We start from the raw sequence: 56,946 nt of genomic DNA, 5'->3' as shown, positions 1-56,946 counted from the left end.
GCCAGTTCCTGCACGTCCTGAAGCTCCATGAACGCGAACGGGTTGGCCGTGCCGTACCGGACGGGCATGCCGAGCCTGACCAGCCGCTGGTCGGCCACGTACCGCAGGTAGAGCCGCATCTGCTCCACGCCCATCCCGAGCAGCCCGTCACCGCACAGGTCGGCCGCGAAGGCGAGCTCCGCCTCCACCGCCTCCTCGATCATCCGGGTGACCTGCTCGGTGAGCGCGTCGTCGAACAGCTCGGGCTCCTCGGCCCGTACGGTCTCCACCACGCCGAAGGCGAACTCCATGTGCATGGACTCGTCGCGGAACACCCAGTTCGTCCCGGTGGCCAGGCCGCCGAGCAGGCCGCGGGAGCGGAACCAGTACACGTAGGCGAACGCCCCGTAGAAGAACAGGCCCTCGATGCACGCCGCGAAGCAGATCAGGTTGAGCAGGAACGCCCGCCGGTCCTGCCGGGTCTCCAGCCGGGTCAGCCCGCCGAGCGAGTCGATCCAGCGGAAGCAGAACTCGGCCTTGTCCCGGATCGAGGGGATGTGCTCGACCGCGGAGAAGGCCTTGACCCGCTCGTCGTGGTCGGGCAGGTAGGTGTCCAGCAGGGTCAGGTAGAACTGGACGTGCACGGCCTCCTCGAACAGCTGCCTGCTCAGGTAGAGGCGCGCCTCCGGCGCGTTCAGGTGCTGGTAGAGGTTGAGGACCAGGTTGTTGGCCACGATCGAGTCGCCGGTGGCGAAGAACGCGACGAGCCGGTTGATCAGGTGGCGTTCCTCGGGGGTCATCCTCGCCAGGTCGGCCAGGTCGGAGGCGAGGTCCACCTCCTCGACGGTCCAGGTGTTGCGGATCGCCGCCCGGTAGCGCTCGTAGAACTCCGGGTAGCGCATCGGCCGCAGGGTCAGGTCCATGCCGGGGTCGAGCAACATCGGAAACGGTGCCTTTCGTGAGGTGGGGAGCGGCCGGGCGGTCTACTGGCAGGCGTCGCAGTACTCGGGGTTCTCCAGCGAGCAGGCGACGGCGCCGGAGTCGGTGACGGGGTCGGTGACGGGGTCGGTGACGGGGTCGGACCCGTCCCGCGGAACCTCCCGCGCACCGGCCCGCACGGCGTCCCGAGCGGCGTCCTGCGCGACGTCCCGAGCGGCGTCCTGCGCACCGGCCCGGCCGGGGGCCGCCACGGTGGCCTGGGCGATCCGGGTGGCCGGGCGCGAGCGCAGGTAGTAGGTGGTCTTCAGGCCCGACTTCCACGCGTAGGCGTACATCGAGGAGAGCTTGCCGATCGTGGGCGTGGCCATGAAGAGGTTCAGCGACTGCGACTGGTCGACGTACGGGGTGCGCGCGGCGGCCAGGTCGATCAGCGCCTTCTGCGGCAGCTCCCAGGCGGTCCGGTAGAGCGGCTTGAGATCGTCCGGGATCTCGGGGATGTCCTGGATCGAGCCGTCGGCCCGCTTGATCGCGTCGCGGATCGCCGGGGTCCACAGCCCCCTGGCCTGCAGGTCCCGGACCAGGTAGCGGTTGACCTGGAGGAACTCCCCCGACAGGGTCTCGCGCTTGAAGACGTTGGACACCTGCGGCTCGATGCACTCGTAGCAGCCGGCGATGGAGGCGATCGTGGCGGTGGGCGCGATCGCGACCATCAGCGAGTTGCGCAGCCCGGTCACGGCGATCCGCTCCTGCAGCGCGGTCCACCGCGCCGACGTGGCCGCGCCGTAGTGGTCGGGGTGCAGCACCCCGCCCGCGGCCCTGGTCTCCTCGTACGAGGGGTGGCGGCCCCGCTCGGCGGCCAGGTCGCAGGAGGTCGCGTAGGCGGCGAGCGCGATCTCCTCGGAGATCGTGGTGGACAGCTTCAGCGCCTCGGGCGAGTCGAACGGGAGCCGGAGCGTGAACAGCACGTCGGCCAGGCCCATCACGCCGAGCCCGATCGGCCGCCACCTGAGGTTGGCGTCGCGGGCCTCGGGGGTCGGGTAGAAGCCCAGGTCGATGGTGCGGTCCAGGAAGCGCACGGCGGTGCGGACGGTCGCGCGCAGCCGGTCCCAGTCGATCCCGGCGATCCGCGACGCCCCGTCGTCCCCCGGGACGGCGCCGCCTCCCGCGACCTCGCCGTTCCCCGAGGCCGCGCCGTCTCCCCGGGTCCCGCCGTTCGCGGGGGTGCCGCCGTTCGCGGGGGTCGTGACCAGGTGCGCGGCCAGGTTGATCGAGCCGAGGTTGCAGACCGCGGTCTCGGCGTCCCCGGTGACCTCCAGGATCTCCGTGCAGAGGTTGGACAGGTGGATGACGTTGTGCGGCCTGCCCGTCTGGTTGGAGGTCCGGTTGGCCGCGTCCTTGAAGGTCATCCAGCCGTTGCCGGTCTGGGCGAGCGTGCGCATCATCCGCCCGTACAGGGAGCGGGCCGGGATCTGCCGGACGAACCGGCCCTCGGCCTCGGCGGCCCGGTAGGCCTCGTCGAACGCCGTCCCGTACAGGTCGGTCAGGTGCGGGACCTCCTTGGGGTCGAACAGCGACCAGGTGCCGTCGGCCTCGACCCTGCGCATGAACTCGTCGGGGATCCAGTTGGCCAGGTTCAGGTTGTGCGTGCGCCGGGCCTCCTCGCCGGTGTTGTCGCGCAGTTCGAGGAACTCCTCGACGTCGGCGTGCCAGGATTCCAGGTAGACGCAGGCCGCGCCCTTGCGCCGGCCGCCCTGGTTCACCGCGGCGACGCTGGAGTCCAGCGTGCGCAGCCAGGGCACGATGCCGTTGGAGTGGCCGTTGGTGCCGCGGATCAGCGAGCCGCGCGAGCGGATCCGCGTCCAGGCGATACCGATCCCCCCGGCGTACTTCGACAGCCGGGCGACCTGCCCGTAGCGCTCGTAGATGGACTCCAGCTCGTCGCGGGGCGAGTCGAGCAGGAAGCACGAGGACAGCTGGGGGCGGCGCGAGCCGGAGTTGAACAGCGTCGGCGAGCTGGGCAGGTACGACAGCGAGGCCATCAGCGCGTACAGCTCGGCGGCCTCCTCGACGGTCTCGGACAGGCCGCAGGCCACCCGCAGGAAGAAGTGCTGCGGGCGCTCCAGCACCGTACGGGTGCTCGGGTGGCGCAGCAGGTAGCGGTCGTAGACGGTGCGCAGCCCGAAGTACTCGAACCCGGCGTCGGCGTCCGGCACGACCAGCGCGTCCAGGGCCTCGGCGTGCGCGGCCACGAACTCCGCGAGCCGGTCCTGCACCAGCCCGGCCCGGTGGGTGGCGGCGACGGAGTCGGAGAAGCTCCGCACGCCGTGCTCGGCGGCCTCGTCGGCGATCAGCTCGGCCAGCATGGCGGCGGCGATCCTGGAGTTCTCCGGGTCGGTGATCACCCGGGCGGCGGCCTCGTCGATGGCCAGCCTGCGGCCGTCGTTCCCGCCGTCCCCCGTCCGGGCGTCGTTCCGCGTCACCGGCCCGCCGGTGCCACCGGGCCCGCGCTCCCCGCCGTCCCCCGTCGGAGTGTCGATCTCCGTCACGGTCTGCGCCACGGTCTCTGTCACGTACTGCCCCTCGCTCGCTCGGACTCTCCCCCTGCGGTCTCGCCGGGGGCACGCGTCCACGAGCGATTCCGGGCACGCCGGACCGCCTCGTTCCGCGGGCCCTCCCACGAGGCCCTGGACAACCACGTCACCGGCAGGTCTTCGGACTCACGGGCGCACCGCACACGCCTACCGGCCGTCGCTTCCCGGGCATGGCGCACCCAGTGCTCAATGACGGCTTTCGTTCCCGCTCACCGCTGCGGGGCAGTCCCGGAATCTCACCGGGTTCCCTCTTGCCTCACCCTTCACGGGTGAACCAGCGACGATCAGGATCCTACATCTAGGGCCGTCTGACGCAACCACCCCAACAGGTTGTGTCCGAGGACGTCGCGAGCCCGAGTTCGTGAAGCACGCCCCGGGTCCGGCCGGTCTCGGTGGACAGCCACCGGCGGAAGTCGTCGCCGCCGAGGAAGACCCGGCTCCACCCGTTCGCCGCGCACAGGGCACGCCAGTGCGGCGTGGCGTCGAGCCGCTCGCACAGGGCGATCGCCGCGTCCCTGTCCGCCGGGCTCATGTCGCCGGGCCCCACCAGCCCGCACCAGTCGCTGTACTCCAGCCGGACGTCGAGCTCCATCAGCGTCGGCGCGTCGATCCCCTCGATCCGGCCGCCCGAGGAGACCGCCAGGGGACGCAGCCGGCCCGCGGAGATCCCCGGCAGCAGGGCACGGGCCGATCCCAGCAGGGCCGCCACCCGGCCGACCTTGAGCGCCTCGACCGCGTCCTGGGCGGCCAGGTACCCGGCGTACTCCAGCAGCCGGGTGTCCACGCCGAGGCACTTGCCGATCATGCCGTAGAGCACGTGGTCGGAGCCTCCCTCCAGCCTGCCGCCGATCGTCAGCCCGGCCGGGTCGCGGCGCAGCGCCGCGGCGAGGTCCTCGAAGGCGCGCAGCCGGGAACCCGCCGGGACGACCAGGGCCGCCCAGTCGCCGGCCAGCCGGGCGAGGGGGGTGGTGGCCCGCACCACCGCGGTGGTGTTGGCGATCTCCGCGGCGGCGAGCATCGGCATCGCGGCGACGAGCACCCTGCCCTCGCGCGCGAAGGAGACGCCCCGGGTCCCCGCAACCCCGGCGAGCCCCGGGACGCCGGAGGTGCCGGGGACGACGAAGGCGTCGCGCGAGACGGAGCCCAGGGGTCCGGGCCGGTCGGCGGCCATGACGGTGCGCACCAGCCCCGACCTGACCATGACGGAGGCCAGCCTGCGCGCGATCCCGTCCCACCCGTGACCGTCGGCGGCGGGTTCGAGGAGGAACAGCCGGTCCACCAGCGGGCCCGCGGGCTCGTCCTCCGCCCCGCAGCCCGCGAGCAGCGCGGTCCCCGCCGCCAGCGCGAAGAACCCCCTACGGCGCATAAGCGCCCCTTCCCCCAAGAGCCCCTTATACCCTAGGTTACCTCCATGTCACTTTCTGTCATAGTGCGAGGGGTATGGCCTTGGAGTAGCGGTCCTCACTCCACCGTGACGCTCTTGGCGAGGTTGCGAGGCTTGTCGACGTCCCGCTCCAGCGCCACGGCCGCGTGGTAGGCGAAGAGCTGCAGCGGGATCGAGAGCAGGATCGGGTCCAGCTCGGTCTCGTTCTTGGGCACCACGACGCAGTCGTCGGCCAGCTTGGGGTCGGCGGTGCGGTGGCCGACCATGAGCACCCGCCCGCCCCGGGCGCGGATCTCGCCCAGCGTGGTGAGGTTCTTGTCCAGCAGCTCGTCGTCGGGGACGATCGCCACCGTGGGCATCTCCGGCCCGATCAGCGCCAGCGGGCCGTGCTTGAGCTCGCTGGCCGGGTACGCCTCGGCGTGCACGTAGGAGATCTCCTTGAGCTTCTGCGCGCCCTCCCGGGCCACCGGGTAGCCGCGGACCCGGCCCACGAACATCATGCTCGGCGCCCCGGCGTACTTGCGCGCCAGCTCCCTGATGACCGGCTCCAGCACCAGGATCTCCTTGATCTGCTCCGGCAGCCTGCGCAGGCCGTCGCAGATCCGCCGGCCGTCGGCCGGTGACAGGTCCCGGACCCGGCCCAGGTGCAGCGCGAGCAGCGCGAAGGCCACGGCCGTCGAGGTGAACGCCTTGGTGCTCGCCACCGAGACCTCGGGCCCGGCGTGCAGGTAGACGCCGCCGTCGCACTCGCGGGCGATCGCGCTGCCCACGGTGTTGACGATGCCGAGCACCCGGCCGCCCTTGCGCTTGAGCTCCTGCACGGCGGCGAGGGTGTCGTAGGTCTCCCCCGACTGGCTGATCGCCACGTACAGCGTGTCGGCCTCCACCACCGGGCTGCGGTAGCGGAACTCGCTGGCCGGTTCGGCGTCGGCGGGGATGCGCGCCAGCTCCTCGATGAGCTGCGCGCCGATCTGGCCCGAGTAGTACGCGGAACCGCAGCCGATGATCTTCACCCGGCGGAACGAGCGGGTCTCGCGCGCATCCATGTTCAGGCCGCCCAGGTGCGCGACGTGGAAGCGGTCGTCCAGGCGCCCCCGCAGGGTCCTGGCCACGGTGTCGGGCTGCTCGGAGATCTCCTTGAGCAGGTAGTGCTCGTAGCCGCCGGTGTCGTAGTGCCCGGCCTCCCAGTCGACGGTCAGCGGCTCCTTGGCCGTCTCCCGCGCGTCGCTGGCGAAGGTGGTGAACCCGTCGGCCTTGAGCACCGCGATCTCGCCGTCCTCCAGGTGGACCACCTGGCGGGTGTAGCGGACCAGCGCGGCGACGTCGGAGGCGGCGAACATCTCCTTCTCGCCGATGCCCAGCACGATCGGGCTGCCGTTGCGCGCCACGACCACCTCACCGGGCCGCTCGGCGTCGAGCACCGCGATGCCGTACGTGCCGACGACCCGCTTGAGCGCGGCGCGGACGGCCTCCTCCAGCGAGTCGGCCTCCTTGACGGTCCGGGCGATCAGGTGTGACAGCACCTCGGTGTCGGTCTCCGAGAGGAAGACCACGCCCTCGGACTCCAGCTTGGCGCGCAGCTCGTCGGCGTTCTCGATGATGCCGTTGTGCACGACGGCGATGCGCTCGTCCGCCGACAGGTGCGGGTGGGCGTTGACGTCGCTGGGCGCGCCGTGGGTGGCCCACCGGGTGTGGCCGATGCCCAGGCCGCCCTTGAAACGCGCGGGCATGGCCGCCGCGAGGTCGGCCACCCGGCCCTTGACCTTGCGCATCTTGAGGCCCTTGTTGGAGACCACCACCCCGGCGGAGTCGTAGCCCCGGTACTCAAGACGCTGCAGGCCCTCCAGCAGGATGGGTGCCGCGTCCTTGGGCCCCACATAGGCCACGATTCCGCACATACGAGCGCTCCTTCTATCCGTGGACGATCCGGCGCGACTGCTATCCGTAGACGATCCTGCGTAACTGGCGCAGGGAGAGCTCGGGCGCCGCGACGCGGCGGACCGCCAGTTCGGCGGCCACCCTGGGGAAGATCTCGTCGTTGACCATCCCCCTGGCCTTGAGCTCGGCGTGCCGGCGCCGGACGAACTCCTCGACGGGCTCGGAGAAGTAGGCCAGGACGTCCGCCACGACCCGCGCGGCCTCGCCCGGCCCGAGCCCGCTCGTCCGGGTCAGATGGGTGATCAGATCCTCGTGCTGATGCCGCGCCATGGACACAGAGCAGGACCCTACGCATCCGGAGAAGAGAACAACAAGTTTTCTGCCCGATTTCGGGCAGAGAATCTCTTCGAATCTCAACCCTGTCAGAATGCGCGACAATCGGTAATCTCTGGTAACTCTAGGTAGTGAACGGAGAGAGAGGAACACCACCATGCGCCGCCTGCCGGGAACCGCCCTCGTCGCCGCTCTCGCCGTCCTGGTCTCGGTCGTTCCCGCGCGAGCGGAACGTTCCGGCGGGCAGGCGGCAGTACCCCCGGCACCCCAGGCACCCCAGGCACCCCAGGCACCCTCCACGCCCTACGCCCCCGGGACGGCACCGGCGGGCCGGCAGGCCGCCTTCGCCGCGGCGGCACGGGCGTACGGGGTGCCGGAGAGCGTGCTGCTCGGGGTCTCCTACCTGGAGTCACGATGGGACGGCCACGCGGGGCGGCCCAGCGTCTCGGCCGGGTACGGGCCGATGCACCTGGTCGACGGCCGGGCGGAGCGGGGGCACCCGCACGGCGCGGGCGAGGACCCGCGCGGCGACGAGCGCAGGCCGCGCGTGATCCCGATCCCGCCCGTCACGCCGTTCACGCCGGAGGACACCCTGCGACGGGCCTCGGAGCTGTCCGGCATCTCCCCCGACCGGCTGCGTCGGGACCCTGCCGCCAACATCATGGGCGGTGCCGCGCTGCTCGCCGCCTACCAGCGGGCCACCGGCGGCGACCCGGACGCCGGGCCCGCGGGCTGGTACGTGGCCGTGGCCCGCTACTCCGGTCCCCTCGGCGGAACCCCGGACACGAGGACCCCGGACACGAGGACCCCGGACGGGGAGGCGGTCCTGACGGAGGCGGCGCGTTCCTTCGCCGACGAGGTCTACGCGACGATCCGCGCCGGTGTCGCACGGGTGACCGACGACGGCGAGCCGATGGTCCTGCCCGCGAAACCCGGCCTGGCGCCCCGGACCCCGCCCGCCCGGACGCCCTCCCCCCGGACGGCACAGCGCCGCGCCCCCGATCCCGCGCCCACCGGCGCCCCCGCCGTCCCCGACACCGCACGACCGGCCACCGCGCGACCGGCCGCGGTGCGACCCGCCGCGGTGCGGTCCACCGGACGACCCGCACGGCCCGCACGACCCGTCGCGGTCCGGCCCCCCGCGACGGCACGGCCGCCCGTCACGGCGGGCACCGCCGTCGTACGGCCGCCCGCAGCCGTACGGCCCCCCGTCGTCGTGCGGGCACCGGTGGCCGTACGCCCAACCGCCGCACGCCCGCCCGCGGCACGACCCCCCGCGGCCGTGCCGCCCGCCGGGCCCGACTGCCCCAGGAGCGTCTCCTGCGAGTGGCTTCCCGCCGTCTACCAGCGGCTCAAGGGCGGCGGGTACGGCAACCACGACCGCGTCGAGGGCGGGCGGCAGATCGACTACATCGTGATCCACGACGGCGAGACCACCTACGACGCCATGACCCGCCTGGCCAAGAACCCCGACTACCTGAGCTGGCACTTCACCATCCGCTCCCGCGACGGTCACATCGCCCAGCACCTGCGGGGCAAGGACATCGGCTGGCACGCCGGGAACTGGTACGTCAACTCCCGCTCCATCGGCCTGGAGCACGAGGGGTACCTGGCCAGGGGCGGCACCTGGTTCACCGAGGCGATGTACGTGGCGTCGGCCAGGCTGGTGCGCCACCTCGCGGACAAGTACGACATCCCTCTCGACCGGGCGCACATCCTCGGGCACGACAACGTGCCCGGCACCACCCCCCAGACCGTGAGCGGCATGCACGACGACCCCGGCCCCTACTGGGACTGGGGGCACTACTTCGAGCTGCTCGGCAGCCCGCTGCGCGCCTCGGGCGGCGAGAACGCCCGCTCGGTGCTGATCAAGCCCCACTACGCCTCCAACAGCCCGGGCTTCACCGGCTGCCCCGGCGGGTGCCGCAGGCTCGGCGCCGCGTCGGTCTGGCTGCGCACCCGTCCCTCCCCCACGGCGCCGCTGGTCAGGGACGTCGGCAAGCACCCCACCGGCGGGTCCAGCTACAGCGTCTACGACCACGCCGCCCGCGCCTCCACCGGCCAGCGGTACGCGCTCGCCGATCGCCGGGACGGCTGGACCGCGATCTGGTACCTCGGGCAGAAGGCCTGGTTCAGCGATCCGGCCGCCGCCCCGACCTCCCTGCCCGCCTCCGGCCCGCTGGTCACCCCGCGGCCGGACCGCGCCCCGATCAAGGTGTACGGCAGGGCCTACCCGGGGGCGTCGGCCTACCCCAGGGGCGTGCCCGTCCAGCCGCTGGCGCCGCTGCAGTACTCGATACCCGCCGGGCAGGTGTACAGCGCCGCGATGACCAGGCGGGCCCGCTACCTGAGGGCCTCCTCCTACGACACCTCCAGGCACCGGGTCGTCGTCGGGAAGGTCCGCTACCGGCAGATCCAGTTCGGCCACCGGGTCATGTTCGTCCGCGCCTCCGACGTCCAGCCGGTCACCGCGGAGGATGCTTCGCGGTCCGATGTGATGCGCGCATCCGCCCGGCGGAGGCGCTAGAGTTTCCACGTGCTCCGGAGACGCCTCCGGGGGCACGCGGAAGTGGCTCAGTGGTAGAGCATCACCTTGCCAAGGTGAGGGTCGCGGGTTCGAATCCCGTCTTCCGCTCCGGCGGATCCTCCGGGATCCGGCCGGTGGAGTGGCCGAGAGGCGAGGCAACGGCCTGCAAAGCCGTCTACACGGGTTCAAATCCCGTCTCCACCTCAACCGCACGGCCGACGGACCCTCCGGGATCCGGTAAAGTGGTGCGGGCGCCGAGGGGAAACCCGGAGCGGATACGCGGAAGTGGCTCAGTGGTAGAGCATCACCTTGCCAAGGTGAGGGTCGCGGGTTCGAATCCCGTCTTCCGCTCTGATTCACCCGAGGACGATTAGCTCAGCGGGAGAGCGCTTCCCTGACACGGAAGAGGTCACAGGTTCAATCCCTGTATCGTCCACCAGACAGATCCCAGGCCGTCGGCCTGGGATCTTCTGTTTCCCGGACGGGCCTCCGCCGCCCGGACGAGTCCCGGGCCGGGCCGCCGCCCGGACGAGACGATCACCGCCCCACTCCCGGACACGGACGACCCCGGCTCCACGCCGGGCCCCACCCCGACCCGGCCCCGGCCCAGCCCTGACCCGGCCACGACCCGACCTCGCCCCACCCCCGGCCCCGACGCGGCAGGGAAGCGACAGGGACGCGGCCGGACCATGCCGGACGCACATCCGGGCAGTTGTTACGATCGCCTTTCCGGTCCGCGCCATCCATCCGGGAAAGAGGCACCATGGAAGGACGCACGACCTGAAACCCGGTTAATCGCTATGCTCGTGAAACACGGCAAAGGGGGCGAGCCTGTGCAGCGCGTGGTGGTCGATCCGGAGGTGCCCAGGGAAGTCGCCGACCTGTTCCGCCGTAGCGGGCCGATGCTCTCCCGCTTCCGTGCCGGACGGGTGCCACGGCAGACCGGTGACTCCCGCCTCCCGGGGAAGCTCGTCGGAACCCTCGGCGTGTCCACGGCCGCGCTGTCGGCCGCCCTCGGCGTGCTCGGCGGCTCACCGCTGCTCGCCATCTTCCTGATGATCATGCTGGGCGGTCTCTCCCTGGTCATCCTGAGCGTGGTGTACATCGCCAGGAAGCCCTCCTCCGTCGACTCCGTCGAGCGCGTGCTGTACCGGCACTGCCTGGACTGGCAGGGGCGTTTCCTGATCCTGGAGGACTTCGACCACGACTCCAGGCACCTGCTCGGCCGGGTCCAGCGGGCCATCGACTTCATCGTGAAGTCCCGTACCAACTCCCTGGGCATGCTCGACAGCGTCCGCAACTCCGTGATGCTCCCGGCCGAGGAGTGGGAGATCGCCCGGCTGCTGACGAAGCTCTCCGCGCTGCGCGCCAGGCACCGCCACCTGGCCAGGGGCGGCAGGAGCCCGGAGGTGGTCGCGGCCATGGCCCCGCTGGAGCGCGCCCTGGCCGCCAGCGAGGCCGCGGTGACCGCGCGGGTGGAGGCGCTGGAACGGTACGCGCGCCACGTGGCCGACGCCGATCGCGCCCTTCTCTCCCAGGGACAGATCGAGGTCCTCAAGGCCCACCTGCCCGAATACGAGCAGCTCGTCGCCGAGGCGGGCGCCGCGACTTTCGCCCTGCCGGAGATCGGGTATCTCAGTGACGACGCCGCCATGCTCCGGCAGGCGCTGCGCGAGAGCGTACGCTCGGCACACGAGGCGTTCCGGCATCTCGACGGCTGATGTGAACACGTAGAGGTCCTGACTGATACGGAGGGCGAGCCTGTGCGGCGCGTGGTGGTCGATCCCGAAGTTCCCGCCCACGTCGCCGACCTGTTCCGCCGACACGGATCGATGCTGTCGCGCATCCGGGCCGGGTGGAGTCCCGAGCCGCCGTCGTCCGCCTCCCGCCTGCCGGGCCGTTTCCTGCAGGCGGGCGGTGCGCTGTCGGCGCTGCTGCTGGTGACGCTGCTGTTCCTGCTGGACGTGGGGCAGCTGTTCTTCTTCGTCGTGGCGCTGCTGCTGTTCGTGGTCTTCGTCGGTCTCCTGGCCGCTCCCGACCCCGTGGACCTGGAGTCGGAGGAGACCGAGCTGTACCGCGAGGCCCGCTGGTTCGAGGGCCGTTACCTGCTGGCCGAGGACTTCGACCACGACGCCGGACGGCTGCTCGACCGCGCCCAGCAGGCGATCGACTTCATCCTGCACTCCCAGGTCAACGCCACCGGGCTGCTGGACGACGCGCGCAACTCGGTGATGCTCCCCGCGCAGGAGTGGGAGATCGCCCGGTTGCTCACCAAGCTCTCCGCCCTGCGGAACGAGCACCGGGAGTTCGCCTACGGCGGCAGCACGCCGGAGGTGGCCGCGGCCATGGCCCCGCTGGAACGTGCCCTGGTCGCCAGCGAGGCCGCGGTGACCGCGCGGGTGGAGGCGCTGGAACGCTACGCGGGCCACGTCGCCGACGCCGATCGGGCGTTGCGGGCCCACGAGCAGATCGCGGTGCTCCGCTCGCGGCTCCCCCGCTACGAGGAGCTGCTGGCCGAGTCCGGCGCGGACGCCTTCGCCGTACCGGAGATAGGGCGGCTGGCCGAGGACGCCGGGCACCTGGAGCAGGCGCTGCGCGACAGCGTCCGTTCGGCGCAGGAGGCCTTCCGCTACCTCGACGGCCCTTCCGCACCGCCCCCCGCCGATCCCCTGGCTCCCGCCGACCGCCCGCCGCCCACCGACCCCCCGGCCTCTTCCCCGGCCTCCTGAGCGAACGCCGCGTCCGGGCAGATCGCCCTTGTCAGCGAGGACGAAGAAGGCGAGGATAACTCGCATTCTCTGGAGGTGACATGCGGATCCGCCTGGACGTGGCGCTCGGCGTGGTGGTCCTGACGGACGTGCTCAGGGTCTTCCTGCCGTCGCTGATCACACTCTTCGGCCGGGCGGGGAGCACTCCCGCCGAGCTGATGGGCCTGTTCGCCCTCGCCTGGTTCGTCCTGGCCTTCCTGACCGTCCCGCTGGCCAGGAGGGTCAGGCCGCCGCTGATCGCGCTGGCCGCAGGTGGGGCGCTGCTCCTGGCCCGGCTGGTCCTGCAGCTGACCGACGGAGGGGGCGTCCAGCTCTACGTGGCCTGCCTGGGCCTGCTGGCCGGGCTGGTCTGGCTGACGGCGACCGCGATGACCGCCCTGGACGCCCGGCCGGTGATGGCCGGGGTGATCGCCGGTCTCGCGGCCTCCACGGTGATCCACGCGGCGCTGGACGGCATCGACCTGATGTGGCGGCCTGGACCGGTCCCGTGGCTGCTGCTCCTGGTGGAGCTGTGCGTCTTCGGCGGGCTCCTGATCCGGGCGGTGCCCCCGGACGAGGAGTACTCCGGCGCCCCGCGCGCCTGGCTCGCGATCGGCCCGGCCCTGCTGCTGTGGGGGCTGTACACGGGCAACACCGCGCACGCCCAGGCGGCGACGGACTCGGCCCAGCAGGCCGCCGCCGTGGTCGTGGCGGCGTTCGCGGTGGTGTCGGCGCTGCCCGCCGCGCTGCCGGTGCTGCGCCGTCCGCTGATCCCCGCGATCGCGCTGGTCGCCTCGGCGGTGGCGTTCACCCTGGGCAGGGCCACCGTGGACGGGGTCCACGGGGTGGCGCCCGGCTGGACGATCGTCGCGCAGATCGTCGGCCAGGTCGCGCTGGGCGCCTGCCTGGCGCACGCCGCGACGTCCTTCGGCCCGGACCGCCCGGCCCGGCGCGGCCTGGCCGCGGCCGGAGGCATGCTGCTCTTCTTCGTGTTCGTCTTCGGGTACTACGCCGCCTACGACCTCTACCTGCCCAACGGGTGGGTGCCGGTCTCCGCGGCGCTCGTCGTCGCGGTCCTGGCCGTGGTGGGCGGCTCCGGCCTGCCCCGCCTGTCCTACGACCGGCGGTTCGCGGCGGTCGCCACGGCCGCGGTCGTCCTGGTCGCCGCGGTGCCCCTGTGGCAGGGCAGCGTGCCGCGCTGGCAACCCCCGGCCGACGGGCTGCGGGTCGCGGCGTACAACATCAGGATGGGGTACGGCGAGTCCGGCAGGCTCTCGCTGGAGCAGCAGGCCGACGAGCTGCGGCGCCTCCGGCCGCACGTGGTGGTGCTGAGCGAGGCCGACCGGGGCTGGCTGCTCAACGGCGGCCACGACGGGGTGCGGCTGATCGCCGAGCGGCTGGACATGCACTACATCTGGGCGCCCGCGACCGACGAGGTGTGGGGCGACGCCCTGCTGACCGCGTTGCCGATCACCTCGGTCCGCAACCACGTGCTGGTCCAGGGCGGCCCGACCGGCGCGCAGGCGCTGGAGGTCGGGCTGCGGTGGCAGGGCCGGCCGATCACCGTGATCGGCACCCACCTGCAGCCCTCGCCGGACCGGAACGACCTCGCCCAGGTCACCCAGCTCGGCGGGATCGTCCGGACCGCCGCCGCCGGGGGCGCCCCGGTGGTCGTGGCCGGAGACCTCAACCTCCAGCCCGGGGACGCCGCCTGGCGGGTGCTCACCGGCGCGGGCCTGACCGACCCCCTGGCCCCGGTACGGCCGTTCGACACCGTCCCGGGCCGGGGCGGCCCCGTCGAGCAGATCGACCACGTCCTGGTCACCCCGGGGATGACCGGGAAGGACCAGGCCAACCCGGACGTCCCGCACTCGGATCATCGTCCGATCGCGGTCACCCTGGTCGCCGGGCCTTGATCGAACCGGGCTGGGTAGTGTCGTTGGCATGACGGGAGAACCTGTACTGGTCTTCGACGGCGACTGCGGTTTCTGCACGACGAGCGTCGGCCTCGCCGAGCGTCTCGTCGGGATCCGCGCGCGGGTCGTCCCCTGGCAGCGGGCCGACCTGCCGGCGCTGGGCGTCACGCGCGAGCGCGCCGAGTACGAGCTGCTCTGGGTCGAGGACGGCCGGGTGCGCGGCGGGGCCCAGGCCGTGGCCGGGCTGCTGATCGCCGCCGGCCTCCCGTGGAGCCCGCTGGGGTTCCTGCTGCGCCTCCCGCCGGTGCGGTGGGTCGCCCACGGGCTCTACCGGCTCGTCGCCGCCAACCGGCACCGCCTGCCCGGCGGCACGCCCGCCTGTGCCCTGCCCCCTCGGGACTCCTCCCCGGGCCCGTCCGCCCCTTCGCCCGGAGCCGGGCCGGCGGAGACCCGATGAGGAGCGTGCTGCTCGTCGCCCTGGAGCCGCTCGACGGCACCGGCAATCCGCCCTGGGAGGCGATCGGGCTCGTCCCCGGGGTGCGGACCGCGCTGCTGCCCTGTGTGTTCGGCGAGTCGCTGGAGCGGCTGCGCGCCGCGGTCTGCGAGCACGACCCCGCGGTGGTGGTCTGCGTCGGGCAGGCCGGTGGCCGGCCGGACGTTACGCTGGAGCGGGTGGCCGTGAACCTGGACGACGCCCGGGTCCCGGACGCCGCGGGCAGGCGGCCGATCGACCGCCCGGTGGTGCCCGGCGGCCCCGCGGCCTACTTCGCCACGCTGCCGGTGAAGGCCTGCGCGGCGGCGGCCCGGGCGACCGGGGTGCCCGCGAGCGTCTCGCAGAGCGCCGGCACGTTCGTGTGCAACCACGTCTTCTACGGCCTCATGCACCTGATCGCCACCGAACGGCCGCAGGTCCGGGGCGGCCTCGTGCACGTGCCGTTCTCCCCCGGGCAGGTCCTCGACGGCGCCACCCCCTCGATGCCCGTCCCGGTGGTCGCCCAGGCGCTCACCGCGATCGTGACGACCGCCGTCTCCGTCTCCCTGGGCGGCGACCTCCGCCTGGTCGGCGGCTCCCTGCACTGACCCGGACGCGCCGCTCCGGCCGGAGCGGCGCGTCCCCCGCCGGAGCGGTACGTCCTCCGGCCGGGCCCGGTCAGAGCGGTACGCCGAACACCGCCCGCCTGCCGACGAACTCGCTCACGGTCCACAGCGTGCGCCGGTCGCGGACGCAGGTGAGGTCCTCCGGGCCCACCGCGTAGGACCGCCTGGCCGGTGTGTCGCCGACGACGATCAGGGTGCCGTTCGCGGCGGCGCCCGCGCTCTGGCTGAGGTACCAGGTGCCGTTGTGGGAGAGCGCGCCCTGGATCTTCCGCGCGGGCAGCGCGTAGGCGTCCACCGCCTGGACGACGCCCCCGGCCGGGGCGTTCAGGATGCCTCCGGCCGCCAGCGGCCAGCGGGCCACCCGTCCGGTCACCCCGGCCTCGTCGACGTACTCACCGGAGATGAGGGTGTCGGGGGCGGTGCTGCGGTCGACGGCGGCGAAGGAGAAGCGGACGGTGCCGCTCGTGGTGGTCCAGGCGTCGGTCTGCGGCATCACGTACCGGTAGCCGAACGCCTCGTACGCCCCGCCCTTCCTGCCGATGGCGGACGTGCCCTCACCGTCGACCTCGAAGATCTCCCGGACGTCGAAGACCCGCAGGCCCCGCGTGGTGTCGGCGACGTACAGCAGGTCGCCGTACCAGGCGACGCCGCCGGCGTGGACGTTGATCGGCGCGATGTCGCCGTCGGCGGTGACCCGCACGAGCAGGACGTGCCGGTAGCGGAGCGTCGCGGTGTTCAGGAAGGTCAGGCGGACGCCCCGCTCGGCCCCGGACGAGGGCGTGTGGTACCAGCTCACCACGAACACGCTCGCGCCGCCCCCGGCGATCCCGGCGTCGGAGGCGCAGGTCAGGCCCTGGGGGTACCACTCCCTGACCGCGTTGTCGTCGGTGTCGAAGCAGTACCAGTCCACGGGCTTGGGGCTCATCCCGGTGAACGCGCCGGCGCCGTTCCTGCCCTTCCTGACCAGGACGCGGTTCGCCTTGGCCAGGACGGTGGCGAGGGGGACCCGCCGGAGCTCCTTCTCCAGGAGCCCGATCCCGGTCGCGAGGCCGCCCCCGTCACGCCTGAGCCCGAACGGCTCCGTCGACACGGCCTTCAACTGGCTCATTCAGGTCACTCCTTGTCCGGTTCCGCCCGGAAGGGGCGGGCCAAGATGCGGAGTTCATGAGTATGCCTTTACTCAAATCCCCTTGCGGTCAAAGGGGCCAGGTGTGCACGGGCTCACCCGTCAGCGAGAGCTCCCGGTACCGGGCGACCATGCGCGCCCATGCCCCCTGGTCGCCGCCCAGGCGGGCCGTCGCCTCCCGCTGCCAGATCGCCCCGGTACGGCGGCGCGTGACGCGCTCGCGCACGATGTCCAGCGTCCACCGGATCTCGTCGGGTTCCACGCCCATCCTGGCGAGCCCGCTCTCGGCGACCGGCAGCAGGTCCAGGGCGAGCCGCTCGGCCGGGACCTCCTCGTCCAGGCCGGGCCAGCTCATGGACGCGTCCAGGCCGTGGGTCGCGGCGCGGTAGAAGTTGCGGTAGGCCCCGGCGAAGGGGAACTCCTCCACCGGCCGGACGGCCAGGGCGGCGGTCAGGCCGAGCAGGAACGCGGAGTTGGCCACCATGTCGGCCGAGCTCGGCCCGGCGGGCAGGGCGCGCATCTCCACCCGCAGGTGGCCCCCGTCGCCCGGGTCGTAGACCGGGCGGTTCCACAGCCAGACCGTGCCCTGGTGCAGGCGGAGCTCGGCCAGCTCGGGGACGCCGCCGGGGCCCGGCTCACCCGAGTCCGTGATCATCGGCAGCACCGGCTCGTAGTCGCGGACGCAGGTGGCGAACATCTCCTCGATGCCCTGGGTCCAGTTCGACCCGAAGGACACCCGCCCGTCCCTGCGGTCGAGCCGTTCCACGTCCCGGTCGTCGGCGGACTCCTCGAACAGCGCGATCCTCGTCTCCTCCCACAGGTGCCTGCCCAGGAAGGAGGGGGAGTTGCCGCTGACCGCGAGGACCGGCCCGATGGCCAGCTGCGCGGCGTTGTAGACGCGGGCGAAGTCGGCGGGGGTGGTGCGGAGGTGGACCTGCCAGGAGGTGTTGGCGCTCTCCAGGATCATCCCCTCGACCTCCAGCTCCAGCCGCTCGATCCCCTCCAGGCGCACCCGGAACGGTTCGGCCCGCAGCCGGCGCATGCCCCGGGACATCGCCTTGTAGCGGTCCTCCCCGCTCAGCGTCTCGTGGGTGAAGTCGAACTCGCTGAGCGAGGGCAGGATGCCGATCGCCACGGCCTGGCCCCCCTGCGTCGCGGCCGCCTCGTCCACCACGGTCATGACCTCACGGACCTCGCGCACCAGGGCGGTGAACGGCCGCCCGGCGATCGGCAGCGGGGTCAGGTTGGCCTCCAGGTTGAACCTGCCCATCTCCAGGGTGAGCCGGTCGTCACCGGCCGCGGCCTGCACCTCGTGGTTGCGGGGCAGCGGCCGCCCGTCGGGCGTGATGAGGAACATCTCCAGCTCGGCCCCGATGGTCGCCGGCCCCGCGCCGAAGCCGGGCCGCGCCAGCACCTCGCGCAGGGTGTCGAGCTGCTCCGCCAGCTTCGCCCTGAACTGGACGAACTCCTCCTCGGAGTAGCGGTCCTTGTCGACTTTCTGCCCCATCACACCGTCCGATCAGTCGGTCCTCGTCCCGTCTCGTGCCCCCTGCCTCTCTCCCAGCATGACCCCTCTAATCAGTGCTCGGGACACGTCTTCACCAGGGGCTCCGGCTTTCCGCGGGACGCGGGTGATCGCACGGCCACCCCGGCCGTCCCGCGTCCCCTCCCCCGCACGCCCGCGGGCGCCTCCCCGGAGCGTCGCGCGTCCCCTCCCCGGATCGTCCGCGGCCACCTTCCCGGAGCGTCGCGACACCTGCCCCGGCGGCCCCACCTGCACCTTCCCCCGGCGTCCGCGGGCGTCGACAATGGTGCGGGGCCGCGGGCCGGCGGGGCCGGGCGGACCGGCCCCGCCCGGCCGGGATTCGCGGCCGGTCCGAGCCCGAGAAGGGGGTACGCGGGTGCGAGCGGTGGTCTTCGACGCTTTCGGAGCCGATCCCGAGGTCCGGGAGGTGCCCGCCCCGGAGCCTCCGCCCGGCGGAGCGGTGATCCGGGTGGAGGCGACCGGCCTGTGCCGGAGCGACTGGCACGGCTGGCAGGGGCACGACCCGGACATCCGGGTCCTGCCGCACGTGCCGGGACACGAGTTCTCCGGGGTCGTCGAGGCGGTGGGCACGGGCGTCGTCTGCTGGCGGCCCGGTGACCGGGTGACGGCCCCGTTCGTCTGCGCCTGCGGCTCGTGCGCGGCGTGCAAGGCCGGTGACCAGCAGGTCTGCGAGCGCCAGACCCAGCCGGGATTCACCCACTGGGGCTCCTTCGCCGAGTACGTCGCGATCGACCACGCCGAGGTGAACCTGGTCCGGCTCCCCGGGGAGATGGCCTTCTCCACCGCCGCGAGCCTGGGCTGCCGCTTCGCCACCGCCTACCGCGCGATCACCGCCGTGGGCCGGGTCCGGCCACAGGAGTGGGTGGCCGTGCACGGCTGCGGCGGCGTGGGCCTGTCCGCCGTCATGATCGCCGCCGCGGCCGGGGCCAGGGTCGTCGCCGTGGACGTCTCCCCCGGAGCCCTGGAACTGGCCCGGCGGTTCGGCGCCGCCGCCTGCGTCGCCGTCTCCCCCGCCGAGGGCGGCGGAGTCGGGGACGCCGTCCCCGGGACCGAGGTCGCCGCGCGGATCAGGGAGGTGACCTCGGGCGGCGCGCACGTCTCCGTGGACGCGCTCGGCAGCCCCGGGACGTGCGCGGCCTCGATCGAGGGCCTGCGCCGCCGGGGCCGTCACGTCCAGGTCGGCCTGCTGCCGGGGCTGACCGCGCTCCCGATGGGCCGGGTGATCGGTCACGAGCTGGAGCTCCTCGGCAGCCACGGCATGGCCGCGCACGCCTACCCGGAGATGCTGGCGGCCGTCGCCCGCGGGGCCGTACGACCGGAGGCGCTGGTCACCCGGTCCATCGGCCTGGAGGAGGCGGGTGCCGCCCTGAGGTCGATCGGCTCCGTCCCCGGCGTGACGATGATCCTGCCCCGGCGGTGACCCTCCGGGAGGGTGCCGGAACCGCGTAGGGGCGCGGAACACCGCGACGATCTCCATTTGCCGCGATTCACCCGAAGGTGGACATGGCCGTGATTATGATCGAATTCCGGTGTCCCCCGGCCCGGCGTCGGCCCTTCGCGGTCCGGTGCGACCGGCGACTCGTGAAAGAACAGGTGAGAGGTGAGTTCAGCGGTGGGTGCACCCCAGGGCGTGGACACCACGAAGCCGTCCCCCGCCCGGGTCTACGACTACGTGCTGGGCGGGACGGACAACTTCGAGGTCGACCGCGCGGTGGCCGATCCGATCCTCGCCCACGCTCCGGAGCTGCGCGACCTCGCCGCGGACAACCGCCGCTTCCTCGAGCGCGTCGTGCGGCACGTCGTCGGGGACCACGGGGTCACGCAGATCCTCGACATCGGGTCGGGGCTGCCGACCGCGAACAACGTCCACCAGGTCGCCCAGGCGATCGACCAGAGGACCCGCGTGGTCTACGTCGACAACGACCCCACGGTGCACGTCCAGGCGCAGGCCCTGATCGTGGGGGACGAGAACACCCGTTACGTCAACGGAGACGTCCGCACCCCGGAACGGATCCTCAACGCCCCGGCCACCCAGGAGCTCATCGACTTCGGACGTCCCGTGGCCGTGCTGTTCGTGTCGATCCTGCAGTTCGTCCACGACTCGGACGATCCGTACGGGGTGGTCCAGCACATCCTGTCCGAGGTGCCCTCGGGCAGCTACGTCGCGATCGCCCACGTGACCGACCACGAGATCGACCCGGTCGTGCACGCCAAGATCGAGGAGATGTACGCGAACGTCCCCAGCCGCTTCTACTTCCGCGACCGTGACGCCTTCTCCCGGTTCTTCTCCGGCTGGGACGTCCTGCCCCCGGGCATCACCACGGTCGGTGACTGGACCGTCGACGGCGCCCCTCCCGGTGAGAGGCGCCCCATGAACGCCTGGTGCGGCCTCGCGCGAAAGCCCTGACCTGCGGCCAGGCCCGGGGGCTCCCGTGTCAGGCCGGTGAGCCGCCCCCGCCCGACGTGGCGCGGCCCAGCTTGCCGTCGTACCGGGACCGGTGCGGGTCGGCCTCGTCCGTCCCGCACAGCGCCACCGCCTCCCCGTAGCGCTGCGCGGCCTCCCGCGCGCGGCCCAGGGCCGACAGGGCGTCACCGGCCCGTTCGGCGAGCGCCGCCTGCGCCGGTGCGTGTCCCGTCCCCCGCGCCGCGTCGAGGGCGGTCTCGCACACCGCCAGCGCGCGCCCGGCCTCGCCCGCGGCGACGAGGACCGTCGCGAGCGCCACGGCCGCGAACACCTCGTAGGCCGCGTCCCCGGACGTGTCGGTGACGGCCCGTCCCCGGGCGAGCGCCGCCTCGCACCGGTCGATCGCCTCGGCGTGGTGCCCGCTCGCGGACGCCACCAGCCCCAGGGTCCGCAGGCACACCAGTTCGGTGTACCCCTCCCCGGTGAGCCGCGCCAGCTCCAGGGCCTCCCCGGCGTCCCGGGCGGCCCGTTCGACTCCCGGCCCGCCGGAGTCGCGGTAGAGCCTGTAGGCGCAGAACGCGCGCAACGCCAGGGAACGCGCCCACCGGTTCCGGTCCACCAGCTCGGCGAACACGGCGACGCAGGTGTCCAGCATCGGCAGCGCCCGGGCCGGGCCGCCGGGCCCGCGGGTGATCAGCGCCGCCATCCGGTGCCGCGCCTCCGCGGCCAGGCGCCGGTCACCGGCGGCGGCCGCGGTGCGCATGATGATGCGCCACATGTCCTCGGCGTCCCGGTCCCGGCCGGCCCGGTACAGGTGGGACGCGAGCCGCAGCGCGATGCCGTACCCCTGCCGGTAGCGGTTCTCCTCGCACGCCGCCCGGATGACCGCCAGCAGTTGCGCGCACTCCCGGGCCAGCCACCCGCCGGGGTCGGCGTCGATCAGTTTCTGCGCCTGCACCGGGACGTGCAGGTCCCAGTGCAGGCGGGCGGGGGGCGGGAAGAACGGCTCACCGGGGATCGCCGCGGAGGCCCGGTCGACGAGCAGCAGCCAGCCCAGCAGCAGCCGGTTCATGGTGGTGTCCCACTCGTCGACGTGCTCGGCCAGCCGCGCCTCGGCGAAGTCCCGTACCAGGTCGTGCTGCCGGTAGCGGGGGTGGCCGAGGTCGTCGGCCCCCGCGGGGGACAGCAGGCTGTGCGAGGTCAGCGCCGCCAGCGCGTCGTCGGCCTGCTCCGCGCCCAGCAGCATCCCGGTCAGCCACATCGGCCAGTCCCCGGGCCCGGCGAGGGCCAGGACCCGGAACGCGTGCCGCGCCGGCGGTGAGAGCGCCTCGTAGCTCTCGGCGATGCTCGCCTCGACGGCCAGGTCGCCGTCGGCCAGCCCTTTCAGCCGGTCCTGCAGGCGGGACGCGAGCAGCTCGACGGGCCAGTGCGGCTGGGACGACAGCCGGGATCCGGCGATCCTCAGCGCCAGCGGCAGCCCTCCGCACGCCTCCAGGACGGTCCTGGTCGCCTCCGGTTCGCGGCGTACCCGGTCGGTGCCGACGATCTCGCCCAGCAGGGTGAGCGACTCCTCGCCGCGGAGCGGTTGCAGCGGGAAGGACCGGATCCCCGCGCCGTTCAGCAGGGCGCGGCCGGTGATGATGACCGCGCACCCGGCCGTGCCCGGCAGGAAGTGGGACGCCTGGGAGACGCCGGCGGCGTCGTCGACCACGATCAGGACGCGCCGGCCGGCCAGGACCGAGCGCAGCAGCCCGGCCCGGCCCACGGTGGAGGGCGGGAGGTCCTGCGCCGGGACGCCGAGGGTGGCGAGGAGTTCGGCCAGCATCTCGCCGACGTTCGCGGACCGCCCGGACCGGCCCGCCAGGTGCACGAAGAGCTGGCCGTCGGGGAAGCGCGGGCGGAGCCGGTGCGCGACGTGGATCGCGAGCGCGGACTTCCCGATCCCGGGCAGCCCGCTGATCCCCACGATCGGTACGCCGGTGGCGTCCGGTGCCGGGGTGAGGAGCCCGGTGAGCCGTTCGACCTCGTGCGACCGGCCGGTGAAGTCCAGTACGTCCGGCGGGAGCTGCGCCGGGACCGCGGGAAGGGCGGTCGCGGCGCCCCCGGCGCCCCCGGCGCCCCCGGCGGGGCCGGTTCCGTCCGCCTCGATCTGCGCGCGCAGCCTGCGCAGCCGTTCCCCGGGGTCGCCGTTCTCCTCCAGCAGGATCCCGGCCGCGGCGTCGGCGTGCTGGAGCGCGGGGACGCGCTGTCCCGAGCGGTACAGGGCGTTCACCAGGAGGACGTGCAGGGACTCGGCGTCCGGGGAGTCCTCCAGTTCGCCGCGCAGGTCGGCGACGATCTCGCGGTGGTGGCCGAGGGCGAGCCGTGTCTCGAACATCAGGACCATGGCGTCCTGGCGCTGCCGCAGAAGGGCCTGACGGCGCTGCCTCAGCCTCGGGTCACCGGTGGGGACGTCGGCCAGCGGGTCGGCGCCCCACAGGTTCAGGGCCTCCCGCAGCGACGCGACGGCGGCCCGGTGCTCACCGGCCTCGGCGAGGCGCTCACCGGTGGCGACGAGATCGTGGAAGGTGTCGACGTCGACGGTGTCGCCGGGGAGCAGGCGCAGCCGGTAGCCGTCCGGTCCGGCCGGGGGGATCCGGCCGGGGACCAGCAGCCGCAGCTCGGACACGTGGGTCTTCAGGGCCTCCTTCCTGGCGTGGGTGTCGCCCCACACGGCCAGCATCAGCCGCTCGACCGCGATGGTCCGTCTCTCGGACAGCAGCAGCGCTCCGAGCAGCCTCCGCTTGAGGGGAGGCAGCGGCACCACGGCGCCCTCTCCTGAGATCACCTCGACGTGCCCCAAGAGGTGGAAGTCCACGCTCGCTCCCCAGCTGCCCGTCGTCCGGCCGGCTTCCCGTGACCGTGCCGGGACGTGACGACACACCACGCGCGCGGGCGCGCCACCTCACCGACCTTGATCCTTACCGGATGCTAACCGACCGGTGACCCGAAATGACCCGGCTTCCGTACCGTGCACCCCTCGCCGAACGCATCATTGTGAAGGCGACGGTTCACCTGATGTCTCACGATTCGTCGGGGAATCGCCAGCTCTCCGATTCACGCCTATGCTCGGAGCACCCCGTTGAACGATGACCGCGGCGCCGTCACAGAACCCCGTGCCGAACCGCTCCCGGAAAGAATCCTCCGGTGTCATCGAGACGGTTCCGGAGCGACGACCGGCTCCGGGACCCAGGGAGGGGAAGCCGCCATCGCGGCCTCCGGAGAAGGCGTCCCCGGCCCCACGGCCATCACCGACCCTCCTGTGAGGCGACCCATGAGCATGCCGCACTGGAACGACGACCCCCTCGTGCAGAGCGAGGAGCACATGCCCGACTGGTGCATGGACTACATCACCTCGGCCCACGTCGGCCGCGACGTCTACCGCTCCGGTTGCTCCTGCGACCGCATGCCACTGACCAGCGCGACGAGTCCCAGGGACCTGCTGGACGCGTTCAGGGCGCACATGCGCGACGAGCAGATCCGCGCCCGCACCCTGCTGGAGTGAGCCCCGTCCCCGTGCCCGTTCCCGGCACCGGATCCGGTGCGGGGGACGGTCAGGTGGAGCGCCGGGCCTGGAGCCGCTCGCCCCACCGGTGAACGGCCTGCCGGTCGGCGAAGGCCAGCGCGCGGATCATCTTCCCGCCACCGGCCTCGACGTTACGGCGCAGGCGCCGGCCCATCCGGCCGGGCAACCCGACGGCGCCCGCCTCGACGTCGTCACCGTAGAACGGGGCGAACGCCACCCCGGCGAATCCGGTACGGCTCAGCAGGGTGACCAGCGTCTCGGCCGAGTAGAACATCAGGTTGTTCCGCCTGAAGCCCGTCCAGCCGTTCCCGTACGCCTTGAGCTGCAGGGAGGCGGCGTTCGCGGTGAGGATCAGCATCACCCCGCCCGGGGCGAGCAGGCCGCGGAGACACCGCAGGTCCTCCACGGGCCGGGGCAGCCGGGCCAGGACCGACCAGAGGGTGATCACGTCGAACCCGCCGGCGGCCGCCCCGATACCGGCGGGTCCGGTACCGGCGGGTCCGGTACCGGCGGCCCGGACACCGGCGGTCCCGGAGCGGGTGCCGGGCACGGCGAGACGGGCGACGGCGGCCGTCACGGAACCGGCCGCGAGGTCCAGCCCGGCCGCCTCGAAGCCACGCTCCCGGGCGAGCCGGAGGAAGATCCCGTCACCGGCGCCGTGACCGACGTCGAGCAGCGCGCGTCCCCGTCCCGACGAGAACACCGGGCCGAAGGCGTCCATGGTCAGCCGCCGGCGCCGCCGGTCGGCCGTGCGGTCCGGTGCCGCGCCGTCGTCCGCGCGCGGGACGTCCGCGGACGAAGGGGCCGCGTACAACGCGTACAAGAGGTCCGCGTACAAGGGATCCGCGTACAGGACGTCCGTGTGCGGGACGTCCGCCGTCGGGGGCCGGAGCGCGGGGTTGCGGTAGAGGAGGCCGCACGCCGGGCAGCGCACCACCCGGTAGCTCCCCCCGCGCCCGGCACCGGCCCGCTGGAACAGCGGCTGCTGGCGGGTCTCCCCGCACAGGCGGCAGGTGACGAACTCCTCGGCCCGCTCCAGCAGGGTCCGCTCGCGGTAGTCCTGGAACCTCATGACGGGGGTCCGCCCGATCCGCAGGCGCCACTGGACCTCGCGGGCGAGCCTCTCCCCCGGGCGGACGTAGGAGCGGTGGTTCCTGGGCACCCGGTCGTAGCGGGAGCCGTACACGACCCGGGAGAGCGCGCGCCGCGCGAACATCGCAGACATCCCTCCGGCGGGGCCTCCCCGGGCGGGAGGATCACTCCAAAAGTGGCACGGCCCCCTTCAGGGACTCAACCGCCCTTTCACCTCGGTATCCCCAGCTGTTCCGCGGGTTGCCAAAGACCGGTACAAGGCACCCCCGGGTACGCGCACGGCCGCGGTCAGGCCAGGCAGGTCAGCGGCCTGCCGCCGTTGTAGTCGATCATCTCCAGCACGGCGGTGACCACGTCGATCGGCTCACCCGCGGGCAGGCCGTCCAGCTCCGCGTAGGCCCGGTGCAGGTTGCCGACGATGCGTTCGGGGTCGAGCAGCCCGGCGTACTCCCCGAGGTCGGTCTCGCGCGCGGTCTGCAACGGGGAGAGGCCGGCCTCGCGGCCGCGCCCGGCGGTGGCGAGCACGAACCGCAGGTAGTCCTGGACGGTGTCGACGACCTCGGGCCCGCACACGTCGCCGTGTCCCGGGACGATCGTCTCCGCGCCCAGTTCCCTGAGCCGGTCCAGTGCCTCGATCGCCCCCGTCACCGAGCCCATCATCACGAACGGGGTGCCGCCGTTGAACACCAGGTCGCCGGAGAACAGCAGCGACCGCTCGGGGATCCACACGATCGAGTCGTTGGTCGTGTGGGCGGGCAGGCCGATGTGCCGTACCTCGCAGCGCAGCTCGTCGGAGTACACGGTCACCCCGTCGGTGTAGGTGAGGAACGGCGGCCGGGCCTCCAGGGCTCCCCAGTCGACCTCGGTCCAGGCCATGGTCAGGTAGTCGGGGATCCCCTCGGCGAGGATCATCTCCCTGGTCCGCTCGTGCCCGACGACGGTCGCCTCGGGGAAGGCGAAGTTCCCGAAGGTGTGGTCGCCGTGGTGGTGGGTGTTGATCAGCGTGGTGACGGGCCGGTCGGTGACGGCCGCGATGGCCTCGCGGTAGGCGAGCGTGCGGCGCTCGGTGGCGCAGGAGTCCACGCTGATCACCCCGCGGCGGCCGACCAGGAAGCCGGCGTTGTTGATCCACCAGCTCCCGTCCGGCTGCAGGTAGGCGTGGACGCCGTCGGCCACCTCCTCGACGCGCGCCGGGGGCAGGGGACGGTCGTGTCGCGATGAGCTCATGACCGACATTGTCGCCCCGCGCCCGGCGGCCGTCCCGGAGACCGGGCGCGGGAACGCCCCGGCCCCGCTCCCGGCCCCGCTCCCGGCCCCCGCCTGAGGGCCGAGCTCGGGTCGGGCTCAGGACAGCGGCAGCCACACCCGCATGCTCGACGGCCCGCGGTTGCCCCAGCGGTGGTACGGGACCAGCCGCAGGGTGACCTCCCGCCCGGCCGCGTCCGGGTGCCCGTCCCGGTAGGGCCAGGGGACGTCGCCGGCCGGTACCAGGCAGGCGCGGGCCTCCAGCTCGACGACCCCGTCCCGCTCCCGCTCGGCCGGGGGTTCGGGAAGGGCCTTGACCAGCGCCAGCGGCGGGTCGTCGGCGACCGACTCGGCGCAGTAGACGAGCGGGCCGCGCTCGACCGCGGCGCACCCGCGCACCGCGTCCACCCGCCGGTCGGGGAAGGTCCAGCGGGACGCCATCGGCAGGTCGAGCCGGATACGGTCGCCCGGTCGCCAGTCGGCCTCGGCCGTCACGTTGCCGGGCCCGGCCGGGCGGGTCGTGCCACCGTGGGTGAGGGTCGCGCCCTGGGCCCAGGAGGGCACGCGCAGGACGATCCGCCCGGGGCGGCCCTCGACGACGTGCGCGGTCACCGTACCGGACCAGGGGTAGTCCGTCTCCAGCCGCAGGGTCAGGCCCCGGTGGCCGATCTCGGCGGGGGCGTAGTGGTGGACGTGCAGGGCGTCGCCGTCGGCGGCGGCCAGGTAGGCCGGGAGCGAGGCGAGGGTGCGGGCGATGTTGTTCGGGCAGCACGACACGTCGTACCAGGAGGAGCGCAGCCCCACCCCGGAGGTGTGGTCGACGACGCCCTCGCGCGGCTCGGGCGGGATGCGCATGTGCAGCGGGTTGGCGTAGAAGAACGAGCGCCCGTCCAGTGCCGGTGAGGTGGCGAGCACGTTGTACATGGTGCGTTCGGCGAGGTCGGCGTAGCGGGTCCGGCCGGTGGCCAGCAGCAGCCGGTGCGAGAGCATGATCGAGGCGATGCCGGCGCAGGTCTCGGAGTAGGCCCGGTCGGCCGGGAGCTCGAAGTCCTCGCCGAAGGCCTCGTCGGAGTGGCGCGAGCCCATCCCGCCGGTCAGGTGGGTGCGCCGGGCGACCGTGTTCTCCCACTGCTCCTCGATCGCGTGCAGCAGTTCCCCGTCGCCGGTCTCGACGGCCACGTCCACCGCGCCGCAGGCCAGGTACAGGGCCCGTACGGCGTGCCCGCGCAGCACGCGCGCCCGGCGTACCGGCATGTCGTCCTGGAAGTACGCGCGTCCCAGATGGATCGGTCCCAGGGCGGGCAGGCCGCGTCGCTCGACGAGGCGGCGGGCCATCTCCAGGTAGCGCTCGGTCCCGGTGGCCCGGTACAGCTCGACCAGCGCCATCTCCACCTCGGGGTGGCCGCAGGTCTCGGTGGTCTCCATGAAGCGGTCGCAGAGGTGGTCGGCGGCCCGGCGGGCGACCTTGGTGAGCTCGTCCTCGCCGTGCGCGCGCAGCCGGGCGACCCCGGCCTGGATGAGGTGGCCGTAGCAGTACAGCTCGTGTCCCCATTCGAGGTCGCTGTAGCGCTCGGAGTTCCAGCGGGTGTTGAGGTAGCCGTCGTCCTCCTGCGCCGCGGCGACGGTCGCGGCCAGCTCGGGCAGCCCGGGGTGGCCGGACCAGGCCATCGCCTCCAGCAGCTTGTACGCCTCGGAGTCGCTGAACTCCCTGCCGCGGCGGGGACGCTCGCCGCGGAAGTTGCCGATCCAGCCCTCCCGCTCCATCCACTCCAGGCAGTGGCCGATGATGACCTCGCGGTTGAGGACCGCCCGGTCGCCCCAGAAACCCGGGGCGAGGCGTACGGCGTCGAGGCCGAGGGGGGACAGCACCCCTGCGGAGGGGGTGACGGGACTAACCACGCAGGGCTCCTGACATGAATCCGCGCACGTAGTGGCGCTGGAGGACGACGAAGAGGATCAGGCAGGGCACGGCCATGACCATGACGCCGGCCTGCAGCATGCCGTAGTCGATGGCCCCGAAGGTGCGCTGGGTCATGCTGACCACGGCCACCGGGAGGGTGAAGTTCGCCCCGTCGTTGAGCAGGATGAGCGGTGCGAAGAAGTCGTTCCAGGAGGCGAGGAAGGCGAAGAGGGCGACGGTGACCAGGGCGGGCCGCACGGCGTGCAGCAGGATGCGCCAGAAGGCGCGGAAGGTTCCGCAGCCGTCGACGAGGGCGGCCTCCTCCAGCTCGCGGGGGATCGCCTCGAAGGCGTTGCGCATCATGAACAGCGCGAACGGCAGCTGGAACATCACGAACACCAGGGAGAGGCCCACCAGGGAGTTCTGCAGCCCGATGCGGCCGAGCAGGACGTACAGCGGGATCAGGATGGTCGCGTACGGCACCATCAGGATGGCCAGGGTGACGAGGAAGAGCAGGTTCTTGCCGGGGAAGTCGAAGCGGGCGAAGGCGTAGCCGCCCAGCGCGGAGACCGTCAGCGTGCCCGCGACGGTCATCGCCGACACCAGCACGCTGTTGACGAGGTAGACGTCCACGCCCTCGCCGAAGCGGGCCATCTCGGCGTAGTTGCCCGCTCCCCCGTCGAAGGAGGACCAGCCGCTCCACACCAGCGGGAACAGGAAGAGCACCGCCAGCGCCGACATCGTGGTGTAGTAGGTCGTCCTCACCGGGTCCTCACCGCCTCGCGCGCGTCGTTCCCGCGTCCGCACCGCCTCACGTGGACCTCCTGAACACCCGCATCTGTACGGTGTTGAGCGCGACCAGGGCGACCAGCAGCACGACCGAGAGCGCCGCGGCGCCGCCCAGGTCGAAGCGGAAGAACGCGTCGCGGTAGATGACCATGACCATGGAGACGGTGCTGTTGTCCGGCCCGCCGTTGGTGAAGATGAAGAACTGGTCGAACGCGAGCAGGGAGCCGGTGACGCTGAGGATGAGCATCAGCGCCAGCGTGGGACGCAGCAGCGGAAGCGTGATCTTCGTGAAGATCTGCCACCGGTTCGCGCCGTCGGACCGGGCCGCCTCGTAGACCTCCACCGGGATCGACTGCAGGCCGGTGAGCAGGATGAGCATGTTGAACCCGGCGAAGCGCCACAGCACCAGCGCGATCGTGGAGAACAGCGCCATGTCCGGGGTGCCGGTCCACTTCACCGGCTCGTCGGTGATCCCCAGGGCCCGCAGCAGGGGGTCGACCGGCCCGAAGTCGTTGTTGAGCATGCCGTAGAACAGCAGGGCCGCCGTGGCGAAGCCGACCGCGCCGGGCAGGAAGAACGCGGTGCGGAAGAAGCCCACGCCGGGCCTGCGCTCCTGCACCAGCAGGGCCAGGCCGAGCGCGGCGGCCGACAGCAGCACGGTGACGACGGCGGTGTACTTCAGCGTGAAGAGCACCGCGTCGAGGAAGAGCGGGTTATCGGCGATCTTGAGGTAGTTGCCCGGCGCGTTGAACGTGGCCTGGCCGAGCAGCGGCCAGCGGTTCAGCGACATCCAGACGACGAGCACCAGCGGTGCCACGAAGAGGGTGACGACGATGACGGCGGCCGGGGCGGCGTACAGCCAGCCCTGGGCCCGCCGTCCGCGCCACCGCGGGGGCGGCGCCGGGACGGATCCCCGCGCCACCCTCCGCCGTGTTCCGGTCAGTGTCATGTTCACTGCTGCAGCGACTTGGTGATCTCGGCGTTGAGCCGGGTGACGTTGCCGGGGTCGCCGAACAGCGCCTCGCGGGCCAGGCGCAGCCAGGGCCCCTGCGGGTCGTTGAAGGTCTGCCCGAAGCGCGGCGCGTACGGTGTCCGCCCCTTGGCGACCATGGAGTTGATCAGCACCACGCGCGGGTCCTCGGCCGAGTACTCGTTGTTCGACAGGTCGGTGCGCGCGAGCACGTCCTTGTTCTTGGCCATGATCTCGACCTGCGCCTCGTCGGAGACCGTCCAGGACAGGAACTCCCAGGCCGCGTCGGCCTTCTCGGTGGTGGAGGAGATGCCGACCGAGTCGCCGCCCACGAAGGTGGACTCGCCGCCGTCGGGCCCGGCGATCGGCGCGACGCCGACCTTCATGTCGGCGGGCATCGAGCCGAGCGTGGTCGAGGGCATCGGCATGACGCCGATCTCGCCCTTGGGGAAGAAGCCGGTCCAGGTGGGCCCCTGCTCCTCCTTGGTCGTCGGGCCGGTCACGCCCTTGTCGTGCAGTCCCTTGTAGATCGCGAAGACGTCGGTCATCGGTGGCCTGTCGTTGAGCGAGGCGGTGCCCTCGGGGTTCATCACCTGGCCTCCGGCGGCCCAGACCGAGGGCCAGAAGGTGAAGACGTAGCATCCGCCGCAGTTGCCGCCGAAGAAGGTGCCGTGCACCTTGCCGTCCTTGCCGAGCTTCTCGTCGATCGTGGTGGCGTGCTCGGCGAACTCCTTCAGCGTGGTGGGGCCCTTCTCCGGGTCCAGGCCGGCCTTCTCGTACAGGTCCTTGTTCCAGAACCAGACCGACAGGTCCAGCGTGTGCGGAAGGGTGTACCGGCGTCCCTCCTGCGTGCCGAGCTTCATGTGGCCGGGCGCCAGGGAGTCCTTGTACGGCAGGGCGGCGATCCGGTCGGTGATGTCGAGGAAGAGCCCCTGGGAGGTGTAGTTGGGGACGAAGATCACGTCCGCGGCGAACACGTCCGGCAGCTGCCCGGCCCCGGCCGCCGCCGCGATGCGCGGCTGGTAGTTGTCGGTGGGGACGACGGTCAGCTTCACCTGGTTCCTGTGGCCGCTGTTGTAGGCCTTGACCAGACGCTCGCTCTGCGCCTGCGTCGCGGCACGGGTCCACATGGTGATCGTGACCGGTTCCGCCGAGGCGGGCGCGGCCTTCCCGGTCCCGCTCCCCCCGCAGGCGATCATGGGGGCTAGCGCCAGCAGGATGGCTGCGGCGCCGACGACGCGTGCGCGTGGCTGCATGGTCCTCTCCTCTTCCGGCATCCCCCGCGACGCACGAAATAGAAATAAAAGGTTTTCGGAAACGTAAAAGAAACACCGATGCGTGTCAACACCCCCTGGCCGATCCGTCGACATGAGGTAATCTCGGGAGGTACCGCCGGACGGCCGGCCGGGGTCGCACGGGCAGGCGCAGCGAAAAGGATTTCGTCACGATGACGGGCAGGCGGTCACGTTCGGTGACCATAAGTGACGTGGCCTCGCTGGCCGGGGTGTCGATCGCCACCGTGTCCAAGGCCCTCAACGGCAGGGACAACGTCCGCCCCGACACCCGCAGGCGGGTGCTGGAGGCGGCCGAGCAGCTCTCCTTCCGGCCCAACGCGCTGGCCAGGAACCTGCTGACCGGGCAGAGCCGCACGGTCGGCCTGCTCACCAGCGACAGCGTGGGACGGTTCGGCATCCCGGTCCTGCTCGGCGCGGAGGACGCCTTCGGCGCCGGGGAGATGGCCGTGGTGCTGTGCGACGCGCGCGGCGACGCCATCCGCGAGCAGCACCACCTGCGGATGCTGCTCTCCCGCCGCGTCGACGGCCTGATCGTCGTGGGGGAGAGCACCGACCCGCGGCCCTCCATCAGCCGCGAGCTGCCGATCCCCGTGGTGTACGCCTACGGCCCGTCCGACGACCCGGGCGACGTGTCCTTCACGCCCGACGACGTGGGCGGCGCCGTGCTCGCCGTACGGCACCTGCTGGCCACCGGGCGGCGCAGGATCGCGCACGTCACCGGGCCCACGCACTACAAGGCCGCGGCCGACCGGGCCGAGGGGGTGCGCCGGGCGCTGGGCGAGGCCGGTCTCGAACAGGCCGGCGAGACCCTGTACGGCGCGTGGTCCCAGCGCTGGGGGCGGCAGGCCGCCGAGATGCTGCTGCTCACCCAGCCCGGCCTGGACGCGGTGTTCTGCGGCAGCGACCAGATCGCCGCCGGTTTCATGGAGATCGCGAGGGAACGCGGCCTGCGCCTGCCCTCGGACGTGGCGGTGATCGGCTACGACAACTGGGAGGTGCTCTCGGCAGAGACCAGGCCGCTGCTGACCAGCGTGGACCCGAACCTGGAGAGGCTGGGGCACACGGCCGCGCAGCACCTGTTCGCCGCCATCGACGGCCGGGCGGCCCCGGGCGTGCACTCCATGCCGTGCCGCCTGGTGATCCGGGAGTCCACCGCGCCGCCCGCCCCCGCCTGAACCGCCACCCGGGAACGCGACGCCCTGGAACACGGCGGCCGGGAACACGACGCCCTGGAACGCGGCGGCCGGTCCGGACCCGAGGGTCCGGACCGGCCGGTGACGGTGCGATGTGGGTCAGAGGCCGTAGCGGCTCTTGAGGTGCCGCCACCAGTCGCGGAACATCCAGGCGTCGAACTCGGTGATCCGGCTCGCGCTTCCCGCCTTCATCAGGAAACCGCCGACGCCGGTGGGCGTCCAGTCGTAGAAGTCGTCAAGGCCGAAGCTGTGCCCTATCTCGTGGAGCAGGATGTGCATGTCGGGGGCGTCGATGTTGTTCACGAAGTACTCGCTGCCGAGACGCTGGCCCCAGTCACCGCCCGCTCCCCCGCCCATGCCCGCGGTGAGCCACAGGGACATGTCGTAGTGGCGCGCGGCCCCGCCCGGGCAGTTGGGGTACTGGCCGTTCTGGTTGAAGAACCGGCCGCAGGCCGGGGCGCACTGGGGGGCGTTCTCCCGGATGTCGTTGACGTAGACGTCCACGGAGTTGTCGCTCCACTGCAGGGTGGCGCGGTCGCGTACCGCCCAGCCGACCACCTTGACCGGGACCTCCGTGTACGGCCAGCCGTTGTGGCCGACCATCAGGTCCATCCACTTCTTGAACTGCCGGGCGAGCGAGGCGTGGATCCGGTCGCGCAGGGCTGCCGAGACCGGCGCCGAGGAGTCCCAGCGCACGCAGTAGTTGATGCTCCCGCGGTTGGCCATGATCTGGTCCCAGCCGTAGTTGCGGAACACGGTGGGGCCGGGGTTGTAGGTGCTCTCGACGTGCCGCCAGACCTGGTCGAGCGGGGTGACCAGGTTGGCGGGCGGGTTCCAGCCGGTGGTGCCGCCGCCGTTGCCCGGCGACTCGGTGGAGTACGCCTTCACCTCCAGCAGGCCGACCGAGGCCGCGCCGCTCTGCAGCACCACGCGCAGCCGGGAGGAGGAGACGCTGTTGAAGACGACCTTGTTGTAGGCGTTGACGGCCGTGGGGTAGCCGCTCGCACCGGCGACGTCGGCGTAGGCGCTGCCGTTCCAGTACTGCAGCCTCCATGAGGCGGGCACCCGCACGCCGCCGTTGTCGTCGAAGAAGTACACCTGCGCCGAGCGCAGCGTCTGGGGCCGGCTCCAGGTCAGCTCGGCCCACTGGGTGCCGGTCTCGGGCCAGGTGCCCCAGCGCGGGTTGGCGGTGTCGTTAGAGCTCGGGGGGTCGATGTCATCCTTGATCGCCGCGATGCTCTCCCAGGAGGAGGTGTAGGAGGCGCTCGCCGTGGCGGAGACCGCCAGGTTGCCGTCTCCGGGTGCCGCGGCCAGGGCGGTGTCGGCCGGGGACATCAGCAGGCCGAGGATCAGGGCGGGCACGGCCGCCGTCCACCATCGTCTTCCCATGTGTGCGAACCTCCGTGGGGGGTCGGGTCTCGAACGCCGGGAGTGCGCGTCGTCCTCGTCACCTTTCCCGTTGGCGCCGACAGGATTTGTTAGCGATAACAGAAACCCTTTACGCAACGGTCAGAGGGGTGGAAGTCCTCGTTGGGTGACAAGGTTTCCCAGAGTGTTGGGGATGCGAAAAACCCTGTCAAGCCCGCACCCGCGCGGCCGTCCGTCCCCTGCGGGCTCGCGCGGCCCGGCCCGGTCCGGGACTCCGCGCCGCGGGGCCGTTCCCGCGCGTGCGGTGGAACGTGCCCGCGGGGTCTCCCGCGGGCGGCCGGGTGACGGTCGCGCGGCGCTCACCTCCCCCGAGGCGGCGCCCGCCGGGGCGGGCGGGGCGGACACGGGCGTGCTCCCCCGGTGGTCCTTCCACCGGAGGAGCACGCCGGGCGTCCCGCGGGTCCCCGGGACCGGGGACCGATGAAACTTTCACGCCGAGGGGGCCGTGCCTCCCATGATCACGGAGGGTGCCGATCCTCCCCGCGGTCGCGGGGCGGGACGGCCTCCCCGTGACCGCGGAGGAGGCCGGCCCCCTCGCGACGGGCGGCCCTGTGACCACGGAGGGTGCCGATCCCTCGTGATCACAGGGCAGGGGTCAGTTCCTCGTGATCACGAAGCTGGACCCCGGTTCCCTCACGATGTCGCCGTCGGCCGAGCCGCTGATCGTGACGTTCGTCAGCGTCGCGTTGCCGCGGGCGCCGCCCATGGCCAGGATCCCGGCGCCGTTGTTGGACTTGGTGATCCTCACGTTGGTGATCGCGACGTTCGGCATGTTGCCGCCGCCGGTCTTGAACTGGATGCCGTCGTAGGTCGAGTCGTGGATGTCGGTGTCGCGGATGGTGACGCCGGTGATGTCCCTGGTCGACGGGAACAGCGTGATGGCGCCGAACTCCTGGTCCTCGTTCCAGAAGGCGCCGCCGGTGCGGTAGAGCCCGTTGCCGGCGAGCAGCGTGGTCCCCGAGAAGGGCAGGGGGCTGTGGTCGGTCGCCAGCATGATGCCCGGGTAGTTCATGGTGTCGTAGATGAGGTTGTTCTCGGCGGAGTTGTCGTACCCGCCGTAGATGGCGATGCCGTTCGCCCGCCAGGGCAGCTGGATGGTGTTGTTGACGAAGTGGTTGTCGTGGGTGTTGTCGACGACCTGGTCCTTCACGGCCTGGTTGGCCCAGATCGCCAGGGCGTCGTCGCCGGTGGTGCGGAACGAGGAGTTGAACACCTTCGAGTTGCGCGTGCCGTTGGTGAAGTTGATGCCGTCGGCGTAGGTGTTGCGGATGCGCATGCCGCTGAACAGCAGGTTGTCGCCGGGGCCCCACAGGGCCGGGATGTTGTCGTAGTCGCGGCCGACCCAGGCGCCCACGTTGGCGTGCTCGATCCACACGTTGGTGATCTTCGTGTTCTCGCCGAACCGGCCGTTCAGGCCCACCCCTCCCTCGTCGTTGCCGTCCCCGCCGCGGATGCGGCCCGAGCCGAAGATGGCGATGTCGGAGATCTGGGTGTTGCTGTCGATGTCGAAGCCGAAGTTGCCCTCGTGCGGGTGGTTGATGCCGCCCACCACGTCCTGCGGCTCGGTCAGCGTGTACAGCTGGGAGTGCCACATGCCCGCGCCGCGGATGGTGACGTTCCTGATGCCCACCTGGTTCCACTGACCCCGGTTCAGCGGGTCGTCGGTGAGGATCTTCTGCTCCTGGCGCCACTGCCCCGCCGGGATCCACACGCAGCCGATGACGCCGTTCTGGTCGTCGGTCACCGCCCGCTGCAGGGCGGCCGTGTCGTCGAGCCCGTCGTTGGGGACCGCGCCGTAGGCGGTGATCGAGGTGCACCCGGCCGGCTGGCTGGTGGGCGGCGCCACCTGCTCCAGGTCGATCAGGTCGATGACGTAGAACGAGGCCGTGTCGCTCGCGTCACGCTGCAGCCGGAACTTCGTGCCCGCGGGGTAGGTCTGCGACAGCAGCGCGTTGGACTCGTCGAACAGCCGCCGCGCGTCGGCCTGGGGGGTGTTCGTCAGCGCCTCGGGGCCGTCGGTGTTGCCGTACAGCCAGCTGTGGCGCGAGGAGAGGGTCAGCTTCCTGGCGAAGGTGCCGTTGATGTAGAGGCTGATGCTGGCGTCGATGCCGCCGCCGTTCGGGGCGTCGGGGATGGAGTTGCGCACCACGATCGAGTTGGACGGCGCGGTCGAGGTGAACTCGACGAACTGCCCGGTGCTGTTCAGCCGTACCGACTTGCGGCCCGAGGACTCGGTGGCGAAGTTGGTGTGCCCGAAGGTGCGCAGCGGGTCGGTCTCCAGCAGCGTGCCCTGGTAGACGGCGGACTCGGCCTCGTACTCCGTCCACGGGACCGCGGCGCCGCGCCCGACCACGATGGCCTGCGAGAAAGTGTTGTTGGTCTCGTTGGTCTCGGTGACGGTGTTCGTCGCGTCGGCGGTCGCGGTGAGCGTGGCGCCTCCGCTGACCGCGGTCCAGCTGCCGCTGACGGCCACGTTGGCGGTCGTGCCCGCGGCGATCGACGGGGTCGTGGTGTTGAGCGTGGTGCCGCCCGCCGTCAGGCGGGTGACCGTGGCCGCGCCCGTGGCGGCGCTGCCGCGGTTCCGCACCGCCACGGTGAACGTGACGGACGCTCCGACGGCCGGGTTCGCCGGGTTGGAGGTGATGCCCAGCACCTGCAGGTCCGGGCCGGGGGCCTCGGTGACCACCAGCGGTGAGGACGCGACCAGGGTGTTGTTGTCCTCGTTCCGCTCGGCGACCGTGTCGTCGGCGTCCACCCTGGCGCCGACCGTGTAGCTGCCCGCGCCCCGGGTGCCGATGACGTGGGTCACCGTGGCGCTGGCGCCCGCGGCCAGGGCGGGGACGGCGGCGGTGCCGGCCTGCGTGCCGGCGAGGGAGAGGGTGACGCTGTCCGCCGGGGAGGCCGCGTTGCCCGCGTTCCTGACCGTGGCCGAGAGCGTGATCGCGCTGGTCTCGGTCGGTGAGGACGGCGTCCACGACAGGTTCGTGACCGTGAGGTCGGGACCCGGCGCGGGGACGCCGAGCACCTGGAACTCGGCGACCTGCCCGCCGGGGGCGCCGCTGTTGGCGGTGAACCTCAGCTGGACGTCGGCGACGTTCGCGGACACGTCGATCCGCACCGTGTTGCCCGAGGCCGGGTTGAAGGTGTGGTTGGCCGCCGACACCAGGTTCTGGTAGGTGGTGGCGTTCCGCGCGCGGCCCAGGACCTGGATGTTCTGCGTGCGGGTGCCCCAGGAGGGGTCGGGGTTGAGCCTGACGACCACCGCGTTGACGGAGGCGTCGGCGCCGAGCCTGACGGTCAGCGTGTTCGGGAACGCCCCGGAGTTCGCCTCCCAGTAGGTGGCCGGGTTGCCGTCGTTGGCGTTGGCGGCGACGAACGAGTGCACGTGCCCGGAGGCGGTGATCTCCTTGCCGAGCGCCAGGTTCGTCCCGGGGTCGCCGGTGCCGGTGCGGGTCACGGCGTTGCTGTCGGCCGAGCGGTTGCCCGCCGCGTCCCTGGCGCGCACCGTGTACGTCACGGTCGCCGACGCGGGCTGGGTGTCGGTGTAGGTCAGCACGGTGCCGACGCTGCCCCGCAGCTGCCCGTTCGCGTAGACGTCGTAGCCGGTGACGCCCACGTTGTCGGTCGAGGCGTTCCAGGTGAGCCTGATCTGACCGGCGGCCGGCTGGGTGAGGGCGAGGTTGCCCGGGGCCGACGGGTTCTGGGTGTCGCCGCCTCCGGCGGCGCCGTAGATCTCGAACTCGGAGATCTGCGCGGCGGGCCAGCCGGTGTTGGCGGTGACGTTGACGCGCCAGTACCGGTGGGTCGCGGCGGCGAAACCGATCGTGACCGTGTTGCCGGTGGCCGGGTCGAACGTGTGGTTCGCCGAGGCCACGACCGTGCTGTAGGCGGAGCCGTCGGAGCTCCCCTGGATCGAGAGCATCTGGGTGCGGGTCTGCCAGACGGCCGGCGCGGGCACCTTCAGGACGATCCGGTCGACGCTCGTGGCGGCGCCCAGGTCGATCCGCGCCCACCCGGGGAAGCTGTTGTTGGCGCTCTCCCAGTAGGTGGACTGGTCGCCGTCGTTGACGGCCGACACCTCGTGGCCGGCCGTGGCGCTGGAGGCCTGGGTCGCCTTGCCCGGCGACAGGTTGGGGCCGGCCGCGGCGGAGGCCGGGACGGCCGCCCCCATCACCAGCAGCCCGGTGGCGACCATGGCCGCCACCAGCCGTAACGGTCCGTACGGCTTTCTCATTCGCGTTCCTCTGTCTCTCGTCATGCACGACGGGGTCGGGGCGTGAAGGCATGCGCCTTCACCGCTCACGGATGGGGGGCAGGTGCACGGCTGCGGCGCGTTCCTGAGGAATTGCGAGAAGAGTAAAAAAGACTGCATGCTTTTGTACAATTTTTGCTTAGCTTTGGCCAAGGGTTACATACGTGCTACGGGCGCGTCAACGGCCGGGAAACCTCTTTTCACACCCCCGCGCACGGCCCCCACACTCGGGCCCCAGGCCGCCGCACCCGAGCCGCCAGGCTGGCGCGTCCGGACCGCCAGGCCGCCGCACCGACGGAGGGCGCACCGGAATCCGGGCCGGCGGCACGGCACCGGCCCGGTGATGATCGGGGGTGACTAGGAGGACGAGACGTCGATCACGCGGTCGCGCAACCATCGGTGAGCCGGGTCCGCGTCGAGCCGGATGTGCCACATCAGCGACACCGTCACCTCGGGAGCGCGGAAGGGCAGCTCGAAGGAGCACATCCCTCGCCGCAGGCCGGCGGTCTGACGCTCCGGAACGGTGGCGACCAGGTCCGAGGCCTCCGCCAGCGCCAGCGCGGCGCCGAAGCCGTCCACGACCGTGACGACCTCCCGCTCGTGACCTGTCGCGCGAAAGACCTCGTCCACCAGCCCCTCCGTCAGGCCGCGCCGCGAGACGTTCACGTGCCGCGAGGAGGCGTACCGGGCCGCGGTCACCTTTCCGGTGCTCAGCGGGTGCTCGTTTCGCACCACCCCGATGAAGCGGTCGTTGAACAGGGGCTCGCCCAGCACGTCGGGAGGCAGGGCGTTCTCGATGACGCCCGCCTCGAGGTCGACCATGCCCTCCCGCAGGGGAGCGATGTCCTTTGTGGTCTTCCGCAGGAACCGCAGCCGCACGCCGGGTGCCTCGCGGCCGATCTCCGCCACCAACGCGGGTCCGAACCTCTCCACGAACCCGTCGCTGCCGCGCAACGCGAACGTCCGCTCCAGCGTCGCCAGGTCGAGCCTCTCGGCCGGCCGGAGGACGGCCTCGGCCTCCTGGACGAGGGCACGCACCCGCTCGCGCAGCTCCAGGGCGCGGGGCGTGGGCACCAGCCCTCGACCGGCTCGTACCAGCAGCGGGTCGCCCGTGGCCCGCCGTAACCGCGCGAGCGCACGACTCATCGCGGACGGACTGAGCGCGAGCCGCTGCCCCGCCCGCGTCACGCTGCCCTCCTCGAGCAGGACGTCGAGGGTGACCAGCAGGTTGAGATCGGGACGGACCATGTGCGAAGGATCTCACGACCCAGCCATGACATGGCGTTTCACGCACAGATGGCTTTCCGATATTGCGCCTTCCGCCATGTCGAGGCAAAACCTAGGTTCGGTTACGACCCCATCGCGCCATCGACCCCGAAAAGAGCCGTCATCGTGAAAGCAGCAACCGAACCCGAGCCCGAGCAGGCACCGCCCGCACGCCGTCCGCCCCTGATCCGGGCACTCGCCGCCCTGTCACTTTCGATGCTCCTGCCCTCGCTCGGCACCGGCATCGCCAACGTCGCCCTGCCGGCCGTCGCCGTGGCCTTCGGCGCCGCCTTCAACGACGTCCAGTGGGTCGTGATCGCCTATCTCCTGGCCGTCACGACCCTGATCGTCGGAGCCGGCCGGCTCGGCGACCTCGCCGGCCGGCGTCGCGTCCTGCTGGGCGGCATCGCCGTGTTCACGCTCGCGACGCTGCTGAGCGGTCTCGCCCCGAACCTTCCGATCCTGGTCGCCGCCCGGGCGCTCCAGGGAGCCGGCGCCGCGTGCATGATGGCGCTGACCATGGCCGTCGTCGGCGAGACGGTGCCCGCGAACCGCACAGGCAGGGTGATGGGGCTGCTCGGAACGATGTCGGCGGTAGGCACGGCGCTGGGCCCCGGCCTCGGTGGCGTCCTGATCACGGTCTTCGGCTGGCGCGCCGTCTTCCTCGCCGTCGTGCCGCTCGGCCTGATCGCGCTCCCGCTCACCTTCTGGGCGCTGCCGGGCTCCACGCCGGCGGTGACCTTCGCAGGCGGGCGGTTCGACGGCGTGGGCACCGCCCTGCTGGCGATCACGCTGGGGACCTACGCGCTGGCCATGACGATCGAGGGGAACTCCTTCGGCCCGCTCACCGTCGGGCTGCTCCTCGCCTCGGGGGCGGGCCTTGCCCTGTTCGTCGTCGTCGAGCAGCGGGTCTCGTCCCCGCTGCTCACCCTGTCGATGTTCCGCGACCCCGTCCTCGCCGCCGGGCTGACGACGAGCGCTCTGGTCTCGACCGTCATGATGACCACTCTCGTCGTGGGGCCCTTCCATCTGGCCTGGGCGCTCGGCCTCGACTCGGCCCTCGTCGGCCTGGTGATGTCGGCGGGCCCCGCCGTGGCCGCCCTGACCGGCCTCCCGGCGGGCCGCGCCACCGACCGTTTCGGGTCCGGGACCGTGGTGGTGGCCGGGCTCGCCGGCATCATCGGCGGCGCCGTGGCACTCTCCTTGACGCCCGCGTCCGCCGGGGTCATCGGGTATGTCCTGCCCCTGGTCGTCGTCACCGCCGGTTACGCGCTGTTCCAGGCGGCCAACAACACCGCGGTGATGAAGGACGTCTCTTCGGGTCGGCGTGGCCTGCTGTCGGGCACGCTCAACCTCTCCCGCAACCTCGGCCTGATGACCGGCGCGTCGGTCATGGGAGCCGTCTTCGCCTTCGCCGCGGGCGACGTCGGCACCGCCACGCCGGCGGAGGTGGCTCGCGGAACGCACTGGACCTTCGCCGTCGCGGCCCTCCTCGTGACCTTCGGGCTGGTCGTGGTCCTGATTCTCCGGCCGCGCCCCGGCTCTCACCCGGCCACGGCGCCGACGCCCCTTCGCGGTGGCCTCGGCTGACGACGGACCGGGCCCATGACAGGGCGTGGCATCGGGATCGGGATCGGGATCGGCCGGGAGGGGGTCAGGAGTGGGAGCGTTCGTCCACCACCTGCACCAGCTTGCCGGTGCGCGGATTCGTCACCAGCTCGGACGGGCGCACCCATTCGACCGACAGGGGGTGGATGAAACCCTCGTCCGCGTGGTCGGGGTACAGCGGGCGGGCCTCGTGGACGGCGTCGACGAGCCTGCGGGTCAGCTCCGCCGGGGGTTCCCCGGCGCAGGCGTGGGCGAGCCGCAGCACCAGGCCGTCCTTGCCGTCCCAGCGGCGCTGCACCAGCTGCACCCCGGACACGACCCGGTCCGGGTCGGCCGAGGCGAGCGCCGCGCGGACGTCCTCGGTCCTCATCGTCACCATCCCCACCCGGGCTCCCTCGATCGCCCTGCCGACCAGCCGGAACCGGCGGAGGTCGTCGCCGGCCCACTCGGCCAGGTCCCCGACCGGGTACCGGATGATCGGCATCAGGGTCCGGAACAGGTTGGTGACCACCACCCGGCCCGGTACGCCGGGCACGGTGATCGGCTCGCCGGTCACCTCGTCGACCAGCTCCACGATCGTGCGGTCGGGGAACGCCTCGTGGACCCGCGGGTCGTCGCCGGGCACCGGCCCGCCGATCAGCCCGCCGTCCACCGACGCGTACCCGAGCGAGGCGATCGCGGCTTTGGGAAAGGCCCTGGTGAGCTGGGGCCGCAGGTCGTCGAAGAGGAGGTCGCCGGCGAACAGCAGCAGCTCCACCGTGTCGGCCGCCTGCCCCCGGGCGCTCACCACCTCGGCCACCGCGCCGAGCTTCATCGGCGGGCCCGCCAGCACGTTGACGCCGAAGACGGTGATCAGGTCGGCGACGTACTCGTTCGTCGTGGCGCCGCCGACGGGCAGCCGCACGTTCTCCACCGGGGCGTGGTGCAGGGCGTTCTCGATGTAGAGGAACCCCCCGTACAGTTCCCCGGCGAAGAACAGGTTCGCCACCCGGTGCCCCGGCCTCAGGCCGGCCCTGACCATGCCGGCCCCGAACGCGGTCACCGAGTCCGCGTGCTCGGTGCGGGTCCAGGGGGAGAACTTCGGCGCCCCGGTGGTGCCGCCGGAGGTGTACACGCCGGCGTCGGTCAGCGGTCCGGTCAGCAGCCGGTTGTCCGGCCACGTGTTCGCGGCCCAGAACTCCGTCTGGTCGATGATCGGCAGCTGGGTGAGGTCGGAGACGACGTCCGGGACGTCACGGTACAGCTCCGCGTAGAACGGGGAGTTCCTGCGGGCGAAGTCGACCAGGACGTGCAATGGCTTAGCGGGCATGTGTCGTTCCTTGTCTAGTCGGTACGTCGCGCCGCGGAGCGGGGTGCGGGCGGCGCGGGGCGACGGCCGCCCTCATCGCGGCGTCCTCGCGGGCGTGCCGGAGACCATCACGCTCTGCCCGCGGAACTCGGCGACGACCTCACCCGAGGCGCGCCGCACGGTCACGTCGTACACGCCGCCCCTGCCGTGGCGGACGCGCTCCACCGCCTCGGCCACCAGCTGGTCGCCGGCGGCGGCCGGGCGCAGGAACGTCACCTGCGCGCTGTGCGCCAGCGTGACCGGGCCGTGGGTGTTGCACGCGTAGGAGAACGCGGCGTCGGCGAGGAGGAAGAGATACCCGCCGTGGGCGATCCCGTGCCCGTTCATCATGTCCTCGGAGACGCGCATCCGCAGCCGTGCCCGTCCCGTGGTGATCTCCTCGATGACGATGCCGAGCGACCGGCAGGCCGGGTCCTCCTCGTAGGCGGTCCGGGGCGGGTCCTGTTCCGCGCTCATGCCTGCCTCACCGTCGGCCCGGTGCCCGCGACCCAGGTCCTGGCCAGGGCCTGGACGGCCGACCCGTCCCCGTCGGCGAGCTTGTGCGCCAGATAACCGGCCACCCGGTCACTGGTCGGGATGCGGAACGGCGGTTCCTCCGCGGTCAGCGCGCCCACCACCACCTCGGCCACCTCCCACTTCGACTGGCCTCCTCCCCAGCCCTGACCGGCCAGCCGGTCGATGTAGCCGGAGAACGTCCGCGCGTACGGCCCGGAGGCGGCCTGGATCGTCTGCCGGTTGATGTCGGGGAAGTAGCCGAACCGGGTGTCGTGCACGAAGCCGGGCACGACCACGCAGACCTTGACACCGTGCTCGGCCGCGACCGGCGCGAGGCTCTCCATGAAGCCCTCGACGGCGAACTTCGCCGCCGCGTACGCCTCGTTGAAGGGCTGGCCGACGACCCCGTGCACGCTGCCGACGCTCAGCAGGCGGCCCCCGGCGGCGCGCAGCAGCGGCATCGCGGCGCGGCTCACGGCGACGACCCCGAAGAAGTTCACCTCCAGGTTGGCCCGCAGGGCCTCCGTCGTCGACATCTCCATCGTGGGGTCGAAGTTGGAGATCCCGGCGTTGTTGACCACCGCGTCCAGTCCCCCGTGCGCCTCCCGTACGCCCCGCAGGCAGGTGGCGACGGACTCCTCGTCGGTGACGTCGAGGCGGCGGACGTCCAGCGTGACCCCGGCCCGGCCGGCCTCCTCCAGCAGCTCGCGCGTCCTGTGCGGGTCGCGCACCGTGGCCACCACGGAGAACCCCGCCCTGGCCGCGGTGACCGCGGTCGCCAGGCCGATGCCCGACGACGTCCCCGTGATCAGCACCGTCCCGCGCCGCGCCGTCATGACGTGCTCTCCGAGGGTTCCGGCTCGGCCCGCCGTTCGGCCTGGTCGAGCAGCGGCTGGATCCTCGTCGCCGGCAGGAACGACAGGGCGGCCAGCAGCGTGCCGGCGACCATGACCGTCCTGGTCGCGCCGAGCACGCCGAGGTCGTCGGTCAGCAGGGTGACCGCCAGGCCGCCGAGGAAGGCGGCCAGCGGGATCACCCCCCAGGTGGCGGTACGGAAGGCCGCGTGCGTCACCCCCTGGTTCTCCGCCGCCATCCGCGACTGCCGGATCGGGGCGCTGCAGACGTTGATGCACGACATGAAGAAGCCGTAGAACCCGATGGTCACGCCGATCACGAGCGCGGGCGGCAGCGCGGGCGCGGCGAGGACGCCCACGCCGACCAGGCAGTGCAGCAGGAGCGCCCACGCCATGGTCCGCCCGAGGCCCAGCCTGCCGGCGATCCTGGGCGCGGCGACCGCGCCGAGCACCGCGCCGACCGCGGCCGCGGACATCACCGCCCCGAACACGCCGACCGAGACGCCCAGGCCCTGGTAGGCGAGCACCGGCAGGACCGTGACGAAGACGGGCCCGCCCGAGTTCAGGATCACGGCGGCGACGATCACCCGGCGCAGGACCGGGTCGGCCCAGTTCAGCCGGAACCCCAGGGACAGCCGCGACAGCACCGACCCCTGCTGGACCGTCCTGGTCCCCCACGGCCGCATGGAGCGCAGGCAGAGGGCGGAGACCAGGTAGGTCGCCGCGTCCACGAGCAACGCGGCCACCCCGAGCGCGTGGTACAGCCCCGCGGCCACCGAGGGGCCCGCCACCTCCGACACCGTCCTGCTGCCCTCCAGGCGCGAGTACGCCCCGACCAGCCGGTCCTGCGGCACCGTGGCGGGCACGGCCACCAGGTACCCGACGTTGAAGAAGATCGTGGCGCCGCTGATCAGCGCCACGCAGGCGAACAGCACCGGCGTCGACAGCACCCCCCACCAGTACGTCACGGGGATGGCGATCACCGCCGCCAGCCTCACCAGGTCGCACATCACCAGGGTCAGGCGCTGGTCCCACCGGTCGACCAGCACGCCGGCGACCGGTCCCAGCAGGGGGATGCCGAGGTACTGGGCCATGGCCACCACGCCCACCTCGAACGGCGAGGCGTCCAACGCGAAGATCATCAGGGCGGGCACCACGAACACCGTGATCCGGTCCCCGAGGAGGCTCACCGTCTGGCCGCCCCAGAGCAGGTTGAACTCCCGGCCCGTGGAACCCGGAGAGCCCGTGGACGCCGGGGAGCCCGCGGAGCCCGTCGGCCTCATGGCTCCTCCCGTACGACGAAGGCCGCGGTCTTCCCGGTGCGATCGTTGCTGACCAGCGCGTCGACGACCTCCACCCGGAACGACCCGGGGTCGTGCTGGAACGCCGTGCTGATCGTGAACGTCGAGGACATCAGGTCCGCGCGCAGCCGTTCCGCCAGGTCCGGCGGCGCGTCCCGGTCGGTGAGCAGCAGCACGTCCACCGTGGACACCCGGCCCCGCCGCTCGGTGATCAGGACCTGCGCCCGTGAGACCCCGGGCTCCCGCTCGGCCCGCTCGACGACGTCGTTCACGTGCAGCCCCAGCCCGCGCACCTGTACCACCGAGTCGCGGCGGCCCAGGATCCGCACCGCCCTGTCCTCGCCGCCGCACTCGCACGTCACGAACCGGCCCGCGTCACCGGTCCGGTACCGCAGCACCGGGTTGAGCATGTCCGGATTCAGGGTGGTGAAGTCCAGCAGCTCGTCCGCGTCCACGTGCACCAGCTGGTCCGGCAGGAGGTGGAAGACGTCCGGCGGGCACCGCGGGGTGTTGGTGCCGGCGACCCAGGTCTCGGTACTGCCGAACATGCCCCAGCGGCGCGCCAGCGGCGCGACCTCGGCGATGTCCTCGTCGAGCTGCGGGTGCCACGCCTCCCCGAGCCAGAGCACCTTGCGCAGCGCGGGAAGGGTCGTCCCGGCCGCCCGGGCGTGCGCGAACCACAGGCGCAGCACGCTCGGCGTGCCGCCGATGGCGGTCACGCCCCTGGCGGCGAAGAACCCCAGCCAGTCGCCGTACTCCTCCCTGCCGACCGAGCCCAGCGCGATGACGTCGCACCCGGACAGGTCGGCGAAGGCGGCGGCCAGGAAGTGGGCGCCCCACATGCGGCCCGCGCCCCAGGCGTTGACGAAGACGTCGTCCCGCTCCAGGGGGCGCCACCGCTCGTACACGCCGTCCATGTAGAAGCCGGTGGGGGCGTGGCCGACCTTGGGAGCGCCGGTGCTGCCGCCGCTCTGGAAGATCCAGGTGGCGCCGCGCCCGGCCTTCGGGCTCAGGTGCGCCAGGGCCACGTTCAGGTCGTCCTTCACCAGGACCGGCAGGGCGGCGACGTCCCCCAGCGTGAGCACCTTCTCGTGGCCCGCGTACCGCGGCGCGAGCTCCGGCACGCTCCGGAGGCGCTCCAGGGAACGGCGGGGAACGCCCAGGTGCGGCTCGGCCGCCTCGGGCGACAGCGAGAACGACGCGGCCGTGTCGCCGGGCGACGGCGAGAACGATTCGGTCATGTCAGAACCAGCTTTCAATGGTCGTGTCCGCGGCGCCCGCGGCCAGCCACCGGGCGTGGGCGTCGCGGTAGGCGATCCAGCGCGCCCGGGTGATGTCCCGCTGGAGCTTCCGCTCCGGATCGCCGTAGTCGGGGGCGATCACGCCGTCGGGTTCGAGCTCGGAGAACCAGAAGCGCTCACCGTCGAACAGGAAGTCGACGCAGAAGAACGGGACGGGCACCTTGCGGTAGAAGTACGCCGTCGCCTCCGCCAGCTCGGCGGGGACCGGCGGGAACTCCATGGTGGCGCCGCGGCTGGCGTTGGCGACCGGCGAGCCGGGCTCGGGGATGCGCTTCATGACGGCGTACGGCTCGCCGTCGACGACGTAGACCCGGTAGTCGACCGTGCCGTCGCCCAGGTAGGGCTGGATGACGAGGGTGGTGTCGCCGCCCTGGGCCAGGCTGGCCAGGCCCCGGATCTCCTCGGAGTCGCGGGCCAGGTTGACCCCGCCGCCGCCGCACCATCCCGCGGGCTTGACGATGGCCGGGTAGGTGAGGTCCTTGAGCGCCACCTCGTACAGGTGCTTGCCGATGTCCCGCCCGGTGCCGATGCGGAGCGTGGGGATGATCGGGACGGGCGAGTCCCTCAGGTGGAGCATCGTGGCCAGCTTGTCGTTGGCGACGGCCGACAGGCCCGGCGGGAACGACAGGTAGAAGCCGGCCCGCTCCAGCACCGCGTACAGCGCGTACTGGTTGAAGATGTCCATGGACTGGTACGGCAGCGAGTACAGCGCGGTGATGAAGAGCGTGTCCTCGGGGGTGACGAGCTCGTCGTCCACGTGGACGCGCGGCCCGCCGGGGCCCAGCAGGTCGACCGTCACGGCGTCGGGCGCGTGCCTGGTCCAGCCCAGGCCGAGTTCGGCGGCCACGTCGGCGTAGACGTCCCAGAAGAAGTCGTGCCACATCGCGGTCGCGCGGCTCGACTCCCTGTCGGGAAAGATCCAGCACATGCGGCGCAGCGTGCTCGCGGCGGCGGGGGTGGCCGGGGTGGCCGGGGTCATGGTCGTCCCTCTCCGTCGGCCCACCAGCGGCGGCCCGACTCGGGCAAGGTGTCGATCGGGTCGTAGAAGGGGAACCGGCGGTCCTGGGGACCGTCGCGGTCGAGGCCCGTCCCGTGGCTTCCGGCCCAGTACGAGATGCCGCGTTCCCGGTCGTACTCGACCACCTGGTGCACCCAGCGCTTGCCGGCGTACGGCACGTCGCACACGATGCGCGGCGTCGCGTAGCCGGGCAGGTAGCCCATGATGGCCTCCTGGAGCCGCTGGGCCCGGTGCACCGGGATCCGCCAGTGCTCCGCGTTGGGGATCATGTCGCAGAGGTAGAGGTAGTACGGCAGGATGCCCGCCTCGCCCTGCAGGGCGAAGCACAGGTCCAGCAGGTCGGCCGGGGTGGTGTTCACCCCGCGCAGGAGCACGCCCTGGTTGCGCACGTCCCGCACCCCCGCGTCCAGCAGGGCCCTGGCGGCCTCGGCCACCAGCGGCGTCACCGACCGGACGTGGTTGGCGTGGGTGTGCACGGCCAGGTTCACCCCGCGGCGCCGGGCGAGGCCCGCGATCCGGGCCATCCCCTCGAGCACGCCGGGCTGGAGCCAGTGCTGCGGCAGGCCGACCAGCGCCTTGGTCGCCAGCCGGATGTCGCGTACGGACTCCAGTTCCAGCAGCCGCAGCACGAACGTCTCCAGCCGGGGCCAGGGCACGTTGGCCACGTCGCCGCCCGAGACCACCACGTCCCGCACGCCGGGCGTGCGCTTGAGGTAGTCCAGCATCAGCTCCTGCCGGTCGGCCGGCTTGAGGACGAGCCGGGTCTTGACGACCTGCGGGGTCGAGGCGCCGACCAGGTCCATCCGGGTGCAGTGCCCGCAGTACTGCGGGCAGGTGGGCACCAGCTCGGCCAGGACCTTGGTCGGGTAGCGGTGGGTCAGCCCCTCCACCGCCCACATCTCCGCCTCGTGCAGCGAGTCGCGCTGCGCGCGCGGGTGGCTGGGCCAGCGCGGGTGGCGGTCCGAGTGCACCGGCAGCATGTACCGGCGCACCGGGTCCGCCATGAACGCCTCCGTGAAGGAGGCGGGGTCGCTCCCGGCCTGCGGCGCCATCACGTTGAGCATCTGCGGCGGGATCAGCATGGACATGGTCGCGAACCGCTCCACGTCGGCCGCCAGGTCGGCGTAGAAGGAGTCCTGGAGCAGGTCGCCCACGACGGCGCGCAGCTCCCTGGCGTTCTTCACGCAGTGGGCGCGCTGCCAGCGGGCGTCGCGCCACTGCGCGTCGCCGACGCCGCGCCAGCCCGGCAGCCGCCGCCAGTCCGGCTCGACGAGCGGCCGGCGCACGTAGGTGTACGGGCGGTGGGAGGCGTCGGTGTTCATCGGGTGAACATCGCGGCGTGCCGGGTGCGGAGCTCGCGCTTGAGCACCTTGCCGGTGGGACCGAGGGGGAGGTCGTCGCCGGTCCGGGCGATGACCACCGCGTCGAGCGTGGCCAGGCCCGCGTCGGCGAGGGCCTTGTTGGCCTTCTCCCGTACCTCGTCGGCGGTGACGTCGCCGGCGTCGGCCTGCAGCCGCACCACGGCGATCGGGCGCTGCCCCTCCCCCGCCTTCCCGGGTACGCCGACGACCGAGCAGTCCTGGACGAGGGCGGCGCAGTCGGCGATCAGGACCTCCTCGACGGGCAGGCTGTAGACCGGCCCGTCGGCGGTCTCGATGACGTCCGCGGTCCGGTCGAGGTGGTAGAAGTTGCCCTCGCCGTCCCTGCGGGCCACGTCGCCGGTGAGCCAGTAGCCGTTGAGCTCGAAGCTGCGGGTCAGCCCCGGGTCGTTCCAGTACCCCGGGGTACGCGAAGGCGTGATCACCGCGAGCAGGCCCACGGTGCCGTCGGGCACCTCCTCGCCGTTCTCGTCGAGCACCGCGGCCTTGATCACCGCCTCCTGGGCCTTGCCCACGCAGCGGTCGTCCCGCGGGCTCTCGGGCGTGGTCACCTGGCCGAAGAGCGCCATCCCCATCTCGGAGGAGCCGAGGCCGTCGATGAACTGGGAGCCGGGCAGCGGCTCGCCCGCCGCGGCGCCGTCCGGGAGCAGCCACGGCTTGATCAGGCCGGCGGGCCGCTCACCGAGCCGGACCAGCCGCCTGATGTGCCCGTGGTGCGCGCTGTCCCCGGTGTTGAACCAGGAGTGCACCCTCGCCGCGCCCCTGACCGGGAGCTCCCCGGTGGCGAGCTCGACGAACGTCCGCGGGAACGAGGCCATCATGGTCGGCTGGAACGCCTCCATGACCGGTTCCACGACCGCGCGCCGCCAGTCCGCCATGATCACGGTCGGCAGCCCGAGCAGCACGGCGGTGAGGAAGTAGCTGAGCCCGCCCGCGTGGGTGTGCGGCATGAGGGACATCAGCCTGTCGTACGGCTCGGCGGGGAAGCGGAGCATGCGCGGCTGCTTGCCCTCCCAGAACTGCCGGTGGCCCAGGATCGTCGACTTGGGCGTTCCGGTGGTGCCGGAGGAGTGGATCAGCGCCACGACGTCGTCCGGGGCGTGCCGGTAGGGGTACTCGGCGGGGAGCGCGGACGGGTCGGCGCCGTGGGCCCTCACCTCCGCGGCCGGGACGATGAAGCGCGGCCTGTTGTGCGGCGCGTCACGGTAGGCGAGGCGCAGCCGGGTCGGGTCGTCGGCCACCACACCGGCGACACCGACGTGGTCGAGGTAGCGGACCATGGTGTCGAGCCGCATCGCGTCGTTGACCATCGCCGGTACGGCGCCGAGCGCGGTGAGGGCCAGGAAGTGGAGCAGCGGCTCCAGCCCCTCCCCCACCACGACGCCCACCGGCTCGCCGGGCCGTACGCCGTTGGCGTGGTACCAGGCGGCGTACCGGTCGCGCAGCGCCGCGAGGTCGGTCAGGCTGTGGCCGCGCAGCACCACCCGGCCGCGGTGGTCGTCGTGGTGGCCGTACACGAACGGCACCCCGCGGTTGGGGTTGGCCTCCAGGGCGTACTGCAGGAAGTTCCCCGCGCCGAGGTCCGGCTCGGTCATTAGTGATCGCCGGACCGGCAACGGCGCGATCGAGGTGGCGTCAGGCATGGATGTCCCTTCATCTGTACGTCGCGATGATCTCCGCGGCCGCCCGGTGCCCCGACCGGACGGCGCCTTCCATCAGGCCGAAGAACTCCACGCTCGTCTCGGTGCCGGCCCAGTGCACCCGCCGGTGCGGGGTCGTCAGGTGCGGGCCGAGCCGCAGCCAGTCCCCCGGTCCGAAGAGCGCCGCGTAGCATCCGCGGCTGTACTCCTCGCCGATCCAGTCGGTGGCGTGGAACCCGATCGGCCGCGGCAGGCCGGGGAAGAGCCGCGCGGCCTGGGCGAGTGCCCGCTCGCGCCGCTCGTCCCCGGACAGCCGCGAGAACCGGTGCGCCTCCCTGCCGGTCACGAATCCGGTCAGCACGCCCACCCCGCCGTCCGCGGGCGAGTCGTCCACGGTGGACAGCAGGGGGCCCCGCGCGCTGACCGACCAGCCGGACAGCCCGTGCTCCCGCCAGGCGGGCGCCGGGTAGACCAGGTGCACCTTCACCGCGCACCCGGGTGCCGTGCGCCCGGTGGAGCGGGGTGCGGGCGGCGCGGGCCGGTGGTCGATCGTGTCGGCCAGTGACGGCGGCACCGCGACCACCACGGCGTCGGCCCGCAGCGATCCGGCGGGGGTCGTCACGGTCACGCCGCCGTCGTCCTGGTGGATCGCGCGCACCGGCTCGTTCAGGCGTACCCGGACACCCGGCCCGGCGGCCAGCCGTTCGCACAACAGGTGCGCCCCACCGGCGATCCGGTGTTCCTGCGCACCGCCCTCGAAGGCGTTCAGGTAGCGGATCCCGCCCCCGGAGCGGAGGTAGAACGCCATGTGCAGGACGGAGACGTCCGCCGGGTCGGCGGCCATCATCTCCCCGAGGAACAGGGGGAAGAACAGCCGCGCGTCCGGATGGCGCAGGTGCTCGCGCGCCCACTCGGCCGCGGTCAGCGCGTCGAGGCGGGCGGCGTCCGCCGCCGACCACGGGGCGTCCAGGCCCGGGGTGCGGACCAGCTCGTCCAGGGCGTCGAACATCTCGCCGAGCGCGACCGCGGACAGCGGCGGGAACCGGCCGGGCCTGGTGCGCTCGTCGCCGCCGAGCGCGAAGCGGCTGTCCCCGGCCACGGCGGCGGGCGTCGTCTTCAGGTCCAGCCCGGTCATCAGGGCGGTCAGCGCGGTGTGCCGGTCGCCCAGGTACGCCGCCCCGGCGTCCACCCAGCCGCCGGGCGCGACCTCGATGCCGCGCGTACGGCCCCCGACCCGGTCGCGCGCCTCGAGGACGGTGACCTCCAGGCCGTGCGCCACCAGGTCGGCGGCGGCGGTGAGGCCCGCCAGCCCGGCCCCGACGACCACGACGCTCACGTCAGGCTCGCGATCTTCTTGTAAAGGGCCTCGGGGGTGGGCGCGTCCAGGAAGTCGTCGAAGTCCAGTTCCACGCCGCAGGCGCGCGCGATCGCGCTCAGGACGCGGGTGGCGAGCAGGGAGTCCCCGCCCATGATGAAAAAGTCTGAGTCGCTATTTATGCTGCTATTTTCTAGAACGTTCCGAAATATGCCGGTCAACTCGTCCACGCTCATAGAAAACCCCTTTCAGGTGGTGGATGCGTATCGCCGGTGCGAGCCCGCCCGGTCGACCTTTCCGCTGGCCGTGTGGACGAGTTCCGGCACGACGGTGATCCGGCCGGGCACGAGATGGGCCGGGGAACGGTCGCGCAGGTGGTTCAGGACGTCCTCGGCCAGCGTCACGGCGCCGCCGGGCGAGCGCGGTACGACGTAGGCCGCGAGCGTCGTGTGGTCGGCGACGGTGACGCTCGCCACCGCCACGGCGGCCACCTGCGGATGACCGGCGATCTGGGCCTCCACCTCGGCCGGGTCCACCCGGACGCCACGCACCTTGAGCTCGTGGTCGAGCCTGCCCTCGTGGACGAGCATGCCGTCGGCCCCGCGGCCGACCCGGTCACCGGTGCGGAAGTAGCGCTCGGGACCGCTGCCGAGATCGAGCTCGACGAACCGTTCCGCGTTCGCGTCCGGCCCGCCCCCGTATCCCAGCGCCAGCGACGGGCCGCCGACGAGCAGTTCGCCCTCCTCGCCGAGGTGCTGCAGGACATGGGGCAGGGGGTGCCCGATCGGCACGCGTTCCCCGGGGCTCCAGGGTGCCGGCCGGCTCGCCGCGAGGGGGCCGCTCAGGTCGACGGCATGGGTGACCAGCGTGGTCTCCGTGCACCCGTAGGTGTTGACCAGGCGGATCGCGCCGGTGTCGAGCGCGCACCAGTCGGCCAGCCGGGCGGGGTTGACCGCCTCCCCGCCGACGACGATCATCCGCACGGACGCGGGCAGCGTCGCCCGCTCCTCCGTCAGGTGGCGTACCAGCTCGTGCCAGAACGCCGAGGGGAGGTCCAGGACGGTGACCCGCTCGGCGTCGAGCATCCGCAGCATCCGCCGGAAGGAACCCGAGTGGGCGTGGTCGTGGAAGACCAGCGTCGCGCCCGCGGTGAGCGTGGGCAGGATCTCCTCGAAGCAGGTGTCCCAGTTCAGCGACGCGAACTGCAGCACGCGGTCCGCCGGGGTGAGGCCGAACAGGTCGCGCAGCGCGCCGACCGCGGTGGCGATGGCCCCGCGCGGGGTCACCACGGGTTTCGGCTCCCCGGTGGAGCCGGAGGTGAACAGGACGTACGCCGGGTCGCCGGGATCGCCGGTGGCGAAGGCCACCGGCGCGGTTCCGGACGTGTCACCGGGAGCCCGCGCGGCCTCGGGGAGGCCGGGGAGCCGCACCGGGAGCGTCCCCGGTGGCACGGGCGTCTCCGGCCCGGTGGTGATCACCAGGCGGCATCCGCCCGCCGCCGCCAGCGCCCGCCGCCTCGGCTCCGGGTACGCCGGATCGATGGGGCAGTACGTACCGCCCGCGGCCAGCGTGCCGAGCAGTCCGGCCACGGTGGCCGGCGACCGCGACGTGACCACTCCGACGACTCCCGGATCCGGGCCGAGCCTTCGCGCCGTGGCACGCACCCACAGGTCGAGTTCGGCGTAGGTGAGGGATCGGCCGTTGTGCGTCATCGCCGTCCGGCCGGGATTTCGGCTGACCGTATCGGCGAATGCCGTTATTACGTCGTGGTGCGGTTCGGGCACGGCTGCGCCTTCCTTGGATGCCATACCAAATGCCAGGGATGCTATACCAAGGTGCGCTTTGTAACGAGAGAGGAAAACCGCCATAATTCTGGCGAAAAATAGCTGATGTGAGCGTGATTTCCGGTCGGAACCACAATCCCGGAAAACTCATACCGAAAAGCCGGGCACCCATTCCGAGCTGCGGCGACGCCACAATGGCCGTCGCATCGGAACACGTGTCGACCGTAGGACGCCGGGCCCGGCGGACCGGGGCGCCGCAGACGGACGGGACGCCGGAGACGGGCGGGACGCCAGGGCCGGGCGGGGCCTCAAGGCCGGGCGGACGTCAGGGCCGGGCGGGCAGCTCGAACTCGACGCAGGTCATGCCGCGCATGTCCAGCCAGGCCCGGCCGGGCGCGCGGACCAGCCGGAAGACGACCTCCCCGCACCCGGGGCAGCGGGCCACCAGGCCCGGGGCGTGGGTGTACAGGTGCGCCTCGGCCAGGGCGAGGGACCGGTCGCAGGTGGAGCAGCGGCCGGTGGCGGCGGTCAGGTCGACGGCGAAGACGTCGCGCAGGGCTCCCCCCGCGGCGTTGCCGTCGATGTGGTCCTGGGTCATGGTCGTCCTCCACTGGGGCCGAAGCGTTCCGTGCGGATCAGGCCGGGCTCGTGCCCGGCGGAGACGAGCAGGTCGGCGACCGTCTCGACGAAGCCGGTGGGCCCGCAGACGAAGACGGCGGGCTCCCGCCCGGGCGGCCAGACGGCCCGCGCGAGCAGGTCCGCGTCGACGCGGCCCGCGGGGCGTCCCCAGCCCTCGGGCGCCCGGCGCGTGTAGGCGTAGGTGACCTCCAGGCCGGAGCCTGCGGCGGCCAGGCGGTCCAGCTCGGTGCGGTAGAGGACGGTCCCGGGCTCGCGCGCCGAGTACAGCAGCCGGAACGGCGCGTCGGCACCGGCCGCGGCGCGGGCGCGGATCATCGCCATCAGCGGGACCACGCCGGAACCGCCCGCGACGAGCTGCACCGGTTCCGGCGTCTCGGGACGCCAGACGAACCAGCCCCCGATCGGGCCGCGCACCTCCAGCGGGTCGCCCGGTGCCAGGACGCCCGCGAGGTAGGGGGAGACCTCTCCGTCGGGCAGCAGCTCGACGGTGAGCTCCAGCCGGTCCCCGCCGGAGGCAGAGGCGATGGAGTACGAGCGCTGGGTGGAGTAGCCGTCGGGGGCGGTGAGCCGCACGTCGAGGTGCTGGCCGGCCAGGTGGCCCGGCCAGCCCGGCACGTCCAGGACGATCGTGCGCGCCCCGGGGGCCTCGTCGCGTACGGCGGCGACCGTGGCGACCCGCCAGGTCAGTCGCCCCAGTACCGTTGCTCGCGCCATGGGTCTCCGTAGGGGTGATAGCCGGCGCCCTCCCAGAACCCCGGCCGGTCCTCGTCGAGGAGCCGGATGCCGCGTACCCACTTGGCGCTCTTCCAGAGGTACAGGTGCGGCACGAGCAGCCGGGCGGGCCCGCCGTGCTCGGGGTCCAGGGGGTCGCCGTCGTAGCGGGTCGCGATCCAGGCCCGCCCGTCGAGCAGGTCCTCCAGCGGGAGGTTGGTGGTGTAGCCGCCGTAGGAGTGCGCCAGGGCGTACTCCGCGGACGTCTCCACCCCGGCCAGCAGGGTGTCCAGCGACACCCCCTGCCAGGTGGTGGCGAGCTTGGACCACTTGGTGACGCAGTGCAGGTCGACGGTGAACCGCTCCAGGGGCAGCGCGCCCAGCTCCGCCCAGGTCCAGCGGGTCGTCTCGCCGGTCTCGGTCACGATCTCGAAGGCCCACTCGTCGGTGGGGACGTGCGGGGCGGGGCCGGCCGACAGGACGGGGAAGTCCTCGGTGAGGTACTGCCCCGGCGGCAGGTCCGGGTTGGCGGCGCGGCGGCGGCCGAAGAACCCGGGCGAGACGATGCCCATGACGCCCACCTCCTGTGTGACGGGATCCGCCGGTCCGGCCTGACCGGCCTGACCGGCCTGACCGGCCTGACCGGCCTGACCGGCCTGACCGGCCTGACCGGTCGGTGCCCGGTGGCCGTGGCGGGCCCCGGACCGGCCGCGACGCGAACGGACGCGACAGGTAAATCTCATCACACTCGGTCAGACGACCAGCAACCGGGCGTGTTCGGAAGAGCTTCCCTCCCCGGGTGGACGGCCACCGCACCAACGAAGCACATGAGTCCTTTTGTCAGGATTTACCGCTCAAAGCGCTACATCACCATGGATAGGCGCATATGTGAAAGGAGTGGTGTTCCCGATCGTGGACCGACGGAGGATCCGATGCTTCGAAAGCTGATCATTATGCTGGCCGCCGTCCTGGCCATGACGGGCGGCACCACCGCCTTCGCGTTCTCACCGCCCCCGCCGCCTCCGGCGCCCGCCGACCCCTCCGCGCCGGCGGGCTCGCCGCAGGCCGCCAGCCAGCAGGACAAGGACTTCCTGGTCAAGGCGCACCAGTCCAACCTCTTCGAGATCGAGTCGGGCAGGGTGGCCCGGCAGAAGACCACCGACCAGTCCGGGCGGCCGAACGCCGCCACCGTCCTGGAGCTCGGCGAGATGTTCATCGCCGACCACACGAGGCTCGACGCGACGGTACGGCAGGTGGCCGGCCGGCTCGGGGTCACACTCCCCGACGCACCCGCCCCCGCGCAGCGCGAGCAGCTGGACAAGGTGGCGGCGCTGAACGGCGCCGAGTTCGACAGGGCCTGGATCACCGTGCAGATCGCCGGTCACCGGGCGACCCTCGCCGACGTGGACAAGGAGATCGCGAGCGGCGCGTCGCCCGAGGTGAAGCAGATCGCCGTCACCGCCAGGCCGGCCGTGCAGAGGCACCTCGACATGCTGCTCCAGGCCGAGGAGACCCCGTCTCCCAGCCCTTCGGAGAGCTGAGCCACCTCACCGGCGACCGCGGGCTCCTGCCCGGCCCCGCTCCCGGTGGAGCGGGGCCGGTCAGGGCCGGGGAACGGCAGGGCCGGGGGTCACGGCGACTCCGAGCCGGCACGCCGCAGGTGGCGGGAACGGGCCAGCTCGTGGGCCGCGCGGAGCAGCTCCCGGACCACGGGCTCCGTCCGCGGCCCCGGGTTCACCACGGCCAGCCAGCCCAGGGGGCCGTAGACGGGGTGGGCGATCACGGTGTCGGCCACGCTCGGGTCGGTCCCGTCCGGCTCCGGGTCGCGCGGCCCGCGGCCCGTGTGCCGGGCGAAGGCGTCCTTGCCGGCGAAGAGGTTGAGGCGGAAGGCGCCGGGGCGGTCCAGCCGTGAGCGCCGGTCGTCCGGGTAGTCCTTCGTCACGATCGTCGCGAACGGCTGGGTCCGCTCCGGGACCTTGCCGTCGGGCGCGTGGTAGAAGAACGCGTCGCCCCAGCTGATCTCGGGGGAGCCGTCGCCGGGCACCGGCCGCAGGACCAGGACCCCCTCCAGGCCGCCGAGGAATTCGATG

44 protein-coding genes, 4 tRNA genes and 1 riboswitch (2 of these 49 cut by a window edge) are annotated in these 56,946 nt (G+C 72.5%); of the genes, 16 read left to right on the top strand and 32 right to left on the bottom strand.

The genetic code is table 11. The features are described from left to right. The 5 genes from ACZ6RT_RS05960 to ACZ6RT_RS05940 form a co-directional block, all read right to left on the bottom strand. Positions 1 to 920, bottom strand: partial view of a ribonucleotide-diphosphate reductase subunit beta gene (locus ACZ6RT_RS05960; RefSeq protein WP_399194213.1) — the 5' portion only. Its footprint begins 76 nt before the window's first position; 920 of the gene's 996 nt are visible here — the first part of the coding sequence; it begins with the start codon at positions 918 to 920; the stop codon falls past the left edge of the window. 42 nt (positions 921 to 962) lie between these two features. After that, entirely contained in the window at positions 963 to 3,398 is a 2,436-nt protein-coding gene (locus ACZ6RT_RS05955) for a ribonucleoside-diphosphate reductase subunit alpha (protein ID WP_470152455.1), read from the bottom strand. 205 nt (positions 3,399 to 3,603) lie between these two features. Beyond that, a riboswitch (cobalamin riboswitch) is annotated at positions 3,604 to 3,803 on the bottom strand. A gap of 4 nt (positions 3,804 to 3,807) precedes the next feature. After that, positions 3,808 to 4,875: a tripartite tricarboxylate transporter substrate-binding protein gene (locus tag ACZ6RT_RS05950; protein ID WP_399194215.1), complete on the bottom strand. Its 1,068-nt coding sequence runs from the start codon at positions 4,873 to 4,875 to the stop codon at positions 3,808 to 3,810. A 95-nt stretch (positions 4,876 to 4,970) separates the two neighbouring features. Then, positions 4,971 to 6,791, bottom strand: coding sequence for a glutamine--fructose-6-phosphate transaminase (isomerizing) (gene glmS, locus ACZ6RT_RS05945; protein ID WP_399194217.1), 1,821 nt, complete (start codon positions 6,789 to 6,791; stop codon positions 4,971 to 4,973). 40 nt (positions 6,792 to 6,831) lie between these two features. Then, positions 6,832 to 7,101, bottom strand: a complete 270-nt coding sequence (locus tag ACZ6RT_RS05940; RefSeq protein WP_344900255.1) for a hypothetical protein — start codon at positions 7,099 to 7,101, stop codon at positions 6,832 to 6,834. A 160-nt stretch (positions 7,102 to 7,261) separates the two neighbouring features. On the opposite strand from ACZ6RT_RS05940, the gene ACZ6RT_RS05935 reads away from it, so the two are divergent. The 10 genes from ACZ6RT_RS05935 to pcp all read left to right on the top strand — a co-directional run bounded on the left by ACZ6RT_RS05935 (position 7,262) and on the right by pcp (position 15,374). Beyond that, entirely contained in the window at positions 7,262 to 9,631 is a 2,370-nt protein-coding gene (locus ACZ6RT_RS05935) for an N-acetylmuramoyl-L-alanine amidase (RefSeq protein ID WP_470152400.1), read from the top strand. A gap of 36 nt (positions 9,632 to 9,667) precedes the next feature. Beyond that, positions 9,668 to 9,739: transfer RNA gene (locus ACZ6RT_RS05930), tRNA-Gly, on the top strand. 25 nt (positions 9,740 to 9,764) lie between these two features. Next, positions 9,765 to 9,835, top strand: a tRNA-Cys gene (locus ACZ6RT_RS05925). A 75-nt stretch (positions 9,836 to 9,910) separates the two neighbouring features. Next, positions 9,911 to 9,982: transfer RNA gene (locus ACZ6RT_RS05920), tRNA-Gly, on the top strand. A gap of 13 nt (positions 9,983 to 9,995) precedes the next feature. Further along, positions 9,996 to 10,070, top strand: a tRNA-Val gene (locus tag ACZ6RT_RS05915). 394 nt (positions 10,071 to 10,464) lie between these two features. Beyond that, a complete protein-coding gene (locus tag ACZ6RT_RS05910) occupies positions 10,465 to 11,352 on the top strand; it encodes a hypothetical protein (RefSeq protein ID WP_399194222.1) in 888 nt (295 codons plus the stop codon). 42 nt (positions 11,353 to 11,394) lie between these two features. Beyond that, the gene (locus ACZ6RT_RS05905; RefSeq protein WP_470152399.1) at positions 11,395 to 12,360 is read left to right on the top strand and encodes a hypothetical protein; all 966 of its coding nucleotides are present in this window, start codon (positions 11,395 to 11,397) and stop codon (positions 12,358 to 12,360) included. Between the two features lie 80 nt (positions 12,361 to 12,440). Then, the gene (locus tag ACZ6RT_RS05900) at positions 12,441 to 14,294 is read left to right on the top strand and encodes an endonuclease/exonuclease/phosphatase family protein (RefSeq protein ID WP_470152398.1); all 1,854 of its coding nucleotides are present in this window, start codon (positions 12,441 to 12,443) and stop codon (positions 14,292 to 14,294) included. A gap of 28 nt (positions 14,295 to 14,322) precedes the next feature. After that, positions 14,323 to 14,751: a thiol-disulfide oxidoreductase DCC family protein gene (locus tag ACZ6RT_RS05895; RefSeq protein ID WP_470152397.1), complete on the top strand. Its 429-nt coding sequence runs from the start codon at positions 14,323 to 14,325 to the stop codon at positions 14,749 to 14,751. Continuing rightward, a complete protein-coding gene (gene pcp, locus ACZ6RT_RS05890; RefSeq protein ID WP_470152396.1) occupies positions 14,748 to 15,374 on the top strand; it encodes a pyroglutamyl-peptidase I in 627 nt (208 codons plus the stop codon). The genes ACZ6RT_RS05895 and pcp overlap by 4 nt, the downstream gene beginning before the upstream one ends. Positions 15,375 to 15,444: 70 nt before the next feature. On the opposite strand, the gene ACZ6RT_RS05885 is transcribed toward pcp, so the two are convergent. Continuing rightward, positions 15,445 to 16,500 carry a hypothetical protein gene (locus ACZ6RT_RS05885; protein WP_399194232.1) on the bottom strand — a complete coding sequence of 352 codons (1,056 nt, stop codon included), beginning with the start codon at positions 16,498 to 16,500 and terminating at the stop codon, positions 15,445 to 15,447. A gap of 88 nt (positions 16,501 to 16,588) precedes the next feature. Continuing rightward, positions 16,589 to 18,025 (bottom strand): glutamate-cysteine ligase family protein, encoded by a 1,437-nt coding sequence (locus tag ACZ6RT_RS05880; protein ID WP_399194234.1) that lies wholly within the window; start codon positions 18,023 to 18,025, stop codon positions 16,589 to 16,591. Between the two features lie 394 nt (positions 18,026 to 18,419). Between ACZ6RT_RS05880 and ACZ6RT_RS05875 the strand changes: the two genes are divergently transcribed. Next, complete coding sequence (locus ACZ6RT_RS05875; RefSeq protein ID WP_470152395.1) at positions 18,420 to 19,484, top strand: alcohol dehydrogenase catalytic domain-containing protein; 1,065 nt, start codon at positions 18,420 to 18,422, stop codon at positions 19,482 to 19,484. A gap of 192 nt (positions 19,485 to 19,676) precedes the next feature. Beyond that, complete coding sequence (locus ACZ6RT_RS05870; RefSeq protein WP_399194238.1) at positions 19,677 to 20,471, top strand: SAM-dependent methyltransferase; 795 nt, start codon at positions 19,677 to 19,679, stop codon at positions 20,469 to 20,471. Positions 20,472 to 20,499: 28 nt separating this feature from the next. Here the strand turns inward: ACZ6RT_RS05870 and ACZ6RT_RS05865 are convergent, their stop codons facing one another. Then, the gene (locus ACZ6RT_RS05865; protein ID WP_470152394.1) at positions 20,500 to 23,325 is read right to left on the bottom strand and encodes an AfsR/SARP family transcriptional regulator; all 2,826 of its coding nucleotides are present in this window, start codon (positions 23,323 to 23,325) and stop codon (positions 20,500 to 20,502) included. Positions 23,326 to 23,781: 456 nt separating this feature from the next. On the opposite strand from ACZ6RT_RS05865, the gene ACZ6RT_RS05860 reads away from it, so the two are divergent. Beyond that, entirely contained in the window at positions 23,782 to 24,012 is a 231-nt protein-coding gene (locus ACZ6RT_RS05860) for a hypothetical protein (RefSeq protein WP_344900279.1), read from the top strand. A 49-nt stretch (positions 24,013 to 24,061) separates the two neighbouring features. Here ACZ6RT_RS05860 and ACZ6RT_RS05855 read toward each other — a convergent pair whose 3' ends face one another. From ACZ6RT_RS05855 to ACZ6RT_RS05830, 6 genes are all read right to left on the bottom strand, one after another. Further along, on the bottom strand, positions 24,062 to 25,249 hold the full coding sequence (locus ACZ6RT_RS05855) for a class I SAM-dependent methyltransferase (protein ID WP_470152393.1): 1,188 nt from the start codon (positions 25,247 to 25,249) through the stop codon (positions 24,062 to 24,064). A 164-nt stretch (positions 25,250 to 25,413) separates the two neighbouring features. Continuing rightward, the gene (locus ACZ6RT_RS05850) at positions 25,414 to 26,352 is read right to left on the bottom strand and encodes an MBL fold metallo-hydrolase (protein WP_470152392.1); all 939 of its coding nucleotides are present in this window, start codon (positions 26,350 to 26,352) and stop codon (positions 25,414 to 25,416) included. Between the two features lie 117 nt (positions 26,353 to 26,469). After that, the gene (locus ACZ6RT_RS05845) at positions 26,470 to 28,269 is read right to left on the bottom strand and encodes a glycoside hydrolase family 127 protein (RefSeq protein ID WP_470152391.1); all 1,800 of its coding nucleotides are present in this window, start codon (positions 28,267 to 28,269) and stop codon (positions 26,470 to 26,472) included. Further along, on the bottom strand, positions 28,262 to 29,035 hold the full coding sequence (locus ACZ6RT_RS05840; RefSeq protein WP_470152390.1) for a carbohydrate ABC transporter permease: 774 nt from the start codon (positions 29,033 to 29,035) through the stop codon (positions 28,262 to 28,264). Before ACZ6RT_RS05840 ends, ACZ6RT_RS05845 begins: the two co-directional genes overlap by 8 nt. A 46-nt stretch (positions 29,036 to 29,081) precedes the next feature. Then, entirely contained in the window at positions 29,082 to 30,008 is a 927-nt protein-coding gene (locus ACZ6RT_RS05835) for a carbohydrate ABC transporter permease (RefSeq protein WP_399194250.1), read from the bottom strand. Between the two features lie 2 nt (positions 30,009 to 30,010). Beyond that, positions 30,011 to 31,285: an ABC transporter substrate-binding protein gene (locus ACZ6RT_RS05830; RefSeq protein ID WP_470152389.1), complete on the bottom strand. Its 1,275-nt coding sequence runs from the start codon at positions 31,283 to 31,285 to the stop codon at positions 30,011 to 30,013. A gap of 215 nt (positions 31,286 to 31,500) precedes the next feature. Between ACZ6RT_RS05830 and ACZ6RT_RS05825 the strand changes: the two genes are divergently transcribed. Next, complete coding sequence (locus tag ACZ6RT_RS05825) at positions 31,501 to 32,499, top strand: LacI family DNA-binding transcriptional regulator (RefSeq protein WP_399194254.1); 999 nt, start codon at positions 31,501 to 31,503, stop codon at positions 32,497 to 32,499. Between the two features lie 117 nt (positions 32,500 to 32,616). Here ACZ6RT_RS05825 and ACZ6RT_RS05820 read toward each other — a convergent pair whose 3' ends face one another. From ACZ6RT_RS05820 to ACZ6RT_RS05810, 3 genes are all read right to left on the bottom strand, one after another. Continuing rightward, positions 32,617 to 33,906 (bottom strand): hypothetical protein, encoded by a 1,290-nt coding sequence (locus ACZ6RT_RS05820; protein ID WP_399194263.1) that lies wholly within the window; start codon positions 33,904 to 33,906, stop codon positions 32,617 to 32,619. Positions 33,907 to 34,540: 634 nt separating this feature from the next. Further along, on the bottom strand, positions 34,541 to 38,179 hold the full coding sequence (locus ACZ6RT_RS05815; RefSeq protein WP_470152388.1) for a CARDB domain-containing protein: 3,639 nt from the start codon (positions 38,177 to 38,179) through the stop codon (positions 34,541 to 34,543). A gap of 375 nt (positions 38,180 to 38,554) precedes the next feature. Beyond that, on the bottom strand, positions 38,555 to 39,445 hold the full coding sequence (locus ACZ6RT_RS05810) for a LysR family transcriptional regulator (RefSeq protein ID WP_470152387.1): 891 nt from the start codon (positions 39,443 to 39,445) through the stop codon (positions 38,555 to 38,557). Positions 39,446 to 39,589: 144 nt separating this feature from the next. On the opposite strand from ACZ6RT_RS05810, the gene ACZ6RT_RS05805 reads away from it, so the two are divergent. After that, positions 39,590 to 41,053, top strand: a complete 1,464-nt coding sequence (locus ACZ6RT_RS05805) for an MFS transporter (RefSeq protein ID WP_470152386.1) — start codon at positions 39,590 to 39,592, stop codon at positions 41,051 to 41,053. Between the two features lie 64 nt (positions 41,054 to 41,117). Here ACZ6RT_RS05805 and ACZ6RT_RS05800 read toward each other — a convergent pair whose 3' ends face one another. From ACZ6RT_RS05800 to ACZ6RT_RS05735, 14 genes are all read right to left on the bottom strand, one after another. Then, positions 41,118 to 42,380: a phenylacetate--CoA ligase family protein gene (locus tag ACZ6RT_RS05800; RefSeq protein WP_470152385.1), complete on the bottom strand. Its 1,263-nt coding sequence runs from the start codon at positions 42,378 to 42,380 to the stop codon at positions 41,118 to 41,120. Between the two features lie 72 nt (positions 42,381 to 42,452). Further along, entirely contained in the window at positions 42,453 to 42,875 is a 423-nt protein-coding gene (gene paaI / locus ACZ6RT_RS05795) for a hydroxyphenylacetyl-CoA thioesterase PaaI (RefSeq protein ID WP_399194273.1), read from the bottom strand. After that, the gene (locus ACZ6RT_RS05790; RefSeq protein WP_470152384.1) at positions 42,872 to 43,750 is read right to left on the bottom strand and encodes an SDR family NAD(P)-dependent oxidoreductase; all 879 of its coding nucleotides are present in this window, start codon (positions 43,748 to 43,750) and stop codon (positions 42,872 to 42,874) included. Before ACZ6RT_RS05790 ends, paaI begins: the two co-directional genes overlap by 4 nt. Continuing rightward, the gene (locus ACZ6RT_RS05785; protein WP_470152383.1) at positions 43,747 to 45,051 is read right to left on the bottom strand and encodes an MFS transporter; all 1,305 of its coding nucleotides are present in this window, start codon (positions 45,049 to 45,051) and stop codon (positions 43,747 to 43,749) included. The genes ACZ6RT_RS05790 and ACZ6RT_RS05785 overlap by 4 nt, the downstream gene beginning before the upstream one ends. Beyond that, on the bottom strand, positions 45,048 to 46,310 hold the full coding sequence (locus ACZ6RT_RS05780) for an AMP-binding protein (RefSeq protein ID WP_470152382.1): 1,263 nt from the start codon (positions 46,308 to 46,310) through the stop codon (positions 45,048 to 45,050). The genes ACZ6RT_RS05785 and ACZ6RT_RS05780 overlap by 4 nt, the downstream gene beginning before the upstream one ends. A 1-nt stretch (position 46,311) precedes the next feature. After that, positions 46,312 to 47,349, bottom strand: coding sequence for an ATP-grasp domain-containing protein (locus tag ACZ6RT_RS05775; protein ID WP_470152381.1), 1,038 nt, complete (start codon positions 47,347 to 47,349; stop codon positions 46,312 to 46,314). Next, on the bottom strand, positions 47,346 to 48,710 hold the full coding sequence (locus ACZ6RT_RS05770; RefSeq protein ID WP_470152380.1) for a KamA family radical SAM protein: 1,365 nt from the start codon (positions 48,708 to 48,710) through the stop codon (positions 47,346 to 47,348). The genes ACZ6RT_RS05775 and ACZ6RT_RS05770 overlap by 4 nt, the downstream gene beginning before the upstream one ends. Continuing rightward, a complete protein-coding gene (locus ACZ6RT_RS05765; RefSeq protein ID WP_470152379.1) occupies positions 48,707 to 50,410 on the bottom strand; it encodes a class I adenylate-forming enzyme family protein in 1,704 nt (567 codons plus the stop codon). The genes ACZ6RT_RS05770 and ACZ6RT_RS05765 overlap by 4 nt, the downstream gene beginning before the upstream one ends. Before the next feature lie 10 nt (positions 50,411 to 50,420). Further along, a complete protein-coding gene (locus tag ACZ6RT_RS05760; protein ID WP_470152378.1) occupies positions 50,421 to 51,743 on the bottom strand; it encodes a flavin monoamine oxidase family protein in 1,323 nt (440 codons plus the stop codon). Further along, complete coding sequence (locus ACZ6RT_RS05755; RefSeq protein ID WP_470152377.1) at positions 51,740 to 51,958, bottom strand: acyl carrier protein; 219 nt, start codon at positions 51,956 to 51,958, stop codon at positions 51,740 to 51,742. Before ACZ6RT_RS05755 ends, ACZ6RT_RS05760 begins: the two co-directional genes overlap by 4 nt. Positions 51,959 to 51,970: 12 nt before the next feature. Beyond that, complete coding sequence (locus ACZ6RT_RS05750; protein WP_470152376.1) at positions 51,971 to 53,530, bottom strand: amino acid adenylation domain-containing protein; 1,560 nt, start codon at positions 53,528 to 53,530, stop codon at positions 51,971 to 51,973. Between the two features lie 301 nt (positions 53,531 to 53,831). Next, positions 53,832 to 54,104, bottom strand: a complete 273-nt coding sequence (locus tag ACZ6RT_RS05745) for a DUF6510 family protein (RefSeq protein ID WP_399194294.1) — start codon at positions 54,102 to 54,104, stop codon at positions 53,832 to 53,834. After that, positions 54,101 to 54,859: a ferredoxin reductase gene (locus tag ACZ6RT_RS05740; RefSeq protein ID WP_470152375.1), complete on the bottom strand. Its 759-nt coding sequence runs from the start codon at positions 54,857 to 54,859 to the stop codon at positions 54,101 to 54,103. The genes ACZ6RT_RS05745 and ACZ6RT_RS05740 overlap by 4 nt, the downstream gene beginning before the upstream one ends. Beyond that, complete coding sequence (locus tag ACZ6RT_RS05735) at positions 54,829 to 55,428, bottom strand: sulfite oxidase-like oxidoreductase (RefSeq protein WP_470152374.1); 600 nt, start codon at positions 55,426 to 55,428, stop codon at positions 54,829 to 54,831. The genes ACZ6RT_RS05740 and ACZ6RT_RS05735 overlap by 31 nt, the downstream gene beginning before the upstream one ends. Before the next feature lie 360 nt (positions 55,429 to 55,788). On the opposite strand from ACZ6RT_RS05735, the gene ACZ6RT_RS05730 reads away from it, so the two are divergent. Then, positions 55,789 to 56,397, top strand: a complete 609-nt coding sequence (locus tag ACZ6RT_RS05730) for a DUF4142 domain-containing protein (RefSeq protein WP_470152373.1) — start codon at positions 55,789 to 55,791, stop codon at positions 56,395 to 56,397. A gap of 89 nt (positions 56,398 to 56,486) precedes the next feature. Here the strand turns inward: ACZ6RT_RS05730 and ACZ6RT_RS05725 are convergent, their stop codons facing one another. After that, positions 56,487 to 56,946, bottom strand: partial view of a DUF6194 family protein gene (locus tag ACZ6RT_RS05725; protein ID WP_399194302.1) — the 3' portion only. Its footprint extends 17 nt past the window's final position; only the last 460 of its 477 coding nucleotides appear in the window; its start codon lies beyond the right edge, outside the window; the stop codon is at positions 56,487 to 56,489.

The sequence above is a fragment of the Streptosporangium sp. NPDC050148 genome, assembly GCF_055586505.1.
Note: the sequence above shows the minus strand (reverse complement) of the source record. Positions and strands in the feature narration are given on the sequence as shown.

Excerpts from the sequence above, each read along its gene's own strand:
- ACZ6RT_RS05735 (WP_470152374.1), bottom strand. The coding sequence starts at position 55,428 with ATGGGCATCGTCTCGCCCGGGTTCTTCGGCCGCCGCCGCGCCGCCAAC.
- ACZ6RT_RS05755 (WP_470152377.1), bottom strand. The coding sequence starts at position 51,958 with ATGAGCGTGGACGAGTTGACCGGCATATTTCGGAACGTTCTAGAAAAT.
- ACZ6RT_RS05775 (WP_470152381.1), bottom strand. The coding sequence starts at position 47,349 with ATGACCCCGGCCACCCCGGCCACCCCCGCCGCCGCGAGCACGCTGCGC.
- ACZ6RT_RS05940 (WP_344900255.1), bottom strand. The coding sequence starts at position 7,101 with ATGGCGCGGCATCAGCACGAGGATCTGATCACCCATCTGACCCGGACG.
- ACZ6RT_RS05935 (WP_470152400.1), top strand. The coding sequence starts at position 7,262 with ATGCGCCGCCTGCCGGGAACCGCCCTCGTCGCCGCTCTCGCCGTCCTG.
- ACZ6RT_RS05780 (WP_470152382.1), bottom strand. The coding sequence starts at position 46,310 with ATGACCGAATCGTTCTCGCCGTCGCCCGGCGACACGGCCGCGTCGTTC.
- ACZ6RT_RS05785 (WP_470152383.1), bottom strand. The coding sequence starts at position 45,051 with ATGAGGCCGACGGGCTCCGCGGGCTCCCCGGCGTCCACGGGCTCTCCG.
- ACZ6RT_RS05950 (WP_399194215.1), bottom strand. The coding sequence starts at position 4,875 with ATGCGCCGTAGGGGGTTCTTCGCGCTGGCGGCGGGGACCGCGCTGCTC.
- ACZ6RT_RS05770 (WP_470152380.1), bottom strand. The coding sequence starts at position 48,710 with ATGAACACCGACGCCTCCCACCGCCCGTACACCTACGTGCGCCGGCCG.
- ACZ6RT_RS05830 (WP_470152389.1), bottom strand. The coding sequence starts at position 31,285 with ATGCAGCCACGCGCACGCGTCGTCGGCGCCGCAGCCATCCTGCTGGCG.
- ACZ6RT_RS05885 (WP_399194232.1), bottom strand. The coding sequence starts at position 16,500 with ATGAGCCAGTTGAAGGCCGTGTCGACGGAGCCGTTCGGGCTCAGGCGT.
- ACZ6RT_RS05800 (WP_470152385.1), bottom strand. The coding sequence starts at position 42,380 with ATGCCCGCTAAGCCATTGCACGTCCTGGTCGACTTCGCCCGCAGGAAC.
- ACZ6RT_RS05730 (WP_470152373.1), top strand. The coding sequence starts at position 55,789 with ATGCTTCGAAAGCTGATCATTATGCTGGCCGCCGTCCTGGCCATGACG.
- ACZ6RT_RS05750 (WP_470152376.1), bottom strand. The coding sequence starts at position 53,530 with ATGGCATCCAAGGAAGGCGCAGCCGTGCCCGAACCGCACCACGACGTA.
- ACZ6RT_RS05835 (WP_399194250.1), bottom strand. The coding sequence starts at position 30,008 with ATGACACTGACCGGAACACGGCGGAGGGTGGCGCGGGGATCCGTCCCG.
- ACZ6RT_RS05850 (WP_470152392.1), bottom strand. The coding sequence starts at position 26,352 with ATGAGCTCATCGCGACACGACCGTCCCCTGCCCCCGGCGCGCGTCGAG.
- ACZ6RT_RS05820 (WP_399194263.1), bottom strand. The coding sequence starts at position 33,906 with ATGGGAAGACGATGGTGGACGGCGGCCGTGCCCGCCCTGATCCTCGGC.
- ACZ6RT_RS05815 (WP_470152388.1), bottom strand. The coding sequence starts at position 38,179 with ATGAGAAAGCCGTACGGACCGTTACGGCTGGTGGCGGCCATGGTCGCC.
- ACZ6RT_RS05860 (WP_344900279.1), top strand. The coding sequence starts at position 23,782 with ATGAGCATGCCGCACTGGAACGACGACCCCCTCGTGCAGAGCGAGGAG.
- paaI (WP_399194273.1), bottom strand. The coding sequence starts at position 42,875 with ATGAGCGCGGAACAGGACCCGCCCCGGACCGCCTACGAGGAGGACCCG.
- ACZ6RT_RS05895 (WP_470152397.1), top strand. The coding sequence starts at position 14,323 with ATGACGGGAGAACCTGTACTGGTCTTCGACGGCGACTGCGGTTTCTGC.
- pcp (WP_470152396.1), top strand. The coding sequence starts at position 14,748 with ATGAGGAGCGTGCTGCTCGTCGCCCTGGAGCCGCTCGACGGCACCGGC.
- ACZ6RT_RS05810 (WP_470152387.1), bottom strand. The coding sequence starts at position 39,445 with ATGGTCCGTCCCGATCTCAACCTGCTGGTCACCCTCGACGTCCTGCTC.
- ACZ6RT_RS05740 (WP_470152375.1), bottom strand. The coding sequence starts at position 54,859 with ATGGCGCGAGCAACGGTACTGGGGCGACTGACCTGGCGGGTCGCCACG.
- glmS (WP_399194217.1), bottom strand. The coding sequence starts at position 6,791 with ATGTGCGGAATCGTGGCCTATGTGGGGCCCAAGGACGCGGCACCCATC.
- ACZ6RT_RS05765 (WP_470152379.1), bottom strand. The coding sequence starts at position 50,410 with ATGCCTGACGCCACCTCGATCGCGCCGTTGCCGGTCCGGCGATCACTA.
- ACZ6RT_RS05790 (WP_470152384.1), bottom strand. The coding sequence starts at position 43,750 with ATGACGGCGCGGCGCGGGACGGTGCTGATCACGGGGACGTCGTCGGGC.
- ACZ6RT_RS05745 (WP_399194294.1), bottom strand. The coding sequence starts at position 54,104 with ATGACCCAGGACCACATCGACGGCAACGCCGCGGGGGGAGCCCTGCGC.
- ACZ6RT_RS05900 (WP_470152398.1), top strand. The coding sequence starts at position 12,441 with ATGCGGATCCGCCTGGACGTGGCGCTCGGCGTGGTGGTCCTGACGGAC.
- ACZ6RT_RS05880 (WP_399194234.1), bottom strand. The coding sequence starts at position 18,025 with ATGGGGCAGAAAGTCGACAAGGACCGCTACTCCGAGGAGGAGTTCGTC.
- ACZ6RT_RS05855 (WP_470152393.1), bottom strand. The coding sequence starts at position 25,249 with ATGTTCGCGCGGCGCGCGCTCTCCCGGGTCGTGTACGGCTCCCGCTAC.